The sequence below is a fragment of the Rosenbergiella sp. YN46 genome (assembly GCF_036620675.1).
Lineage (GTDB): Bacteria > Pseudomonadota > Gammaproteobacteria > Enterobacterales > Enterobacteriaceae > Jejubacter.
Window position 1 is genome coordinate 1 of the sequence record NZ_JAZHEE010000007.1, and the last position, 56,342, is coordinate 56,342.

A 56,342-nucleotide genomic window follows, 5' to 3' on the forward strand; every position below is an offset into this window, starting at 1 on the left:
GGGTTTCCACCGTACCGCGCCGGGTGGTGACCGTTTTCGCAATGCGCCTGCCCAGGGCGTCGTAGCGATAGCTGGCGCTGAATTTTCCTTCCGGGCCGGTGCCGCTGGCTGAAATCAGCCGGTTATCGGCATCGTAGCGATACTGCTGCTGATGCAGGCCGTGGCGGCGCTGAATCAGATTGCCGCGCGCGTCATAGCGGAAGAACAGATTTTGCCACTGGCCAAGTCGGTTATTAACTACCGGCTGCGGCGGCGTCATGGCGTCGCGCTCCAGCAGGTTATCGGCGTCGTCATAGCTAAATTTCAGCGCCGTCAGCCCCTGACGCGGCTCGTTATGTTTCAGCAGCCGCCCTTCGGCATCGTACCCGAAATGGAGTTCGCCGCGTAGCGTATCGCTGACGCTTGCCAGCTCGCCGCGCCCGCTGTAGCGGTACAGGCGTTCCAGCAGTTGCTGTTCCGGAAGCCTGACCTCGCCGGTTAGCTGACTACGCTGGCTTACCCTGCGCCCCAGCGCATCGTAGCCGCGGGTCAGCATACGGGCGCCCTGGCTGCGGCTCACTTCACGGTGCAGGCGGTCGCGGGTGAATTCACTGACCAGCCGCTGGCCGAATTTCACCGCGCTGACGTGGCCGGAGCCGTAGCGCAGCCAGCTTAGCTGCTGACCTTCCGGCAGGGTCAGGGCGCTGAGGTTGCCGAGCACGTCATAGTCGTAGTTCAACGCCCCGCCGGCGCCCCGCTCTTCACACAGATTGCCGGCCTGGTCGTAGCGCAGCGTGACGCTATCAAACTCAATGCCCAGCGCCGCGCCGGCGTCGGTGGGGCGGCACTCCACGCCGATCGGGCGACCGCGCAAATCGCGGGTATAGTGGAAGCCGGCATGATCGTGGGCGCGCCAGATAAGCTGGCCCGCGGCGTCGTGGCGATAGAGATGTACTTCGACCGGCTGTTCGCCGTCGGCATCCGGCTGGCCGCCATGGCGCACCATGCTGAGCCAGCCCGCTTCGTCGTAGCTGAACTGGCGCGACGTCTGGTCAGGGCGAATTTCACGCTGGGGCCGTCCCAGTGGATCGTACTCAAAGCGGTAGTCGGCGCCGTTGCCATTTTCCAGGCGAATCAGGTTGCCGCGCGGATCGTAATGCCAGCGGCGAGTGCGGTTCAGGCGATCGGTAATGCTGACCGGCTGCCCCAGCTGGTTCCAGCGCAGCCGCACTTCGCTCTCCAGCGCGTCACGCCAGCGTTCGATCTGGCCGCGGGCGTTCCAGCGCAGGGTTTCGCGGCTGCCGTCCGGCAGCTCAATAGCGACCAGTTGCCCGGCATCGTTCCATTCACGACGGGTGGTGTTGCCTTCGGCATCGGTAGAGGCCAGAAGCTGCCCAAAACGGTCATATTCGAAAGTGGTCCGGCTACCGGAACAGTCGGTGCGTTGGGTAATCAACCCCTGACGATTCCAGCGAAGCTGCACTTCACCACCGCGTGGATCGGTGATGCGCTCAGGCAGGCCGGTCTCATTATTCGGGTAGTGATAGCGGGTTACCGCGCCTGAGGCATCGGTTTCGCTGACCAGCCGCAGCTTTTCATCCCACTGCGCGCTTTCGATGGCGCCGTCCGGCCAGATAACCCGCACCGTCCGGTCGCTCTGGCGATGCCACTGATATGTGGTGGTACGCTCCAGTTCATCGGTTTCGCTGAGCATGCGACCGTAGTCGTCCCACTGGCTTTTACGCATCGCGCCGCCGGGCAGCAGTACCGCGTTCAGCTCCCCCTGCTCGTACAGCAGGTGAGTCTGGCGCCCGTCAAAATCGGTATAACAGGCGATATTATCGTCATCGTCCACCAGCCAGGCCGCGCGCGCGCCATCTTCACGCTCCACGCTGCGCACCCCGGTTTCAAAGTTGTAGCTAAAGTTCAGACGCTCGCCAGCGCTGTTGCTGTAGACCACCACCCGGGGCAGGTCATCGATCTCCTGCCACTGGTAGTCACTGCGCAGGCCGTTGGCGTCTTCGTGGCTGACCATCAGCCCGTCGGCCCAGCGAAAGCGCCGGCGCAGGCTACCGCCGCGGCCCGTTACCGTGATGAGTTGCCCTTCACCGTCATAATCATAGCCTGCCAGACAAATTTCATCGTCCAGCCAGGCCCCGGCCAGGCGGCCATCGCGATAGCGACAAATCACCCGCTGTCCGGCGCTGTCGGTCAGGGCATGGAGTCGCCCGTCGTCGCGCCATTCAAAATCGACTCGATTACCGCAGGGATCGGCGATATGGCTCAGCAGCGCACGTCCATCGGCCGGGAGCGCCGCATAGTGCCAGACTTCACCGCTGATGTCATATACTGACCAGTGGCCGTCCCGGTGGTGCTCCAGCCAGCGTTTTTCCGGCTGGCACCAGGTCCGGTACCCCTTTTCCAGCATCGGAAACGAAATATAATCGCCCTCTGGCGAACGCCAGACCAGCCCCTCTTCATGGCGTTCCAGCGACGTTTCCCAGAACAGGTTCCAGCCGCGGCCCAGTACGCTGTCGCCGGGGTTACCGCTGCGCCAGTAGCGCTGCCAGCGTACCGGCAGCGCGGAAGGCAGCACGAAATCGAGCTCATCGTCATCGCTCAGAAATTTTTGCCCGGCGATAATCTCGACCGGGCGCGCGACAATCCCCACCGCCGTAGCGCCAATCAGCAGCGAGTTGCCGCGACAGGCGATGCGCGACAGCTTGCCGATGCCGGGAATCTTCCGCATCAACTGCGCCAGTTTGCCGGCTTTGGTTACCCCACCGCCAAAACCGATCAGGCCAGAGAAAAACAGCGTCAAATCGGAGGCTTTATACAGCCAGTCCGGCACTTCTGAGGTTATCGGCAGCGTGGTGACCGCTTCTCCGCCGATAATCACATCCGCAGAGCCTTCCATCACCTGAGCGTCGCAGTTGGTTTTATCCCCTTTACGGGAAGCGGGCATATCGTTGATGGTCACCTTCGACGAGCCCTGAGCCATCTGCATGCCTGGGCCGTCCTCCTTACAGGCCACCTGACTGACGGTGGCGATAGCGGCGGGCCTGTCATTAATAAAGACATCGCGGGCGCCGGTGACCACGGGCCCTGCGGGGCTGAGACTATCCGCGCCGGCCTGAGCCAGGCCATCGCGGGCGGCTGTCGCCAGTTTGTCGGTCGCCCAACCGGTTGCTACGGCGGCCCCCACCAGCAACACGCCCACGCCAAGACATGAAGCGCCTATCCCGGCGACCAGCAGCGCCCCGGAAGCAATCGCGCCCGCCGCGGCGATCAAGCCGCCAACGATAGTGCCGCCAATCATACCGGCCAGGGCATGGGAGTGTCCGATTTGATCGCCGACGCGCGCCGCTTCAAACATTCAGGGGATCCTTACTTCTGTGGGTGAGAGTGGAAGCTGGCGAGCAACTCGCCAAAGGCTTTTTCATCCCGGGCGGTCAGCTCGGCATTTTTCGATGAGGTAAAGACCAGCACTTTGTCAGGCGCAGTCAGAAATACCGCCTGACGCTGCCAGATTCGCTCGGCGCCGCGCAGATAGCTGGCGTGCAGGCATTCGCCTTCCAGTGCTTCGCTGCCCAGCGTCGCCGGTTCGCGCGCCAGGGTTTTCCAGCCTTTCAGATGCGAGGTCATCAGCGCAAGCTGACGATCGATATAGGCGGCCAGGGTTTCGCCGGATTCCGGCGTATCGCGAGAAATATTGAAAGCGGCATCGCCCGCCGCCGACGGCGGAAAGATATTCACCGTGCGATCCTGATAGCCTTCAGGAAGCGCCACGCTCCCTTCGCTGAACAGGCAGCGTGCTGTTTCTGAAGTCATAAGGTATGGCTGTCCCTGTTGGTTATTAACAAGAGTATCAGATTGCCACAAATTATTAACATTTGCCACTGCGGGCTGGGGCGGGCGGGAAAAACGGAAGAGAAAAAACAAAGAATACGCCACGCGGCGAGCGCATGGATACGCCAGCGTCGCAAGTGTTCCAATGAGCCGGGAAGTAAGAATCGCCAGGACGCACAACCCCGTCGCCACGACCGGTGCTGGTACACCGGTACGTGACGCAGGAAAAAGGCCGCAAAGCGGCCTTTTTAGTCAGGACTGAGTTAGTCGTTTTTCGGCGTTGCGTTCTCGACGCGACTCTTAAGCTTCTGGCCGGGACGGAAGGTCACCACACGGCGCGCCGTAATGGGGATATCTTCGCCCGTTTTCGGGTTACGCCCGGGACGTTGGTTCTTGTCGCGCAAGTCAAAATTACCAAAGCCAGAGAGCTTCACCTGCTCACCATTCTCCAGTGCGCGACGGATCTCTTCGAAAAACAGCTCCACCAGCTCTTTGGCATCCCGCTTGCTAAGCCCAAGCTTATCAAACAGATACTCTGACATTTCAGCTTTTGTAAGCGCCATAGGTTCAATCCCTCAATGATGCCTGGAATCGCTCTTTTAATGCCGCTACGCATTTACCAACGGTCGCGGCAATCTCCTCTTCCTCGAGTGTACGGGTGGTATCCTGAAGGATCAGGCTAATGGCCAGGCTCTTATAACCTTCGGCTACGCCCTTACCGCGGTACACGTCAAATAAGTTTACGCCAACTACCTGATTTGCGCCAACTTTCTTACACTCATTGAGAACATCTGCTGCAGGAACGCGCTCAGACACCACAATTGCGATGTCGCGACGGTTCGCCGGGAAGCGCGAAACCTCCTGCGCCAGCGGTACGCGACGGTTCGCGACCCGCTCCTGAAGCAGCTCGAACACCAGCGTGCGGCCGTTCAGATCCAGCTTGCGCTCCAGCTCCGGATGGACAACACCAATGAAACCAATGCGTTCGCCCTTTAAATAAATGGCAGCACTTTGGCCAGGATGCAAGGCCGGATTGGCTTCTGCGCGGAATTCGATTTCGGACAATTCTCCGGTAAGTTCCAGAACCGACTCCAGATCGCCTTTTAAATCGTAGAAATCAACGCTGCCTTTTGCCAGATCCCAGTGCTCTTCATAGCGGTTACCGCAGATAACGCCAGCCAGCATAAGATCCTGACGAATGCCCAGGTCCGCCTGAGTATCAGGCACAAAGCGCAGGCCGCTTTCAAACAGACGCACCCGGCTCTGCTGACGGTTCTGGTTATATACCACCGCCCCCAGCAGCCCGGTCCACAGCGACAGACGCATTACCGACATTTCGCTGGAGATCGGGCTTGGCAGTACCAGCGCCTCTTCGCCAGGATGCAGTAGCTGCTGAATTTTCGGGTCAACGAAACTGTAGGTAATGACTTCCTGGTAGCCTTTATCCACCAGCATCCCTTTCATACGCTTCAGGGAAAGGTCGGTTTCGCGATGGTCGCCCATCACCAGCGAGGCACGCACCGGCAGGTCAGGAATGTTGTTGTAGCCGTAGATACGGGCCACCTCTTCCACCAGATCCTCTTCAATTTCCATATCGAAACGCCAGGAGGGCGCCACCGCATGCCATTCCCCCTCGCCTTCCGACACCTCACAGCCAAGACGTCGCAGGATGTCGCTAACCTGGGCATCCGGAATCGGGTGGCCGATCAGACGATCCAGCTTGCTGCGGCGCAGGCGGATAGTCGCCGGCTTCGGCAGATGTGCTTCGCTCGTCACATCGATAATCGGGCCCGCTTCGCCGCCGCAGATGTCAGTCAGCAGACGAGTGGCGCGCTCCATCGCCTTGTACTGCAACTGGTAATCCACGCCACGCTCATAGCGGTGCGAGGCATCGGTATGCAGGCCGTGACGGCGGGCGCGGCCGGTGATCGCCAGCGGATTGAAGAAGGCGCACTCCAGCAGCACGTTACGGGTTTCGCTATTCACGCCGGAATGTTCACCGCCGAAGATACCGCCCATAGCCAGCGCCTGCTGGTGGTCGGCGATAACCAGGGTATCGGCGTCGAGCCGGGCTTCGTTGCCGTCCAGCAGCGTCAGTTTCTCGCCCTCTTTCGCCATACGCACCACGATGCCGCCTTCGATCCTGTCTTTATCGAACGCGTGCATCGGCTGGCCCAGTTCGAGCAGCACATAGTTGGTGACATCGACGACTGCATCAATGGAACGAATGCCGCAGCGACGTAGCTTCTCTTTCATCCACATCGGGGTCGGCGCGCTCACGTCGATCCCCTTAACCACCCGGCCCAGATAACGTGGGCAGGCCTCGGCGGCGTCCACCTGAATCGGCAGAGTGTCCTCAATGGTGGCTGCGACGGGCGCGATTTCCGGCGCAACCAACGGCTGCTGGTTGAGCACCGCCACATCGCGCGCCACGCCGATAATCCCCAGGCAGTCAGCGCGATTCGGGGTTACGCTGATTTCGATAGTGGCATCGTTCAGCTTCAGATAGTCGCGAATATCGACGCCGATGGGAGCATCGGCCGGCAGTTCGATAATGCCGCTGTGATCGTCGGAAATGCCCAGCTCAGAGAAGGAGCAGAGCATCCCTTCAGAAGGTTCGCCGCGCAGTTTGGCCGCTTTGATTTTAAAGTTGCCCGGCAGCACCGCGCCAACGGTAGCCACCGCCACCTTCAGGCCTTTACGGCAGTTAGGAGCCCCGCAGACGATATCCAGCAGGCGATCGCCCCCGACGTTGACTTTCGTAACGCGCAGTTTGTCGGCGTTAGGATGCTGTGCGCATTCCATCACTTCCCCGACCACCACGCCGGTGAATTCGCCCGCCACCGGCTCTACGCCGTCGACTTCCAGACCAGCCATGGTGATCTGCTCGGCCAGTTGATCGCGGTCCAGGGCCGGGTTGACCCACTCGCGTAACCAGAGTTCACTGAATTTCATTAGCCAGTCCCGCCTTATTTAAACTGTTTGAGGAAACGTAAGTCATTTTCGAAGAAGGCGCGCAGATCGGTGACGCCGTAGCGCAGCATGGTCAGACGCTCCATTCCCATACCGAAGGCGAAGCCGGAATAGACTTCAGGATCGATACCCACGTTACGCAGTACGTTAGGATGCACCATGCCGCAGCCCAATACTTCCAGCCATTTGCCGTTTTTACCCATTACATCCACTTCTGCGGAAGGCTCGGTAAAGGGGAAGTAGGAAGGGCGGAAACGCACCTGCAGATCCTCTTCAAAGAAGTTGCGCAGGAAGTCGTGCAGCGTGCCCTTCAGGTTAGTGAAGTTGATGTCCTTATCGACGATAAGCCCTTCCATCTGATGGAACATCGGGGTGTGGGTCTGGTCGTAGTCGTTACGATAGACGCGGCCCGGCGCGATAATGCGGATCGGCGGCTGCTGTTGCTTCATGGTGCGGATCTGCACTCCAGAAGTCTGGGTACGCAGCAGACGGGTGGCGTCGAACCAGAAAGTATCATGGTCGGCGCGCGCCGGGTGGTGCCCCGGAATATTCAGGGCATCGAAGTTGTGGTAGTCATCTTCAATTTCCGGGCCGGTAGCCACGGTAAAGCCCAGCTCACCAAAAAAGTTTTCAATCCGGTCGATGGTGCGGGTCACCGGGTGCAGACCGCCGTTTTCAATGCGCCGCCCCGGCAGAGAGACATCAATAGTTTCCGCCGCCAGCCGGGCATTCAATACCGCGCGCTCGAGAGTCTCTTTACGAGCGTTCAGCGCCTGCTGCACCTGTTCTTTGGCCTGGTTAATCACCGCACCGGCGGCCGGGCGCTCAGCAGGCGGCAGGTCACGCAGGGTGGTCATCTGAAGGGTCAACTGCCCTTTCTTCCCCAGGTATTCAACGCGGACGTTATCTAACGCCGCGATGTCCTGGGCCTCGTTTATGGCCGCCTTCGCATTGGCAACCAGCTCTGCGAGATGTGACATGATCTTCCTCGTCATAATGGCGCGAACGCCTGAGTAGTGAATGTTGTCGCGCAAAACGCCAGGGGATAACAAAAAAGCCTCCTTGAAGGAGGCTTCTGGCGTCTGTTTTTCGTTTCTTTTCTACGCGGCAGGCCCCTTGATTATCAGGAGATAAAGCGAAAAAAGAAGCGAAAACCAGCGATGGACATGTTTTTTATACCCTTACGGTAAGAAAAATTTAGGAAAACCCGCCTATTGAAAATCTAAACGGGCCTGATGTCAACCGGTTAACCAGGAAATCACCTTCAGATAGCGCAATCCTCCGGACGCTTTTCCTAATTTAACACAAATCCCCTGACCGAGTTTACATGGCGTCACATGATGTTATTTTAGCCAGTTCCCATGATAACCATAAGGACAATTAACTTTAATGGCAGATGTTACCATTAACTTTGCCCCCTATGCGCAAAGAAGCGCTATCTCTTCGCATGCGATGAACGCTCAAAAAAAGATCGGTACTGCAACCGGGGCCAGCGGAACGGCCCGCAGCGTTGAGACTCAGGCAGGGATGATGTACCGGAATGAGCGCTACGTCGCCATACAACGTAAGCCTCTCTACCGCGCCCCCGTCCCTGCCACTCCAGACTCCGCAATAACGCCATTTTATTCACGCGGCCCGGGCGTGCCCCAAAGTCGCCCATATTCTGTCGCCACCGGGAACTTCCACTTATTATTGAGAGATTATTTTATGAAAAGACTATTTTCACTGCTGCCAGCCGCCATCCTGTTCAGTGCCCCGACAATAGCAAACGAATGTACAATGAATATACCGCAGGTCGATACCCAGAAATTAACCCATGCACCCGACGTCACCGCATTTACTTTGCGTAATGCCTCGGATGCGACCGTACTGATGAAGGATGGCAGGGTACTGTATATCCACTACAGCGGCTGCAGCAGCGCGGGAATGCAGGGTGTGCTATGGCTGCCTCGCTCACTCTGGGCAAAGCAACAGCTACCTGATTTTTCCGACAGTGACTTCTGGCGCCAGCAAGCGATCGCCATCGCGGATTACCTGTTTGATAATGACACCAATAAGCATTTTCGCCACCAGCTTGCCACCGCGGCCCATTATAAACAGGACAAAGAAAAGAGCGGCTTCAGCTTCGAGTTTACGCAGCAAGAATCCGAGAGTACCTTCGTCTCGGCACAGAAACTGCCTGCCGGGGTGATGATAAGCGTGGAGTATATATTCAGAGGCTAAGTCAGTATTATCGAATCGGGATCCCAATAATCGCTCAGTAAACCAGAATCACTGTTAAGAACCGCTGCTTCAATAATAATCACAGCACTTTCCTGGTGATATTCGATTAAATACTGGCTGATAAAGATGAAAGCCCATCCCGGAAGAATCTAAAATATGACGAACGAACAGGCATAGCATTAATCTCATTGGATTGATTGCTCACCTCCCAATACGCTATGCCTGTTCTTTATTTAATAGAAGATCTCAACAGGAGTACGGCTTTTTAAAATGCCATTACCCAGACAGAGGTTCACCCTGAACAAAGATATTACCTTGGTGTTCGGGTAGGCGTTGGCGTTGGTACAGGCGTTGGTGCAGGCGTTGGCTCAGGGGTTGACTGACAGCAGCAAACTTTAATGGTGACACACCCATCTGCGGTTTCGCTAATCGTGACACTGGCATTACGAGTCTGGATTGTTTTATTCATTTAAAAGTCCTTTTAAGGTTAATCACAATACCCATAATTATTATGTGATATAACCGTATGGCTTTCCCACAAAATATCACTTCCATCCTTCCGAAAAAATAAAAAACACTAACAGCAAGCTGATGCAATTTATATTTATAGCAAATATGAAATAGGAAAAAGTAGAAAATTATGCATTACAGGTTAATCGATATAAAAAAAGAACCCCATACAATAGTATGGGGTTCACGATGCTCAGAGAGGAGATTAACCGCCTCTCTGATTTAAACGCTGAAGTAAAATATTACGCCAGCGCTGCTTTCGCTTTTTCGACCAGAGCGGTGAAAGCCACTTTGTCGAATACGGCGATGTCAGCCAGGATCTTACGGTCGATCTCAACAGACGCCTTCTTCAGGCCGTTGATGAACTTGCTGTAAGACATACCGTTCTGACGGGCTGCAGCGTTGATACGTGCAATCCACAGCTGGCGGAACTGACGCTTACGCTGACGACGGTCGCGGTAAGCATACTGACCAGCCTTGATAACAGCCTGGAAGGCAACGCGATATACGCGAGAACGCGCACCGTAGTAGCCTTTAGCCTGCTTCAAGATTTTTTTATGACGTGCACGTGCAATCACACCACGTTTTACGCGAGCCATGTGCTCTCTCCTGTATCTATATTCTGTTTACCCTTCATCTTTCACATTCTCGCGCCCTGGCTGGCCATCCCGGTCACTTACTGCGGTAAGCTCAGGGATTGCTCAATTGCCGCCTGGCGACAATGCGAAATCTATTGGGTATGAAAAAAAGTTAAACGTTAACGGCTTATGCGTACGGCAGGCACGCGATTACCAGACCCAGATCGCCTTTGGAAACCATGGCTTTCGGGCGCAGGTGACGTTTACGCTTGGTCGCTTTTTTGGTCAGAATATGACGCAGGTTAGCGTGCTTGTGCTTAAAACCACCTTTACCGGTTTTTTTGAAGCGCTTAGCAGCACCGCGTACGGTTTTGATTTTTGGCATCTTTTTAACTTCCACTTCGCATTGTTAATAAACGAAATACAGGCGAACTAACCCTGCGAAACCCAAAGGTTTCACAGGATTAAATTACTTGAAGGCCCGTTATTTCTTCCGGGGGGCGAGCACCATGATCATCTGGCGGCCTTCGATCTTCGATGGGAAGGACTCAACGACTGCCAGTTCACTCAGATCTTCTTTCACGCGGTTAAGCACTTCAATACCGATCTGCTGGTGGGCCATCTCACGTCCGCGGAAGCGCAGAGTGATTTTGGCCTTATCGCCATCTTCGAGAAAGCGAGTCAGGCTGCGGAGTTTTACCTGATAATCGCCTTCATCAGTACCAGGGCGGAATTTGACTTCCTTCACCTGGATGACTTTCTGCTTTTTCTTCTGTTCTTTAGAAGACTTGCTCTTTTCATAGAGGAACTTGCCGTAGTCCATAATACGGCATACGGGCGGTTCGGCGTTAGGGCTGATCTCAACCAGATCTACCCCGGCTTCTTCAGCCTGTTCAAGAGCTTCTCTGAGGCTGACAATACCTATCTGCTCGCCTTCCAGACCTGTTAAGCGAACCTCTTGAGCGCGGATTTCGCCATTGATGCGATTCGGACGCGCGGTTTGAACTCGTTTTCCGCCTTTAATACCTTATTCCTCCAGTTGATGAAGACTGCGGCTGCGAATCTCTTGCTGCAGCTTTTCTATTACGTCGTTCACAATCAGGCTACCGAGGTCTTTACCCCGGCGGGTGCGTACCGCTACTTTGCCAGCCTCGACTTCTTTATCACCGCAGACCAGCATGTAAGGAACACGACGCAAAGTATGCTCGCGGATTTTAAAGCCTATCTTCTCGTTTCTCAAGTCCGCTTTTACACGGATGCCCGCATTCTGCAATTTACGGGTCAACTCATTCACATATTCGGACTGCGCATCGGTGATATTCATCACCACAACCTGCACCGGCGCCAGCCATGTCGGGAAGAAGCCCGCGAACTCTTCGGTCAGGATACCGATAAAGCGCTCCATAGAGCCCAGAATAGCGCGGTGAATCATCACCGGCACCTGACGCTCGTTGTTTTCGCCGATGTAAGAGGCGCTCAGGCGCGCCGGCAGCGAGAAGTCGAGCTGTACGGTACCACACTGCCAGGCGCGATCCAGACAGTCATAGAGCGTAAATTCGATCTTCGGCCCGTAAAAAGCGCCCTCGCCCGGCTGGTATTCGAACGGAATCTGGTTTTCTTCCAGCGCAACGGCCAGATCCGCTTCCGCGCGATCCCACATTTCGTCGGTGCCAATGCGCTTTTCCGGACGGGTGGAAAGTTTCACCACGATCTTTTCAAAGCCGAAGGTACTGTACATATCGTAGACCATACGAATGCAGCTGTTTACCTCATCGCGCACCTGATCTTCAGTACAGAAGATATGGGCGTCATCCTGAGTGAAGCCGCGCACGCGCATCAGGCCATGCAGCGCGCCTGAAGGCTCGTTGCGATGGCAACTGCCGAACTCCGCCATACGCAGCGGCAGATCGCGGTAGGACTTCAGGCCCTGGTTAAAGATCTGCACGTGCCCCGGGCAGTTCATTGGCTTGATGCAGTATTCACGGTTCTCGGACGACGTCGTGAACATCGCATCTTTATAGTTGTCCCAGTGACCGGTTTTTTCCCACAGGACGCGATCCATCATGAACGGACCTTTAACTTCCTGATACTGGTACTCTTTTAGTTTAGTGCGGACGAAGGTTTCCAGCTCACGAAAGATGGTCCAGCCATCGTTGTGCCAGAACACCATGCCCGGCGCTTCTTCCTGCATATGGTAGAGATCAAGCTGCTTGCCAATCTTACGATGGTCGCGTTTGGCGGCCTCTTCCAGACGCTGCAGGTAGGATTTCAGCTGCTTCTTGTCCGCCCATGCGGTACCGTAAATACGCTGCAGCATCTTATTATTGCTGTCGCCGCGCCAGTACGCTCCTGCGGTTTTCATCAGTTTAAAGTGATGGCAGAACCGCATATTGGGCACGTGAGGCCCACGGCACATATCGATGTATTCTTCATGATGATACAGACCGGGCTTATCATCACGGCTGATGTTTTCGTCAAGAATAGCGACCTTGTAGCTTTCACCGCGCTCAACAAAAGTACGGCGGGCTTCTTCCCAGCTCACCTTATTCTTAACGACATCGTAATTGGTCTCTGCCAGCTCGTGCATGCGCTTTTCGAGCTTATCGAGATCTTCCTGAGTCAGAGTGTGGTCAAGCTCCACATCGTAGTAAAAGCCGTTGTCGATCACCGGGCCGATAGCCATTTTGGTTTTGGGCCACAGTTGCTTGATGGCATGACCAAGCAGATGCGCGCAGGAGTGGCGGATAATCTCCAGCCCTTCTTCATCCTTCGCGGTAATGATCGCAAGCTTCGCGTCCTTCTCAATAGGATCGCAGGCATCCACCAGCTCGCCGTCTACACGGCCAGCAATACAGGCTTTCGCAAGTCCAGGTCCGATATCCTGCGCCACATCCATCACGCTGACCGCATGGTCATAAGAGCGCTGGCTACCATCAGGAAGAGTAATAACAGGCATTCATAAATCCTTATTTGCAGTGGTGAGCCACACGCAAGCTCACATACAAAGTTTACTGAAACGAAAAACGCCGCACACCCGTCTCGCCAACTATCGCGAGGACGGCCAGGCGGCCGAATTACCCACGTCTCCCGATACCCGGGCCGACGCGCTATTGATAGTAACACTTCTGGCTGCGGCTGTCGCGCCGGGTATCTAAAACTGGAATGAAAAACATCAGATAAATGAAGACGATGGGAATTTATTTTATATTATGGAATAAAAACCGGGCGTGGTTGGGGCCCGGTTTTATTTCTGGAAGGTAGTACGATTATTCATTCGCCGATACTGCAAAACTCGTGAATTAACGGTGACCATGATTATGACCAGTCGCCTGCGACCAGAGTATGGACATCGAATGCCTGATCCATTGTCTGTCCGGTAGATAACGCGCCGGGCATAATACTGGAGCCCGCTTCGACATCGCTTGCGCGCTGGGCGGTCAGGGTCTGGTCGGGTACTGGCTGTGCAGGTTGCGCGGCAAACGCCCCAAAGGAAAGCGCTGAAAGTACGATTGCCGTTGCGGTTGTCTTAATCATTTTCATATGCTTTTTCTCTTATTTTTTTGGTCTCGAACAAAATAACTGGCCTCACAAACAATAGTAGATCCAGATCACACTTTTGACCAGTCAAATTATTTGCTTATTGACATCAAATTTATTGATTTTGAAGTTTGTCAGGCAATTAAGGAGAAAGAATGGAGGCGAGATGAAAAGCGCAGCGGAATATAAATTCAGGGAGCCAGAAATCGCACATAAAATTAAAAATAGCAATTTTTGGAAAAACAGGCCGGGGTCGCCCGGCCCGGATTTACAGCTTATATCCCAACGAAACAGAAGTACGGGTATCGGTGTGTTCCGGCGCACTGGATGGCGGATTCGAGTTCCAGGTAACGTTATAGGCCACCTTCAGCCCGAAATGCTCATTGATCGCCACATTCAAAGCCGTCTCCGAGTTCACGGTGGTATCCTCGCTGCCCAGAACCGAAACGCCCTGGGTGAAGGTGGCGTTATCCGTCATCTTCCATGCCCAGGTTCCGGATGCATAGCCCAGCGGTTGAGTCTTATCGTCGCCGTCGGTGTACTCGTCATAGCGTACCCCTGGCCCCACTTCCAGACGCAGTTTATGCGTCGGCCCATTGAGCAACTGACGACCATAACCCGCTGCCAGAACGTCACGCTGACGGTAGCCGTTATAGCGGTCTGACAGCCAGCTGGCCTGGCCAAACAGATAATCATAAGAACTCAGATTATAACGGCTGCGTCCGCCCAGCGCGTACTTCTCGGACGAACGCTCATCGTTAGAGGAGGTATTGCTGGCGTCGCCCCATAGCGACCAGGCGGTATTTGTCTGGTACCAGGTCAGGGTCGAGTCGGCCGTCAGCGACGAGTTGCGGCTGTTCCCGGACTGCGCCAGGTAGCCGGCATTAACGTTACCTTCGAAAGGTTTTGTCGCACTGGCCGGATCGTCCATTACGGTAAATACTGAATCGTCCGCCATCGCGAGCGATGGAAGGATAAAGCCCCCGGTCAGCGTCAGCGCGACAGGAATGCGCGTTAATAAATTCATTATGCCAGATTATCCATACAACAAAGAAAAACAAAAATAGCGCGACTAAATACCTGGCGAATCATACTCCGAATTTATCCGAACAAAAGCCCGTTAAAGGTTACTAATTATAAAAAATGAGCGTCGACAGCGTAATAAATAGCCATTTAAATTATTAAATAAGAGGCATCTTAAATGCCATTTAAATTCAGATAGATAGCAAGCTATTAAAATTGAGCGTTAGCGCCAGGATTATCCCTGATTTTTACATAACAATACTTTTATCGCTGTTAATCTTTTAAGGTTAAACGGAATAAAAGGAGCCGCCATGATACCAATATATACGTTGACTTTAGCCCCCTCACTGGATAGCGCTACCCGTACGCCGCTTATCTATCCCGAAGGGAAGTTACGCTGCAGCGCGCCGGTTTTCGAACCGGGCGGCGGAGGCATTAACGTCGCCCGCGCCATCAGCCATCTGGGTGGCAGCGCCACGGCGATTTTTCCGGCCGGCGGCGCGACCGGAGAACACCTCACGGCCCTACTGCGCGACGAACAGGTCGCAGTCTGCCCGGTCGTGACGCAAGACTGGACTCGCCAGAATCTGCATGTCCAGGTGGAAAAAAGCCTTGAGCAGTATCGTTTCGTGATGCCCGGAGCCGCCCTGAATGACGATGAATTCGGGCTGCTTCGGGCAAAAGCGCTGGCAATTCCTGCTGGCGCACTGCTGGTGATTAGCGGCAGCCTGCCTCCGGGTGTAGCCGTCGATAAGCTGTGTGAACTGGTCGGCGCCGCGCAAAAAGCGGGGATCGGCTGCATCGTCGACAGTTCCGGCGAGGCGCTGAGCGCAACCCTGGCGCTGGGCGATATTGAATTAGTCAAACCTAACCAGAAAGAGCTGAGCGCGCTGGCAGGCCGGGAACTCACGCAGCCAGACGATGTTCGTAAGGCCGCCCGGGCTTTGGTTGATAGCGGCAGGGCTAAGCGGGTGGTGGTTTCTCTTGGCCCCCAGGGCGCGCTGGGCGTGGACGCCGATGGCGATATCCAGGTGGTTCCGCCGCCGCTTAAAAGCCAGAGCACCGTGGGCGCAGGCGACAGTATGGTCGGCGCCATGACCCTGAAGCAGGCCAAAGGCGCCTCGCTTGCAGATATGGTGCGTTACGGCGTCGCCGCTGGCAGCGCCGCCACGCTGAATCCCGGAACCCGGCTCTGCTCGGCCGAAAACACCCAAAAGATTTATCAGTACCTGAATCGCTGATCCTTTATTGCGTGGAACAGGGAGGTTCCCGATGAATCAGCTATGCTCAAAACACTTACACTCCTGAGAGGTGAACCATGAGCGGCGATATCAACCGCTATATTGTAACCATCAGACACCAGGTCAGCGGGCTGACGCCGGTTAATGAGCTGAATAACGAGATGGCCCGCGCCGGTTTTTCGATCACCATGACCGACAACGAAGGTAGAGTCCACGAAACCGGGCCTGGTAGCTGGGCCATCACTACACCGCTGTCGCGCGAAGAGGTGGCCGAACTGGCCCGCGGGCTGAGCAAGCTGGCGCTTGGCGAAGAGCCGGAAATCGATATGACCACCATGGAGGAGTGGCTACAGGCACGCAAACAATCCGAATAACGTAACGACAACTTCCGCCCGGGGTTGTGCAGCAGGTCTGGTTTTTTACCCCGGTATCAGCGCTAAGCTAATGATTGATCGGGAACATCAGGCAACGGGGGACCGTCTATGTGGCAAGCTATCAGCCGTTTATTGAACGAACAGTTTGGTGAGGGAGAGATAGAAGAGCGTACGGAACTTCCGGGTGGAGAAGTCCATTCCGCCTGGCGTATCCGTTTTGCGGGCCATGATATCTTCGTGAAAAGCGATCGGCGCGATATGCTGCCCTGCTTTACCGCTGAAGCCGATCAGCTGGCGCTGCTGGCCCGCAGCGCCACCGTCTCCGTACCCAACGTCCGTGGAGTGGCCTGCACCCGCGACTATAGCTTCCTGCTGCTGGATTATCTGACTCCGCGCCCGCTGGACGCCCACAACGCCTTCCTGCTGGGACAGCAGCTGGCCCGCCTGCACCAGTGGAGCGATCAACCTCAGTTTGGACTCGATTTCGATAATCATCTTTCCACCACCCAACAGCCAAATAAGTGGCAGCGACGCTGGGCTACCTTTTTTGCCGAACAGCGTATCGGTTGGCAGCTGGAACTGGCGGCGGAAAAAGGGCTGGAATTCGGCGATATCGATAAAATAGTCGAAGCGGTGCAGCGGCGGCTGGCCAGCCATCAACCCCAGCCCTCGTTACTGCATGGCGATCTGTGGTCAGGAAACTGCGCGCTGGGGCCGGACGGCCCCTTCCTGTTCGATCCCGCCTGCTACTGGGGCGACAGGGAGTGCGATCTGGCAATGCTGCCGCTACACAGCGAACAGCCGCCGCAAATCTACGATGGCTATCAGTCTGTCTCCCCCCTGCCTGTCGACTTCCCCGACCGTCAGCCGGTCTATCAGCTCTATACCCTGTTAAACCGGGCGAATCTGTTTGGCGGAAAGCACCTTACGGAAGCTCAGCGCACCCTGGAGCTGGTGCTGGCTGTCTGATAGCCCGTAACAAAAAACGCCGACGGGCGTTTTTTGTTGTACGGAACAGGGCTACAGAAAGCCGAGCAGTTTAAAGAAAAAATAGCCCAGAACAATTAACACTACCGGCAGGATATACAGCGGAAAGATTTGCAGAAAAATAGTGTGGCGCGGCACAACCACCCGGGCATCAAGCTGCGCGCGGGTCAGCCCCTCTTCCCCCTTCGCCTGCTCAAGAATCAACTGATCTTCCACCCCTTCGCGCAGAAAGCGCGCCTGACGCGCCATGCGTGCGCCGCTGGCCTGCAGCGCCATACCCACAAAAATCAGCGCATAGATGATCCAGAACCCCAGATTCATCTGCTGATGAAAGTCGGGCAGCGGTGAGTTATGCCAGAAAAAGTTCAGAAACGGCGTATTAAAGCGCACCATATCGATCATTACGTGCGCGAAATCCATCAGCACCGCATCAATACCCGGCCGCTTCTCGCTGTGCTCATACATAAACTTAAGCAGCGATATAATGGTGGACACCACCGCCGGAATAAAAATCACCCAACCGGCCACGCGTTTTAACAGCGCAATGCGTCCAGCTTGTTGATACGTCATCCTCTCCCCTTGTGCTTATGAGGCTATCCTGAATCATGATTCTAACCCGTCCGCCGATTTTTCGCCTGATTTTTGCCGACTGCGCGGGTAAATCACTGGTAAGCACCGCCGTTCCAGGCTATTGATATGCAGAACTTTCGTTATATTTGCCGTTAACAGGAGTGGTAACAATGCCGAATCAACGCCGGGTGCTCGCCGCGATTTTTGATATGGATGGATTGCTGATCGATTCTGAACCGCTATGGGATCGAGCCGAACTGGAGGTGATGGCCGGGTTAGGCGTTGATATTACAAGACGCGGCGAATTGCCGGATATACTGGGACTGCGTATCGATATGGTGGTGGATCTCTGGTATGCCCAGCAGCCCTGGCAAGGCATGTCCAAAGCGGACGCCACCGCCAGAATCATCGAACGGGCCATCATGCTGGTTGAAGAGGAGCGCCCCCTGCTACCCGGCGTGCGCGAAGCCATAGCGCAGTGTAAAGCAATGGGGCTAAAGGTGGGGTTAGCCTCGGCGTCGCCAATGCATATGCTGGAGCGGGTGTTAGCCCTGTTCGAGTTGCGCGATCAATTCGACGCCCTCGCCTCCGCCGAACATCTACCGTTCAGTAAACCCCATCCCCAGGTCTATCTGGATGCCGCCAGCAAACTTGAGGTGGCGCCGGTTCACTGCGTATCGCTGGAAGATTCGGTCAATGGCATGATCGCCTGCAAGGCGGCGCGTATGCGCTCCATTGTGGTGCCCGCGATTGAAAACCGCGGCGATCCGCGCTGGGCACTGGCTGATGTGAGGCTGGAATCGCTTGAAGCCTTGGCGCCCCATCATCTGCGTCCCTGACGCTCCGCCGGGCGAAAAAAAAGCCCGGCCACATAATTTTTGAAACATAATTTCAATTTATTTGTGATTTCCCTTGCGCATGCCTATTATTGATAGCATCAGAGAACTACCTAATCCATGCCAGACGGGAGCAATCTATGATTCTCGATGCATTTTCTCTTCACGGTAAAGTGGCGATCGTCACTGGCGGCGATACCGGGTTGGGCCAGGGAATGACCCTGGCGCTGGCGGAAGCTGGCTGCGACATCGTGGGCGTCAGCCGCAAAGATCCCATTGAAACGCGGGAGAAAGTGACCGCGCTTGGCCGTAGATTTAAGGCTATTCAGGCTGACCTTAGCGCCACCGATGCTATTGACGATATTGTCAGTCAAACCGTCGCAGAAATGGGGCATATCGATATTCTGGTCAATAACGCCGGCACTATTCGCCGCGCCGACTCGCTGGCGTTCAGCGAAAAGGACTGGGACGATGTGATTAACCTGAATCTGAAGTCGCTGTTTTTCCTCTCCCAGGCCGTGGCCCGTCAGTTTATTCGCCAGGGAAAAGGCGGCAAAATCATCAATATCGCTTCCATGCTGTCATATCAGGGCGGCATTCGGGTGCCCTCTTATACGGCATCGAAAAGCGGCGTGCTGGGACTGACCCGACTGCTGGCCAACGAATGGGCGCCTCATGGCATCAACGTTAACGGTATCGCACCGGGCTATATGGCCACCGATAATACCCGGGCGCTACGCGACGATGAAAACCGCAGCCAGGAGATCCTTGGGCGCATTCCGGCCGGGCGCTGGGGCACGCCGGAGGATCTGCGCGGCCCGGCGGTCTTCCTGGCCTCCTCCGCTTCCGACTATGTCAACGGCTTCACCCTGGCGGTTGACGGCGGCTGGCTGGCCCGTTAACGCTCTGATCGGCGGTGACGTTGTGATAAAGTGTTACAACGTCACCACTTCCTTCCACTGTATAAAAACCCTATACTGGATGCATTGACAGTTATCCCGGGTTTTATCATGACGGCGGAAGGCCACCTCCTCTTTTCCATCGCCAGTGCGGTATTCGCAAAAAATGTGGAACTGACGCCGGTTCTGGCCCAGGGCGACTGGTGGCATATCGTGCCTGCTGCGGTGCTGACCTGCCTGTTACCGGATATCGATCATCCCAAATCCTTTCTTGGCCAGCGCATTCCCTGGGTATCACGGCCGGTGGCCAGAGCCTTTGGCCACCGGGGATTCACCCACAGCCTGCTGGCGGTGTTCGCGGCACTGACTCTGTTTTACCTCAAGGTGCCAGAAAGCTGGGTAGTGCCTGCCGACGCCATTCAGGGCATGGTGCTGGGATATCTGAGTCATATTCTGGCCGATATGCTGACCCCGGCTGGCGTTCCGCTGCTCTGGCCCTGCCGCTGGCGATTTCGCTTGCCCATCGTCCGGCCGCAAAAAGGTAATCAGCTGGAACGGGCGCTGTGTATCCTGTTTTTCTGCTACGCACTATGGATGCCTCAGTCCGTTCCGGATAATGACGCAGTGCGCTGGTCATCCTGGTTTATCTCCAGCCTGCAAAACCGTTTCGACCACTTTATTAATCACCAGATAGGTCAATAATTACGCATATTATTCCATTCAGGAATAAGCCATTCCTTTTGGGTATAATCCCTCGTTTTTTAGTGCTGTTACACTTGTCGCCATACCTATAAGGCCGGGCAGTTATACGCAAAAAATTATTCAAGCTGCATCAAAGCGGCAACTGAACGAATCCCCGGGCGCATTGTAGTCCTGTGTGGCAGGGGTGAGTGACAAATCTCCGGAGCGGATTTGAACGTTGCCTGCAGCGGCCCCAAAAGGGGCAAGACCCAGGGATGGCGAGTATTGCAGCCAGCAAAGAGGCGGCTTGAAGTATGACGTGTATATACGGCCATCGACAAAATTCAGGAGTAAACGGGGATGAACTTTCCACTTATAGCGAACGTCGTGGTGTTCGTTATTCTGCTGCTGGCGCTGGCGCAAACTCGTCACCGTCAGTGGAGCCTGGCAAAAAAAGTGCTGGTCGGTCTGGTGCTGGGCGTGCTGTTTGGGCTGGGTCTGCACCTGGTCTATGGCGCCGATACCCCGGTCATGAAGGCGTCGATTGAGTGGTTTAACGTGGTCGGTAATGGCTATGTCAAACTGCTGCAGATGATCGTTATGCCGCTGGTCTTCGCCTGTATCCTCAGCGCGGTGGCCCGTCTGCATAATGCCTCATCGCTGGGCAAAATCAGCATGCTGACTATCGGCCTGCTGCTGCTGACTACATTAATCGCAGCCCTGGTCGGGGTGCTGGTCACTAATCTGTTTAATCTTAGCGCCGAAGGGCTGGTGCAAGGCAGTGCTGAAACCGCGCGTCTCAACGCTATCCAGACCAATTACGCTGGCAAAGTCTCTGACCTTTCAGTACCGGAACTGCTGCTGTCATTCATACCCAAAAATCCGTTCGCCGACATGACTGGCGCCAGCCCCACGTCGATCATCAGCGTGGTTATCTTCGCCGCCTTCCTGGGCGTGGCTGCGCTGAAGCTGCTGAAGGACGATGCCGCCAAAGGCGAGCGGGTATTGACCGCGATCGATACTCTGCAAAGCTGGATCATGAAGCTGGTGCGCCTTGTCATGCAGCTGACGCCTTACGGCGTACTGGCGCTGATGACCAAAGTTGTGGCGAGCTCTAACCTGCATGACATCGTGAAGCTGGGCAGCTTTGTGGTGGCCTCCTACCTGGGGCTGGCCATTATGTTTGTGGTACACGCTTTGCTGCTGTCGCTGGCGGGCGTCAGCCCCCTGCGCTTCTTCCGCAAAGTGTGGCCGGTACTGACCTTCGCCTTTACCAGCCGCTCCAGCGCCGCCAGCATCCCGCTGAGTGTTGAAGCGCAGACTCAGCGTCTGGGGATCCCGGAATCCATCGCCAGCTTCGCCGCCTCGTTTGGCGCAACTATTGGCCAGAACGGCTGTGCCGGTCTGTACCCGGCTATGCTGGCGGTGATGGTAGCGCCGACAGTGGGAATTAATCCGCTGGATCCGATGTGGATCGCCACTCTGGTGGGTATTGTCACCGTCAGTTCCGCTGGCGTGGCGGGCGTAGGCGGCGGCGCGACCTTCGCGGCGCTTATTGTGCTGCCGGCCATGGGGCTGCCGGTCACGCTGGTAGCGCTGCTGATCTCCGTAGAGCCGCTTATCGATATGGGCCGTACCGCGCTGAACGTCAACGGTTCCATGACCGCGGGCACCATTACCAGCCAGCTGCTGCGTCAGACCGATAAAGCGGTTCTTAACAGCGACGACGAAGCTGAACTGGCGCACCGTTAACCTCTCAAACTAAAAAAAGTCCGGCGTCTGAAAGGCGCCGGACTTTTTTATACCTCCTCCTGGCGCACCTGGTCGGCCCAGCGCTGCGCCGCCTGAGGCACATCAAACGCCGGGGAGCGTCGGAAAGCATTCCCCACCAGCACAAACGCCACATACTTCCCTCGCAGCGTCCAGACGTCCCGATACTCGTCAAGACGTCTGGCATGTTCCGGCGGTGCCGGTTCAAGCCTGGGAGTGTAGCTAATCACCGGACGATTCTGTTGACGAAGAGGTTTCATAAGCGCTGTTCAATTGATCCGTTACGAAAACTGGCAAGTCGTTATGATAGCGGATTTCCCGTAGCCGCGTCGCGCATCCCGTGCCGGCGGCGAGCCGCGCCCAACAGGCTGATTGCGGGCAAAAGTATCAGAGCGCCGGGAACGGCATGTTTCACCATAAAAAAATCTACGTATCGTGCGCGCCGCGGCAGGCCGCCATCATCACCATAGCGGCCTGACAGGAGCCGACAAAATCAAATAGCTACCAACGGGAAAATTTTTTGCGTAACAGCCCATTGCCTTTTGCATCCTGGCTGCGCACGCGGAAGGAATTTTTACCGGGATCGATACCAATTAAGTGTAACCTGTTTCATGATGGCGCCCTCTGAAAGAAAAACACCCTGTCAGCGTATGCCTCCAGGGTGGTGATGAGCGTCTTCTGAACCGCCGTTATCAGCGGCGGTTTTTGATCGTCTTCAGGGCCGGAATCAGAAGATTTTCTTCTGCGGCGCCTGCGGATCGGTATCGTATTCGGCGCAGGTCTGGTAGCCGGAATTAATTACGTGGCCGGTATCGTTCAGGGCCACAAAATAGGTTTCGATCTTATTACCGCGTTGACCCAGGATATAGGTCTGGCAGGTACCTTTCGCGTGAACCATAGAGACCTCCGAAGAAGGCTGGCCGGCAATCTGGCGAACCTGCTCACGGGTCATCCCCTTCTTCACGTCTTTAACCACCGGTTGGGTGAACTGATCGGCGGTACGGTCGTAGGCCGTACAGCCTGCCAGCATGGTTAAAACAGCTGCTGCGCCTAAAAATCCTGCTAATTTGCTCATTTTTCATCCTCTGTTTTTATCTCGGCGAGTCTAATAATCCTGGAATATAAAACAATTTTTTTCAAGTTGTTAACAGGCAGAACTCACTTTAAGAAAACTCCAAATAAAAATGCAACCCACTGATATGCCGAAAAACACGCCATTTACCCGGGCAGGCGCCCGCCCTCTCTTGTCGTTTGAGGCACAACGGGTTAGTTTAAAGCTGTTATCTATTTCCGTCCGCCGTCGCGGACGATTCATTTTTACGGAGGGGGAAATGGGCCTACAGCAAGAGATTATTGAGGCGCTTGGCGTGAAACCGGTAATAGACGCCGAACAGGAAATTCGCCGCAGCGTCGATTTTCTGAAGTCTTATCTGCAGCGCTATCCGTTTCTGAAAACTCTGGTTCTTGGCATTAGCGGCGGGCAGGATTCCACGCTGGCCGGCAAGCTATGCCAGACCGCCATCAGCGAACTGCGCGCCGAAACCGGCAATAACGAATATCAGTTTATCGCCGTGCGCCTGCCGTTCGGCACCCAGGCGGACGAGCAGGACTGCCAGGACGCCATCGCCTTTATTCAGCCGGATCGGGTACTGACGGTCAATATCAAGGCTGCGGTACTGGCCAGCGAGCAAACGCTGCGCGAGGCGGGGATCGAGCTGAGCGATTTCGTGCGCGGCAACGAAAAGGCCCGCGAGCGCATGAAGGCGCAATACAGCATTGCCGGGATGACACACGGCGTTGTGGTGGGCACCGACCACGCCGCAGAAGCGGTAACCGGGTTCTTCACCAAATACGGCGACGGCGGCACCGACATCAATCCGCTGTTCCGTCTCAACAAACGCCAGGGGAAGCTGCTGCTGAAAACCCTCGGCTGCCCGGAACATCTGTATCTGAAATCACCAACCGCGGATCTGGAAGACTCCCGTCCCGCACTGCCGGACGAAACCGCCCTGGGCGTGAGCTATGAGCAGATCGACGACTACCTGGAAGGTAAAATGGTCGCTCCAAAAGCCGCGCAGATTATCGAAAACTGGTATCAGAAAACCGAACACAAACGCCGCCCACCCATTACCGTCTTCGACGACTTCTGGCACCGTTAACCGTTAGCGCCCGTCGCACGCACGGGCGCGCATTTTCAGCGGCTTTTTCGAAATAGCGACAGGCGCCATGATGGCGAATTTCTGACAATGGACGTAATAACCCGGCGCGCCACCCTGATTGGGCTGCTCGCCATCCTGCTGTGGAGCACCTCGGTTGGATTGCTGCGCAGTATCAGCGAACACTTTGGCCCTGGCGGCGGCGCGGCGCTTATCTACACCCTGAGCGCCCTGCTGCTGTGCCTGACCCAGGGGTTGCCTCGCCCGGGCGCGTTACCGCGCCGCTACCTGTTCATTGGCGGGGGGCTGTTTATCTTCTATGAAATTGCTCTGGCGCTGGCGATCGGTCTGGCCCATACCCGAACCCAGGCGCTGGAGCTCGGGATGATTAACTATCTGTGGCCGGGGCTGACGGTCGCACTGGCGTTACTGCTCAACGGCCAGCGCGCCGCATGGTGGCTCTGGCCGGGATTGCTGCTGGCACTGACGGGCGTGGGACGGGTGATGAGCGGTGACGGCACCTGGTCGCTGGCGCAACTGTGCCATAACGTGCGGGATAATCCGCTGGCCTATGGACTGGCCTTTAGCGCCGCCGTCGTCTGGGCGCTGTACTGTAATCTTACTCGCCGCTGGGGCGGCGGCAAGAGCGGCGTTCCGCTATTTTTCTGCGCCACGGCGCTGCTGCTGTGGATCAAATATGGCCTGAGCGATGAAGCGCCACTCCGTTTTGCGCTCTCTCCGACGCTACAGCTGCTGTTCATGGGCGGCTCTACCGCGATAGCCTACGCATCATGGAACTACGGGATCCAGCGCGGCAATATGACGTTACTGGCCAGCGCGTCTTATTTTACGCCGGTGCTTTCCGCATTAATCGCCAGCCTGTGGCTGGGGCTGATGCCCGGCTGGCCCTTCTGGCAGGGGGTGATCATGGTAGTGGGCGGCTCACTGCTGTGCTGGCTGGCGACCCGTCGCTACGGATAATCAATAATAAAAAGCGCCCCCGCGTGTTAAACGCGGGGGCGCCATCATCCAACGTGGATTGTGATTATTCGGCAGACGCGGCCTTATTCATACGCTCCTGCTGCTTAATCAGGTGCTTTTCAAAATTAGCGTTGTACTGTTTTTTCTGTTCCGGAGTCAGCACATTATAAATTTTGTTCTGAGTTTCCATCATCGACAGCATACGCGCATGATTCTGTTTTTCCCCTTTTTCGATCAGCTGTTCAGCTTTTGCCCGATCAAAGGTATCACTGGCTACAAGGTTGTGCATAGCGCGACGCTCATCCAGGTTCGGGCGCGGCATTTTCTGGCGCTCGGCCTTCATAATATCGCGAACCTGCTGCTTCTGGGCATCGGTCAGGTTAAGGTCTTTAAACATCATCATATGATGCGGGCCGCGCGGACCATTATGATGATGCATTTTCACTGCGTCTTCCTTTGCCGGGGTCGTGGAAGTATCGGCCGCATGAGCCAGATTCGCCGCGCCCAGGGCCAGAGATGAGGCAACAACAATCGCAGTTAATTTACGCATAGTATCTTATCCTTATTCAGTTATTCGGCGACGGGACTCTGTCGCGTTGACGAAAATAAGTTTAGGGGTTTCACAGTCAAGTAAATCACTGGTGCCGTAAAGTAATGAAAGCGTCATTACGAAGTTTTCACCAATTATGAAGAAAATAAGGAGAAAGGGTGCTGGATGGTAACTAAAAATAAAAACAAGGAGAATCGCCAGAAATTATGGAGAGAGAGTAGCCGATTTATTTGGTGAAATAAACCCTGCATCAGGAACATTCTGAATATTTAATTATTCACGGCTAACTGAATACATTCCGGCCGCGCAGGCCGGAAATCTACACCATATCGATCAGCATCAGCCCGGCACGCAGGCCGGGGGCCACGCCGGGGTTGGGAAACAGCACGTATTCGGTAGGATGTTCAGCAAGATAACGACTCCCCGCCTCCTCCGCCAGCAAGTCTCCCGCATGAAAGGCAGTAAAATTAGGCGTCCGCTCCGCCATGTGCAGCACAAACGATTCGCTCCGCTTGGTTAACTGACGCACCACCCGGTAGCGCCGGGGCGGCTGGGATGGCATCACCGGCGCTTCCCCCCCAAGCAGCGCACGCAGGGCCAAATCTGCCCGGGAGAACTGCGTCAGATCGTTATCGCCGAAGGGGCGCGCCTTGCCCAGCTCCAGCGTGGCGCTCAGGGCGCCGCAGCAGGCGTGGCTGAAGTGGCTGAAGGTACCGCCCGGTGCCTGATGGAACACCAGTGCCTCCAGTCCCGCGCTCCCCAGCCAAGCCAGAAACCCTTCATCCCACGGCGTCGGACTGGCAGGCAGCACGGCAAAGCGCGGATGGCGCGATTCACGCAGCGCGGTATGCATGTCCAGATGCCAGCGCCGCGGCGCGCGGTAAAACGCCTTCAGCCGCTGTTCCAGCCGGCTGGCACGTGCCGTCTCCGCCCCTGGGGGAAAACGCTGCCAGCCCTGCGAAAACATCCGGTTCATATCGTGCTGCAGATAGCGCCGCCCGGCGCGTAGTGCGCCAGGATTGCCCAGAATCGCCATCAGGCGCCAGCGCAGCGGCAATGCGCCCGTCGCCAGCGCCTGAATGATACCGTCCAGCAGCTCCACCGGTGCGGTCTCATTACCGTGAATCGCCGCCGAGATAACCAGATCGCCCAACGGCTCAGCATGCGGCGTTACGCACAGGAGCCCCTCTTCCTGCCACTGCCATGAAAAGTGACTCAGCTCGCCGCAACGCGCATCCGGCACCCTGCCGCTCAGCGTCCGGGCCAGGAAATCCTTCATGCCGTTACCTCCCGCTGAAAATCGTATAGCGCGCCAAGGTTGAGAATACCGGTCAGCTCATCCAGAGCCGTGCGGCTCTCATCCAGCAGTTGTGGATCGCGTAAATCATCGACGATCAGCCGATCGCGATAATGACGCGCGATCCAGCCATCCAGGCGCCCGAACAGCGTATCGTTCATCCAGACCCCGGGATTCACCGCCGCCTGTTCCGCTCCGGTCAGTACCACACGCAGCCGCAAACAGGCCGGGCCGCCGCCGTTAGCCATACTTTCACGCAGATCAAAGACCCAGAGCCGGTTGATGGGGTTATCCGCCGCCAGCAGCTCATTCAGATAGTTCCAGACCCCGGCGTGACGCCTGGCCTCTTCCGGTAACACCAGGGTCATTGTGCCGTCTGGCATACTTAACAGCTGGCTGTTAAACAGATAGGTCTGCACCGCATCCGCCACCGTAACCCGGCTATCCGGTACCTCGATAAGCCGGAAGCCGGGCACCCGCTCGTTCAGCTCCTGCCACAGCGCCTGAGCGCCGACGAAGGCGCGTTCATGGCACAGCAGCAGTTGCTGATGACTGACGGCGATAACGTCGTTATGAAATACCCCACCGTCGATAACCTCGGGATTCTGACGCACAAAGCGCGCCTGATACGGCACCACCTGATTCAGGCGCGCCACCGCCTGACTGGCGGCCAGCGTCTGACGGGCGGGATAGCGCTTTGGCCCTTCCCCCGGTGCGCCGTCGTCGCGCCCCCAGACAAACAGCTGGATGCCCGGCTCACCGTGAGCCACGGCGAGTCGATTATGGTTGGCAGCCCCTTCATCGGCAAAAGCGGACGCCTGCGGCAGCGCGTCGTGAACCTCAAAATAGCGGGCGTCGCCAAAAATAGCGCGCAGCGCCCGCCCGGTAGCGGGCGCCTCTGCTGCGCGGTGCAATTTGCTGTTCAGATTTGCTACCGTAAAATGCACCCTTCCATCCAGGCTGTCCGCCGACGGCGACACCGTCGCGGCATTAGCGACCCACATCGCCGAGGCCGAACTGGCCGCTTCCAGCAGTCCCGGCGCCTGGCGCCACGCCTTATCCAGCACCGAGCTGTCGCTGCCGCTAAATCCCAGCCTGCGCAGCAACGCCACGCCCGGCCGCTCCTGAGGCGGAATAAGCCCCTGCAGAAAACCGGCGTCCGCCAGCGCTTTCATCTTCAGAAGCCCCTGGCGCGCCGCCAGGCGCGGATTGGCCACCCGGTGCCGGTGACGCATCGACGCCTCGTTGCCCAGCGACAGCCCGGCGTAATGGTGAGTTGGCCCCACCAGGCCATCGAAATTGGCTTCACGAGCGATCATTGCGACCTCCGGAAAAGTCCAGTCCCGGGCTGAGCTGCTGCGGTAACGTGCAGCACTCGCTTTCCAGGCTCGCCATCGGCCAGGCGCAGGCGTCTGCCATATACCAGGCGCCGGGGCGGTGATTGCCCGAAGCCCCCACACCGCCGAACGGCGCCGTGCTGGCGGCGCCGGTCAGGGGCCGGTTCCAGTTAACGATACCGGCCCGCGCTTCCAGCAGCAGGCGCTCAAACAGCGCCCGATCGGCTGAAATCAATCCGGCCGACAGCCCGTAACGGGTATCGTTCGCCAGAGCGATAGCCTCGTCAAAATCGCTATAGCGCCAGACGCCCAGCAGTGGCCCGAAGATCTCTTCGTCCGGCACCCCCGCGACGCCGGTCAGTTCCACCATTCCCGGCGAGATTAGCGAACTGCGTTCGTCCAGTAAGGCGGGGGTCAGCAGAGGCTGACCTCCCCGCACCAGGTGCTGATGCCAGGCATCCATAACGCGCTGCGCCGCGGCCCGGCTAATCACGCCGCCCATAAAGGGCTGGGGATCGGCATTCCAGGCCGCCGGGCGCAGTCTCCCGGCTACGGTAATCAGCCGCGCCAGAAAGCTATCTCCCACTGCGCCGCGCTTAACCAGCAGGCGCCGCGCGCAGGTGCAACGCTGCCCGGCGCTGATAAAAGCCGACTGAATGGCCAGATACACCGCGCCATCGATATCGTCGGGCTCGTCGACAATCAACGGATTATTTCCGCCCATCTCCAGCGCCAGAATTTTTTCCGGCTGACCCGCGAGCTGGCGATGTAACCGATAGCCGGTGGCGGCGCTGCCGGTAAACAGCAGACCATCAATGCCTGCGCTGCCCGCCAGCGTCTGACCGGTTTCCAGCCCGCCCTGAACCAGGTTCAACACCCCGGGCGGCAGCCCGGCCTGCTGCCAGAGCTTTACCATTGCTGCACCGCTGCCCGGCGTCAGTTCGCTGGGCTTAAATACCACGGTATTGCCCGCCAGCAGCGCGGGAACAATCTGACCATTCGGCAAATGGCAGGGAAAGTTATAGGGGCCGAACACCGCCAGCACACCGTGTGGCCGATGGCGCAGACTGGCTACCGCGTCATCCCCCAGCGGCGTGCGCTGTTCGCCGCTGCGGGCATGCCAGGCTTTTAGCGAAATGGCAATTTTATTAACCGCAGCCGTCACTTCGGTGAGCGCCTCCCAGCGCGGTTTTCCCGTCTCTTCGCCGATGGTGGCGGCCAGCGCTTCGCGCTGTTGCTCCAGCAGCGCGGCAAAGCGTTCCAGGATGGCGAAGCGCGCCGGAAGCGTTTGGCGGGCCCAGTCGGGAAACGCGGCCCGCGCGGCTTTGCAGGCGGTGTCTACCTCCTGCGGGCTGGCGCTGTTTCCCTGCCATAGCCGCTCGCCCGTCACCGGGTTCATTTTATGAAACGGCGCGCCACTGCCTGGCTGCCAGTGACCGTTAATCCAGTGTGTCATCCGCGTTTCTCCTGAGGAATAAGGCGAACCAGGCGTACCCGGTCGCCGCTGGTGCATTTCAGCGCGTCGGCCGTTGCGCCGTCCAGTACGATGCGCGACGCCCGGGGACTGGCAGCCACCAGCAGGGCGCGAAACTGTTGATAGTTTTCATTGGCGACCAGACAAAGCGGCAGAGAATCCCGGGAGGGCTGACCGATGGCGACCTCCACCATGCGGCTGTCGCGAATGGCCCTCACCTGCTCCAGGTCACACTCCAGCGTCGGCCCACCGTCGAAGATATCGATGTACTGACGATAGCGGAATCCTTCCGCTTCCAGCACCGCCCTGGCCGGCGCCGTCTGGGGATGCACCTCGCCAATCACCGCCCGGGCCTCGGCAGACAGAAAATCGGTATAAACCGGGTGCTTCGGCATCAGTTCGGCGATAAACCTCTTCTGACCGGTTCCACACAGATAATCAGCCGTTGTGAAATCCATATCGAAAAAGCGGCTGCCAAGGCTGTCCCAGAATGGCGATTGCCCCCGTTCGCTGCTGACGCCGCGCATTTCCGCCACCAGTTTGCTGCTGAAATGCTCCGGAAACGCGGCCATAAACAGAAAACGGCATTTAGAGAGCAGATATCCGTTGCCGGAACGTCGCCAGCCCGGATCGAGAAACAGCGAACAGAGCTCGCTGCTGCCGGTATGATCGTTACTGAGAAACAGGGTCGGCAGCGCCTTATAGACGTTAAGCTCTTTCGACGCGTGCACCAGGGTGCCCACCCGGTAGTTGTACCAGGGCTCGGTCAGGCCCACGGCGACTTCGATGCCGCAGATCCCCACCGGTTTGCCACTCTCCTGTTCTTCCAGGATAAAAACATAACCCTGCTCCCCGCGCGGTAGTTCGCCGCGCCAGGTTTTTAGCGAGCGCTCGATGCGCGCCGCCAGGGTGCCTTCATGGGCGGGAAGCGATGTCAGGCCGCTACCGGCCCCCCCCAGCATCGTCATCAATCCGCCAAGATCGGCATGAGCAACGGGACGAATCACTATCACAGGCGCTCCTCCCTAATCGCGGCGCGGCAGGCCTGTTCAAAGCGCTCCAGCCCTTCGTCGATATCCTGTTCGTCGATAATCAGCGATGGGGCGAAACGCAGTACATCCGGCCCCGCCACCAGCATCATCAGCCCCTGTGCGGCGGCGGCCCGCACAATCGTCTTTGCCTGGCCGGCGTATTCTGGCCGCAGTTCGCAGCCGATCAATAACCCCAGGCCACGAATATCCCGAAACAGCGCCAGCCGGGCGTTGATGGCCTGTAACCGGGTGATAAAGTGCTGATGGCGCTGGCGCACGCCGTCCAGCAGCGCGGGGGTATTCACCAGCTCCAGCACCCGCCCGCCGATAGCGCCCGCCAGCGGATTGCCTCCCCAGGTGGTACCATGGTCGCCCACCCTCAGCGTGCGCCCGATAGCATCGGTGGTCAGCATGGCGCCTATCGGAAAACCGCCACCTAACGCCTTGGCGCTGGTGAGTACATCCGGCGTCACGTCATAGTGCATATAGGCATACAGCGAACCGGTGCGTCCTACGCCGGTCTGAACCTCATCGAAGATCAGCAGCGCGCCGTGTCGATCGCAAAGCTCGCGCAGTCCCGCCAGGAATTCGCGCCGCGCCGGAATAACGCCCCCCTCGCCCTGCACCGGCTCCACAATCACCGCGCAGGTTCGGTCATCGATAAGCTTCGCCGCCGCGTCCAGATCGTTATAGGGCGCGTGGTGGATATCCGGCGGCAGCGGCGCGAAGTCGCGGGAGTAGGCAGGCTGACCGCCGACCGAGACGGTAAATAGCGTGCGCCCGTGAAAGGCGTGGTCGAAGGCGACAATAGCGCTTTTTTCCGGCCCGCCGCGCTCGTGCCCATATTTACGCGCCAGCTTCAGCGCCGCCTCGTTGGCTTCAGCCCCGGAATTACAAAAGAAGACCCGTTCAGCAAAAGTGGCGTCGATCAACTGCTTCGCCAGACGCAGGATCGGTTCGTTAGTGTAACCGTTACCGGTGTGCCACAGTTTAGCGGCCTGCTGTTCCAGCGCCTGACGCAGCGCCGGGTGCGCGTGTCCCAGGGCGTTAACGGCAATACCGCCGGCGAAGTCGATATACTCTTTCCCTTCCTTGTCCCATAGTCGCGAACCAAAGCCGCGGTCTGGAATAAACGGGGCCGGCGCGTAAAGGGGAACCATCCAGGCGTCAAAGTCTTCGCGGGTAACGGACTGTGTCATAGTGGCCTCGTAACGTATTGGTTGGAATATTGTTAATAAAAAGTATCAATCCACCTTCTGACTGTAGATTGCAGACTTTATGCCAGCCAGCCGCCAAAATGCATAAACCGGGACAGACAACGTAATATCAATAAGTTACAAGCCGCAAATATTCACTTATAGTGCATAAAAAGTGAATAAACAGAAATAAACTCATTGCAGCAGAACGATAAACAGATAATTTATGCAACCGCAGAAGATCATTTTGGTTATGCGATCCGGCTCCAAATTTCACAAAGGGTTATGCGCCATAAGGCAGCATCCTGCACCAGATTAAGGCGCCAATTGCAGCAAACGGTCGCGTCATCTTTTCGGGAGGGGAATCCGGTAGCGATTTCTGCTAACATCCCTGCCACATTCACCTGACTGCGGCAGCGATTTATGAAATTTGTCTCTTTTAATATCAACGGACTGCGCGCCCGCCCCCACCAGCTGGCGGCGATTGTCGAACAGCATCAACCGGACGTTATCGGTCTGCAGGAAACTAAAGTGCACGACGATATGTTCCCCCTGGAAGAGGTGGCGAAGCTCGGGTACAACGTGTTTTACCACGGCCAGAAGGGCCATTACGGTGTTGCGCTACTGACCAAAGCCTCGCCGCTGGCGGTACGCCGCGGTTTTCCGGATGACGGGGAAGAGGCCCAGCGCCGTATTATTATGGCGGACATCCCCTCACCGCTCGGCACGCTAACGGTAATCAACGGTTATTTTCCCCAGGGCGAAAGCCGCGACCACCCGCTGAAATTCCCGGCTAAACAGAAGTTCTACCAGGATCTGCAGAATTATCTGGAAGGTGAGCTCAGTAACCAGAATCCGGTGCTGATTATGGGCGATATGAATATCAGCGCCACGGATCTCGATATCGGCATCGGCGAAGAGAACCGCAAACGCTGGCTGCGTACCGGTAAATGCTCCTTCCTGCCGGAAGAGCGCGAATGGATGGATAGACTGCTGGGCTGGGGACTGGTGGATACCTGGCGCGCCGCCCATCCGGATACCCGGGATCGGTTCTCGTGGTTCGACTATCGCTCTAAAGGATTTGATGATAACCGCGGGCTGCGTATCGATCTGCTGCTGGCGACCTCGCCGCTGGCCGAACGCTGCACAGAGAGCGGCATCGATTATGAGATTCGCGCCATGGAGAAACCCTCCGACCATGCGCCAGTCTGGGTGAAATTCGATCTGTAATTCGATGAATACCCTGGATGTGGTGGCAGCCATTATTCACCGCCGCGGCGAGATTCTGCTGGCGCAGCGTCCACCGGGCGGCGATCAGCCGGGGCTGTGGGAGTTTCCCGGCGGCAAGGTGGAGCCGGGCGAAAGCCAGCCTCAGGCGCTGGCGCGTGAACTGTGGGAAGAGCTGGGGATCCGGGCGACGGTTGGCGATTATATCGCCAGCCAGCGTCAGCAGGTGGCTGGCCGTACCATCCACCTGCACGCCTGGACGGTGCCGGACTACCAGGGTGAAATCCAGCTTCTGAGCCACAGCGCCCTGATCTGGTGTCGTCCGCAGACCGCCAGGGATTATCCCCTTGCACCGGCGGATATTCCGCTGCTGGCGGCCTTTATGGCTTCACCCGCCGCCACACCAGCGGATTAGTGCCAACCGTTCCCTGCTCACGCTGACACTGGAGCAGTATCCCTTCACTTTTAATTACCGCCCCTTCGCTGTAGCTGCGATCCTCAAACAGGCAGCAGCGGTTACAGTTCGCAGCCCTATCCCGGGTGCGCTCCAGGCTTTGCGCGGGAATTTTCACTTCCACGTCAGGGGCAGGACGAGCGCTGGCGGGCAGCGCTGTGCCAAACGCCAGTAGCGCAAATAACAGCCGTTTTTTCATACCTCTGTAACTCCTTTTCGATCATCTTATGGCGACTATTCTGGCCGCAGACATTGACAGCGGCAAGCGCTGTCTTTTTCTGCTTGCCGTCAGGCCCCTGGACAGTGATATAGTCAAAAAATAACCATAATTTCGCCTGCGGGCTTTTTCTTTTTTCTGATGACAGGAGTCACCCTATGAGTACCATTCCTTCCCTGGAGACCTTTCTCACCTGCGTACTGCAACGCGATCCCCATCAGCCAGAATTCGCCCAGGCGGTGCGGGAAGTTTTCACCACCCTGTGGCCCTTTCTGCAACAAAATCCCGACTACTTCGATAGCGCCCTACTGGAGAGGCTGGTCGAACCGGAACGCGTGATTCAGTTCCGGGTCGCCTGGACCGACGACCAGGGTCAGGTGCAGGTCAATCGCGCATGGCGGGTACAGTTTAACTCGGCTATCGGCCCCTATAAGGGCGGCATGCGCTTCCACCCTTCGGTCAATCTGTCGATCCTGAAGTTCCTGGGCTTCGAACAGACCTTTAAAAATGCCCTGACCACCCTGCCGATGGGCGGCGGTAAGGGCGGCAGCGATTTCGATCCCAAAGGCAAGAGCGACGGAGAGATCATGCGTTTCTGTCAGGCGCTGATGAGTGAACTGTGGCGTCACCTGGGGCCGGATACCGACGTTCCTGCCGGCGATATCGGCGTCGGTGCTCGCGAAGTAGGTTATATGGCCGGAATGATGCGCAAACTGAGCAATGCCAGCGGCTGCGTGTTTACCGGCAAGGGATTAAGCTTCGGCGGCAGTCTGATTCGCCCCGAAGCCACCGGCTACGGCCTTATCTACTTTACCGACGCCATGCTCAGGCAGCACGGTCTGGGGCTGGAAGGCATGCGGGTCGCGGTTTCCGGTGCCGGCAACGTAGCGCAGTACGCCATTGAAAAAGCGCTGGAGTATGGTGCCCGGGTGATCACCGCTTCGGATTCCCGCGGCACGGTGGTGGATGAAGCCGGTTTTACGCCAGAAAAGCTGGCGCGGCTAAAAGCCATTAAGGCCAGCCATGATGGTCGGCTGGAAGATTACGCCCGGGAGTTCTCGCTAACCTGGCTGGAAGGCGCCACGCCGTGGCGGGTGCCGGTCGATATCGCCCTGCCGTGCGCCACCCAGAACGAACTGGATGTCGATGACGCCAGGCGCCTTATCGCCAGCGGCGTTCGGGCGGTAGTGGAAGGCGCCAATATGCCGACTACCCTGGCGGCCACCGCGCTGTTCCAGCAGGCTGGCGTACTGTTTGCACCAGGCAAAGCGGCCAACGCCGGCGGGGTAGCGACATCCGGACTGGAAATGGCTCAGAACGCCGCACGCCTGAGCTGGAGCAGCGACGAAGTCGATGGAAGGCTGCACGCCATTATGGAAAAAATCCACGCCGACTGCGTCACCTGGGGAAGCGACGGCGCCGCACAGCTGGACTACGTGCGCGCCGCCAATATCGCAGGCTTTGTGAAAGTGGCCGATGCCATGCGCCATCAGGGCGTGATATGAATTAAACGCCGGGCGCGGCCTCTTCGCCGCTGCGACTCCCCCGGCGTCTGCCTTTCGCCGCGCCGCCTTTACGGGTAGCGCGTTTTTCCGTCTGTGGCTGGGGCGCTACCAGGCCGCGAAACTGGCGCACCGGCGTATTACGCGCCAGACCTATCAACTCATGCAGGGTATCCACCAGCGGATGCATAAAATCCTGATAGCGGCACTGCTTTTCGCTGATGCGCGTCAGTACCGATTCCCAGTGGGCGGTCATATCCGGGCGTCCGGCGATCTCCGGCAGCGAGTGGATAAGTGCCCTTCCCGCGTCCGACGAGTGGATATAGCGCCCCTTCTTGACCAGAAAACCGCGCCGGAACAGCAGCTCGATAATCCCCGCCCGGGTCGCCTCGGTACCCAGTCCATCCGTGGCGCGCAGGATCTTTTTTAAATCCTTATCCTGCACGAAACGCGCAATACCGGTCATGGCCGACAGCAACGTAGCGTCGGTAAAGTGCCGCGGCGGCTGGGTCTGGCGCTCGACCACCTCGCCCTTTTCGCACAATAGCTCGTCGCCCTTAGCCACCACCGGCAAAGGCGTACCGTCGTTATCTTCATCACGCTCTTTTGCCCCCAGCAGGGTACGCCAGCCGGCCTCCGCCAGAAAACGCGCCTTCGCCACAAAGCGGCCGCCCGCGATATCGAGATCGATAACGCACTTGCGAAATACCGCATCCGGGCAGAACTGCATCAGATACTGACGGGCGATAAGCTCATAAATACGCCCCTCATTTTCCGTCAGCTTCACGGCGCTGCCGCGGGCGGTCGGGATGATGGCATGGTGGGCATCCACCTTTTTATCGTCCCAGCAGCGGTTGCGCAGTTCGGGATCCACCACCGGTTGCGGCAGCAGACCCGGCGCGTGAACGCCGATAGCGTTCAGCACCGAATGGCGCCCGGCGTAGTGCTCTTCCGGCAGATAACGGCAGTCAGAGCGGGGATAAGTAATCAGCTTGTGGGTTTCATACAGTTTCTGACAGGTATCCAGCACCGTCTGGGCGCTGAGCCCGAAGCGCTTTGCGGCTTCAATCTGCAGACTGGATAGCGAAAACGGCAGCGGCGCCGTTTCCGATTCGCGCTTATCGTTATAGGCCGTTACCGTGGCGGGCTGACCGGTGATACGTGTAACGACGTGCTCCGCCAGCCCGCGGTGCAGCAACCGTCCCTCTTCATCCTGATAAGGCTCGCAGGAGTCGCTGGGCTGCCATATCGCAACAAAGCGCTCATCCTTTGGAGTAACGATATGGGCGCGCACCTCGAAGAAATCGCGCGGCACGAAGTTTTCGATCTCTTCATCGCGGCGCACTACCAGCCCCAGCACCGGCGTCTGCACTCGTCCGACCGACAGCACCCCCTGATAGCCGGCATTACGCCCCAGCAGGGTCCAGGCCCGGGTCATATTGATGCCATACAGCCAGTCGGCGCGGGCACGTGCCAGCGCCGAAACGCACAGCGGCACAAATTCGCTATTGGCGCGTAGTTTTGAAATGGCGCGCTCCACCGCCTGCGGGTTGAGATCGTTAATCAGACAGCGCTGAACCTGACGCCGCTTTTCCGGCGTCAGCTCAAGATAGTCGAGCACCTCGTCAACCAGCAGCTGTCCTTCGCGATCCGGGTCCCCGGCGTGCACTACTTCACTGGCCTGATCCAGCAGCTTACGGATGACGTTAAGCTGTTTGGCGACCGATGGCCGCGGCTGCAGCCGCCACTTTTCCGGGACTATAGGCAAGTCGGCCAGATTCCAGCGCGCGTAGCGGCCATCATAGACGTCCGGCTGCGCCTGCTCCAGCAGGTGGCCCACGCACCAGGTCACCACCTGGCCGTTGCCGCATTCAATATAGCCATCGCCGCGACGATGAGGTTTAGGGAGCACATCGGCAATGGCTCTCCCAAGACTCGGCTTTTCCGCGATAAACAGCCGCATGGAATCAGCGCACCTCGATCATCGGGCGTCCGCCCCGGGCCTCGCGCAGCTCGCCGATAGCCGTTAATTCCAGCCCCAGCTGAAGCGCCTGTTCCAGCACCTGCGCTTCAGCTTCCGGTGCCACCGCCAGCAGCAGGCCACCGGAAGTCTGGGGATCGCACAGCAGGCAGCGCCAGGCCTCGGGCATCTCGCCCATCAGGTGACCGTAGCTGGCGAAGTTACGCTCGGTGCCGCCAGGCACGCAGCCCTGATCGATATAGGCCTCGACGCCGGGAAGTTTCGGCACCCGATCAAACCAGACTTCAGCCTGAACGCCGGCGCCCTGACACATTTCGCTCAGATGACCCAGAAGGCCAAAGCCGGTGACGTCGGTCATCGCCATCACGCCGTCCAGCTTCGCCAGCTGCGCGCCGGGTTTGTTCATCCGGCACATCACTTCGGTCGCCAGACCTTTATGTTCCGGCAGCAGGCACGATTTTTTCTCGGCCGTGGTCAGTACGCCAATGCCCAGCGGCTTGGTGAGATAAAGCCTGCATCCCGCCCGGGCGGTGCTGTTTTTCTTAATCTGTTCGGTAGGCACCACGCCGGTGACCGCCAGACCGAAAATGGGCTCAGGCGCATCGATGGAATGGCCGCCCGCCAGGGCGATCTCCGCCTGACGGCAGGCTTCACGCCCCCCTTCGGTCACCTGACGGGCGATTTCCGGGGCCAGCTTATCCAGCGGCCAGCCCAGAATGGCAATCGCCATGATAGGCTTGCCGCCCATCGCATATATATCGCTGATGGCGTTAGTGGCGGCAATGCGGCCGAAGTCGAAAGGATCGTCGACGATCGGCATAAAAAAGTCGGTGGTGCTAATGATGCTGGTGCCATTGCCCAGATCGTAAACGGCCGCATCATCACGGGTCTCATTGCCCACCAGCAGGTTCGGATCGATGAACTTCGCCTGTTCGCTGTGCAGAATGGTTTCCAGCACCTTCGGGGAAATTTTGCAGCCGCAACCGGCTCCGTGGCTATATTGCGTCAAACGAATGGCTTGCTCACTCATGGACCTCTCCTGTCATTGGCTATGGCCCATATGGTAGCGCCAGAATGCGGGAGTGGTAAGAGTGGCCATCCGAATTGCGCTGCTTTTGCTCATAATCCAGACAGCCAGGAGGAAGTTTCAGAATCGTTGCACGAACGGTGTGATATCCGGCACGCTAATCGAGGTCGCCGCTTTGAGCTGTGGCGTACCCAGATAGAGGAAGCCCACAATTTTATCCTGCTCGCGGCAGTGAAAAGCGGCCCGTACTGCTGCATCTTCGGTCCAGGGGCCGCTACGCCAGATACCGTTAAAGCCCTGAGCCTGGGCCGCCATCTGCATTGCCATCACCGCACAGCCCGCGGAACAGAGCTGTTCCCAGTGCGGCACCTTTGGATGATCTTCGCAGTGGGCCACTACGGTGATAATCAGCGGCGCGCGAAACGGCGAGGTACGCGACTTTTCGATCCCCTTTTCATCCAGGCCTTTGGCTTTCGCTGCCTCTTCCAGCAGCAGGCTGAAGCGCGCGCGCCCTTCCCCTTCGATCAGGAAAAAGCGCCAGGGTTGCAGACCGCCGTGATCCGGCGCCCGCATACCGGCCAGCAGAATATTTTGTAACGCTTCGCCTTGCGGCGCCGGCTCCGCAAGGCGGGAAGCGCTGCGGCGGTTAATTAACAGTTCTAATGCATCCATTTTTAACTCCAGTAACGATGCTTTCCCATGAAATTAACACAGCAAGGTAGATTGTTACAGCACAGCGCCGATTCCTGCTGACAATCCGCCTGCGTATATTTAGGATAAACAATATACTGGCTGCCACGGGATCGCTGGCAGTGATATCTATCTGGTTATGGAGAATACATGCGCACCCTTTGGCGAATCTTTGCTGGCTTTTTTAAATGGAGCTGGCGCCTGCTGAATTTCATCAGGGAACTGGTACTTAACCTGTTCTTTATCTTCCTGGTTCTGGTTGGCGTCGGCGTCTGGATGCAGTTCAGTAGCCTGACGTCCGATACCAGCCGACCCACCGAGCGCGGCGCGCTGTTGCTGGATATTACCGGCGTCGTGGTCGATAAACCCTCGGTCAGCAATAAGCTGGGAATACTGGGCCGCCAGCTGTTCGGCGCCAGCTCCGACCGGCTTCAGGAAAACTCGCTGTTCGATATTGTCGATGCCATTCGTCAGGCGAAGGACGACGCGAATATTACCGGCATCGTGCTCGATCTGAAAAACTTTGCCGGCGCCGATCAGCCTTCGATGCGCTACATCGGTAAGGCGCTGCAGGAGTTTCGCGCCAGCGGCAAACCGGTTTACGCCCGGGGAGCGAACTACAGCCAGGGGCAGTACCTGCTGGCAAGCTTCGCCAATAAGATCTGGCTCTCTCCGCAGGGCGAGGTGGATCTGCACGGTTTTGCCACTAACGGCATGTACTATAAGTCACTGCTGGAAAAGCTGAAGGTCAACACCCACGTATTCCGGGTGGGCACCTACAAGTCCGCCGTAGAGCCATTTATCCGCGATGATATGTCCGATGCCGCCCGTGAGGCGGACAGCCGCTGGATTGGCGAACTCTGGAGCAACTACCTTGACACCATCGCCGCTAACCGTAAGGTTCCGGCTGAACAAATCTTCCCCGGCGCCCAGGGGCTGCTGAGCAAGCTGACCGAGCTGAAAGGCGATACCGCGCAGTACGCTCTGAAGAACAAGCTGGTGGATGAGCTGGCCACTTCCGACGTGGTCGACCAGGCACTGGGCAAGCAGTTCGGCTGGGACGACAAGCAGAAAACCTATAAGGCCACCAGTCTCTATGATTACAGCGTCAAGCCCGCTGCGCAGAAAGGCGGCGCTATTGCGGTAATTCTGGCGAGCGGTGCGATCATAGACGGCGAAGACTCCGCCAGTAATATGGGCGGCGACACCACGGCGGCGCACATTCGCGAAGCCCGGCTCGATCCCAACGTCAAAGCCATCGTACTGCGGGTTAACAGCCCCGGAGGCAGCGTCAGCGCCTCTGAAGTGATTCGCGAAGAGCTGGCCGCGGCGAAGGCGCAGGGCAAACCGATTGTGGTTTCTATGGGCGGTATGGCGGCTTCCGGCGGTTACTGGATCTCGACCCCGGCGAACTATATCGTGGCATCCCCCACCACCCTGACCGGCTCTATCGGCATCTTCGGGGTTATCACGACCCTTGAAGAGAGTCTGAAGAGCGTGGGCGTCAATACTGACGGAGTCGCCACCTCGCCGCTGGCGGACGTATCGACCACCAAAGCGCTGCCTCCGGAAGTTCAGCAGATGATGCAGTTGAGCATCGAAAACGGTTATCAGCGCTTTATTAACCTGGTGGCGAAATCGCGCAACAAGACGCCGGAGCAGATCGACCAGATTGCCCAGGGTCACGTCTGGACAGGCCAGGACGCCAGACAGAATGGCCTGGTGGATAGCCTGGGCGACTTTGATGACGCCGTTAACAAGGCGGCGGAGCTGGCGAAACTGAAACAGTGGCACCTGAAGTTCCAGCTGGACGATCCGGGTCTGTTCGATCAGTTGCTGAGCCAAATGGGCGCCTCAGTGCAGGCTTCGCTGCCCAAAGCGCTGCTGGCGTACCTGCCGGCACCGCTGGCGCAGGCCACCAGCGAGCTGAAAGCCCAGGGCGACAAATGGCAGGCGCTGAACGATCCCCAAAATCGCTATGCATTGTGCCTGACCTGTGGTGATGTGAAGTAGCTTTCCCCTATAGCCCAGCGCCTGCCGGGCTATGATTGCGGCTAAAGAGGGAAAAACGTGGTTTTTCCCTCTTTGGGTAAGTCGCCGAAAATCAATAAATTGATTTTCCTTGTTTATTTTAAGAGGAATTTGGGCCGGAGGTATCCGGCCCTGAGTTCATCATTTGCCCCAGCCCGGCGCCTGCCGGGCTGTTTTTTTCCCGGAACCCTGGCTATATTGCGGCTGTTTATTTCAGCCCAGAGTCCTCTGATGCCAAAGAAATCGATTTACGTCGCTTATACCGGCGGAACCATTGGGATGCAGCGCTCCGAACAGGGGTACATTCCGGTATCCGGCCATCTGCAGCGCCAGCTCGCACTGATGCCGGAGTTTCACCGCCCGGAAATGCCGGACTTTACTATCCACGAATATCAGCCGCTGATGGACTCATCGGATATGACGCCGGAAGACTGGCAGCATATCGCCGATGACATTAAAGCCCACTACCACGACTATGATGGCTTTGTGATCCTGCACGGCACCGATACCATGGCCTTTACCGCTTCAGCGCTCTCTTTCATGCTGGAAAATCTGGGCAAGCCGGTAATTGTGACAGGGTCACAAATCCCACTGGCGGAATTACGTTCAGACGGACAGACCAATCTTCTGAACGCGCTGTATGTGGCGGCCAACTACCCGGTTAACGAGGTCACGCTGTTTTTTAATAACCGCCTGTATCGCGGCAACCGTACCACCAAGGCTCATGCCGATGGCTTCGATGCCTTTGCTTCGCCTAACCTGGCGCCGCTGCTTGAAGCCGGGATCCATATCCGGCGCCTGAATACGCCGGCGGCTCCCACTGGCCACGGCGAACTACTCGTGCACACCATTACGCCGCAGCCTATTGGGGTGGTGACCATCTATCCGGGTATTTCGGCCGATGTGGTGGGCAACTTCCTGCGCCAGCCGGTACGGGCGCTGATCCTGCGCTCCTACGGCGTCGGCAACGCGCCTCAGCACGCCGATTTTCTGGGTGAGCTACGGGCGGCCAGCGAACGCGGCATCGTGGTGGTGAATCTAACCCAGTGCATGTCGGGGCGCGTCAATATGGGCGGCTATGCCACCGGTAACGCCCTGGCCCATGCCGGCGTGGTCGGCGGCGCCGATATGACGGTAGAAGCGACCCTGACCAAACTGCACTGGCTGTTAAGCCAGGGGCTGGAGGCTCCCGCTATTCGAGCGGCGATGGCGCAAAACCTGCGCGGTGAACTGACCCCGGAAACCGAAGGAGCAACGCCATGACCCGTAGCGCCCTGTTACTGATCGACCTGCAGAATGATTTTTGCACCGGCGGCGCCCTGGCGGTGCCGGATGGCGATAGCGTCATCGCCGTCGCCAACCGACTCATCGATGCCTGTCAGGCCCGGGGGATCGCCGTACTGGCCAGCCAGGACTGGCACCCGGCGAATCACGGCAGCTTCGCCAGCCAGCAGGGAGAAGCGCCTTACACTCAGGGTGAACTGGCGGGTCTGCCCCAGACCTGGTGGCCGGATCACTGCGTGCAGAACAGTCCGGGCGCGGCGCTGCATCCGGAGCTCCACCAGCAGGCTATCGATGCGCTGTTTTATAAGGGCGAGGATCCGCAGGTGGACAGCTACAGCGCCTTCTTCGACAACGGACAGCGTCATCAGACGGCGCTGGACGGCTGGCTACGCCACCATGAAGTGAGCGGGCTTATCGTGATGGGACTGGCGACCGACTACTGCGTCAAATTTACGGTGATGGATGCCCTGAGGCTCGGCTACCAGGTAACGCTTATCACCGATGGCTGCCGCGGGGTGAATATTTCACCCCAGGACAGTGAACAGGCGCTGGCGGAAATGGCGGCGGCAGGCGCGATACTGCGCACCGAAATTGAAGCGTTTCAGCTATAGACATACCGGCCCGGTTTTTCCCGGGCCAGTAATTACTCTCGTTCCGGTTTCAGGGTAACGAACGGCGCCGGTTCGATACCGAACTCCTGCTTCAGTTGCTGTTTGCTCTTCATCACGATCTGACCATCGGTGCCCAGCGTCATATGCTCAGGCTGATGATTATTACGCGACTGCCACAACAGAACCAGCTGCAGGGTGTTCTCTTTCTGCTCCGGCGTCAGCGCCACGCCATCCGGCCATTTACCCAGCTCGACGGCGGTGGCAAGACGCTGGTAAACCTCAGGCGTCATCGCCGCCAGGATCTGATCCATCTCCATACTCATAGTTCATACTCTCCCGGGAAGGTAGCTGAATCGTTTTTTCAGCCCTTGATTCGTTCGCTGCCGCTGCCGTCGTTGAAGCTCAGGGAAGCGGAGTTCACGCAGTAGCGCTCGCCGGTGGGCTGCGGGCCGTCCGGAAAAACGTGGCCCAGATGGGCGTCGCAGTTTCCGCAGCGAATCTCAATACGTTCCATGCCGTGAGAAGAATCCTTCAGATAGCGGATAGCGCTTTCGCTGACCGGCTCATAAAAACTGGGCCAGCCGCAGCCGGAATCGTACTTAGTGATGGAGTTAAACAGCGGCGCATCGCACACCAGACAGTGGTAGATACCGTCATGCTTGTTATGTAGCAAACGCCCGCTAAACGGCGGCTCAGTGCCCTGCTGCTGCGTCACGTAGTACTGCATTTCATTCAGGGATTGCTTCAGTTCTTCGGTCGATTTTGAGTTAGCCATATACAGCGCTCTCTGTATGCATATCAGGGGTCTTCGATTTCGATTCTAACAAAACATTAACAGCGTGGGTGCCGGTTTTGTTCTAAACTCAGCCCATAATAGCGAATGCGCCATCATTTGTGATCTTATTCACACTTTCTTATCCAGGGCGCTTTAAAATCTGCCGCATCGCCCTCATATGGGTGGCAGCAGAATGGAATTGTGGAGGCGAATCTCCCCTCCGTCGGTTTGATTTGTCGCAATGATTGACACGATTCCGCTTGACGCTGCGTAAGGTTTTTGTAATTTTACAACCAACCTTTTATTCACTAACAAATAGCTGGTGGAATATATGACTATCAAAGTAGGTATCAACGGTTTTGGCCGCATTGGCCGCATTGTTTTCCGTGCCGCTCAGGAACGTTCTGACATCGAGATCGTCGCTATCAACGATCTGCTGGACGCGGATTACATGGCTTACATGCTGAAGTACGACTCCACTCACGGCCGTTTCAACGGTACCGTAGAAGTGAAAGACGGCCATCTGGTTGTTAACGGTAAAACCATCCGTGTTACCGCTGAAAGAGATCCGGCTAACCTGAAGTGGAACGAAGTTGGCGTTGAAGTGGTTGCTGAAGCGACCGGCCTGTTCCTGACCGATGAAACCGCACGTAAGCACATCACCGCTGGCGCGAAAAAAGTGGTTATGACTGGCCCGTCCAAAGACAACACGCCGATGTTCGTTCGCGGCGCCAACTTTGAAACCTACGCAGGCCAGGACATCGTTTCCAACGCTTCCTGCACCACCAACTGCCTGGCGCCGCTGGCTAAAGTCATCAACGACAACTTCGGCATCATCGAAGGTCTGATGACCACCGTTCACGCGACCACCGCCACTCAGAAAACCGTTGACGGCCCGTCTCACAAAGACTGGCGCGGCGGCCGAGGTGCTGCTCAGAACATCATCCCGTCTTCCACCGGCGCAGCTAAAGCGGTAGGTAAAGTCCTGCCGGAACTGAACGGCAAACTGACCGGTATGGCGTTCCGCGTTCCGACTCCGAACGTCTCCGTTGTTGACCTGACCGTTCGCCTGGAAAAATCCGCTTCTTACGAAGACATCAAGAAGGCTATCAAAGCCGCTTCTGAAGGTCCGATGAAAGGCGTTCTGGGCTACACCGAAGATGACGTGGTTTCCACCGACTTCAACGGCGAAGTTTGCACGTCCGTATTCGATGCCAAAGCCGGTATCGCACTGAACGACAACTTCGTGAAACTGGTTTCCTGGTACGACAACGAAACTGGCTACTCCAACAAGGTACTGGACCTGATCGCCCACATCTCCAAATAAGGTGTGTTGAAATCAGCGTTCGGCAAAAGGCCCCTCTGTGGGGCCTTTTTTATTGCATCCGACAAGGAGATACCCATGAGTACCGATATTTATGCGCTGTCCGTCGTCGATCAGCTAAGCGATACCGTCTCCCGCCGCAAACTGGACGAACTGGACCTGATTGTGGTGGAGCATCCCGCCGTGCGCGCCGCCTTTGCGCTGCAGGGCGCCCACCTGCTCTCCTGGCAGCCCGCCGGAGAACAAGAAGTTATCTGGCTGAGCAGCAATACCCCGTTTACCGCCGGTAGCGCGCTGCGCGGCGGCGTGCCTGTCTGCTGGCCCTGGTTTGGCCCGTCAACGCAGCAGGGCTTTCCCTCCCACGGTTTTGCCCGCAACCTGCCGTGGCAACTGAAAGAACATAAGCAGGACACCGACGGCGTCAGCCTGACTTTCGAACTGCTGAGCGGCGAAGAAACCCGCCGTTTCTGGCCTCATGACTTCCAGTTGCTGGCGCACTTCCGGCTCGGTGCCGAATGTGAAATGGCGCTGGAAGCCCACGGTGACTTCGAAACCACCGCGGCGCTGCACAGCTACTTCCTGGTGGGTGATATCGCCCGGGTACGCGTCGCCGGGCTGGGCGAACGCTATATCGATAAGGTAAACAACGGCGAAGAAGGCCGCCTTGCCGACGGCGTACAGACCTTCCCGGATCGTACCGATCGCGTCTACCTGACGCCGGATAACGTTAGCCGGATTGAAGATGGCAAACTGGGCCGTACCATCGAAATAACGCACCATTTCAACAGTAACGTTGTCGGCTGGAACCCGGGCCCCGCCCTTTCCGCCAGCATGGCCGATATGCCGGACGACGGCTACCGAACCATGGTCTGCGTCGAGACCGCGTCAGTAACCGTACCTCAGCGCGCCCGCCCCGGCCAGCCTTCGCGTCTGGCCTGCACTGTCAAAGTGCTGAAAGATTAAAGCTCCTGACCGGATGCTGCCAGGCGGCGGCGTCCGGTATCGTCATCAGACAATATCCAGCGGCCCTTTATGCGTCGGAGCCGGAAAAGCCTCGTCCAGACGGCTAAGCAGCGCGTCGCTCAGGGAAATCTCAAGCGCGGCGGCGTTATCTCGCACGTGCGCCAGTGAGGCGCTTTTGGGGATAGCAATGACTCCCGGACGTCGAATCACCCACGCCAGCAGCAGTTGCGCCACGCTTATTCCCAGCATCTGAGCCTGTTCCACCAGCAGCGGATGCTGCATCAGTCCCTGGCGCTGCCTTCCGGCCTGGGCCAGCGGACAATAGGCCATCACCGGCATCTCCTGTTCCCGACACCAGGGCAGCAGATCGGTTTCGATACCGCGCGAGGCCAGGTGATACAACACCTGATCGGTAGCGCAGGCTTCGCCACCCGCCAGCGCCCACAGCGTGCGCATTTCATCGATATCCAGGTTAGAGACGCCCCAGCGGCCGATCTTGCCCTGGCGCTGCAGCTCGCTCATCAGCGTCAGCGTCTCTTCCAGTGGAATATCCCCACTCCAGTGCAGCAGATAGAGATCGATATGGTCGGTGCCTAACCGCTTCAGGCTGGCTTCACAGGCCGCCACGCCGCGCGTGCCTGCGGCGTTCCACGGATATACCTTCGATACGATAAACGCCTGGTCGCGACGCCCGCGAATGGCTTCCCCCACCACTCGCTCCGCGCCACCTTCGGCGTACATCTCTGCGGTATCGATAAGCCGCAGGCCAAGATCGATGCCCGCCTGAAGCGCCGCAACCTCCTGATGACGCTTCGCGGGATCCTCCCCCATATACCAGGTTCCCTGCCCCAGAGCCGGTAGCCTTTGTCCAGCCAGACTGATGCTTTTCCCCATGTTATGCCCCCCTATCGCAGATAAGCAAACGGGGTGCCTGAGCACCCCGTGAGACCGATGATAAACCAGGGCCGAAGCTGTTCGGCCCTGAATCACCAGAAAAATAAACAAGGAAAATCAATCCATTGATTTTCGGCTGATAACCGCAAAGAGGGAAAAACCACGTTTTTTCCTCTTTTTCATCAACCTGACGGGGTGCCTGAGCACCCCGCTATTTTACTCTGCTACCGCTTCGGTTAACCTCAGAAACGATAGTTCACGCCGGTGAGCAACATCCCCATCCAGCTGCGATCCACCATTGGACTGTCTTTCACCTCATCGCCCAGGCGAATATAGCGGCCCATGCCATAGATGCTCCAGTGATCGGTCAGGTTATAGTTGACCGATAGTTCCACATAAGGGTTCCAGTCGCTGTCCGCATTATAGTGACGAATACCGCTGTGCGACGATTCACTGCGTCGTACCCCATAATAGTACTGGTTCTGGTTTTCACTGTTCCAGGTAGCGCCGATCCCCGGCGTGACGGTCAGACGACCATTGGTATAGCGATACAGCCACGCCAGATCCCAGGTTACGCCATTGCTTTCACCCAGAACGTCGCCCCCAAGCCAGGTACGCAGGTAGCCGTACTGGGTATAGTGCGCGTAATTCAGCCCGGCCATCATGGTGGACTTACGGTAATCCAGGTGACGCATTTGATGGTTGCCGCTATCCTTGGGGCGAAAACGCAGCGGCGAATACCATGCGGCGATCGACAGCTTATCGGTCTTGTCGTTCCACAGGTAGTAGCCGGCGTTAAAGCCGCGCAGATAGAAGTTCTTCCCTTCATACCCCACCATCGGCGCAGGCCGGGTTTTGGTATTGGTGCCTTTATAGGGGCTGTTCTGAATATAAGCCGCCGCCCCCAGCGACCAGATCCCCTCGTCGGCAAACGCGGTGTTAGCGGTAGCCGCAACCAGCGCCGCCACGGCAAGAAGTTTGAATTTGGTCACAGTATTTTAATCCTTTCATCTTGTGTTCCCGTCGGGAAGTGTACCCGTACCCGGGGCCGAACTAAAACATTTTCCCAACCCCCTGCGCACAATAAGAAAACATCACAGCATCACCGCGTTAGATGACATAGCGCTGACGGTGGGATGACGACCGGGTGAATATCGCGCCGGACTTTTAAACGGAAATCAGGCTATATCAGATGAGTTATTGATATGTCGTTGAAATTTACTCAACCGCCAATGCAAGTTTCCCAAATGCATCTACGCTTAAATTTTAGAAGGTGGATAACCCTGAAGCGCAGTAGCACAGTCGCCGCGCTGATGAAATCGGCCGGTATCGGGGTTGCATTATCAGATTACGTCTTCCGGAGCCTCCATTATTCATACGAACGGCTCTTATCACCTGTGCTAAAAAACGAAAGGACGGCATGCCATGAATATATTCGATCACTATCGCCAGCGCTACGAAGCTGCCAAGGACGAAGAGTTCACACTGCAGGAGTTTCTTACCATTTGCCGGCAAGATCGCAGTGCCTATGCCAATGCGGCGGAGCGGCTATTGATGGCCATCGGTGAGCCTGAAATGGTTGATACCGCCCAGGATCCACGGCTGTCCCGTCTCTTTTCGAATCGGGTGGTGGCACGCTACCCGGCTTTTGAAGAGTTCTACGGCATGGAGGAGGCTATCGAGCAGATTGTCTCTTATCTGAAGCACGCCGCCCAGGGGCTGGAGGAGAAAAAGCAGATCCTCTATCTGCTGGGGCCGGTCGGCGGCGGTAAATCCTCCCTTGCCGAACGCCTGAAAGCATTAATGCAGAAGGTGCCTATCTATGTACTAAGCGCCAATGGCGAACGCAGCCCGGTGAACGATCACCCGCTGTGCCTGTTTAATCCCCAGGAAGATGCCCAGATTCTGGAGAAAGAGTACGGCATTCCTGAGCGTTATCTCGGCACCATTATGTCGCCCTGGGCCGCCAAGCGGCTGCGCGAATTCGGCGGCGATATCACTAAGTTCCGGGTGGTGAAAGTCTGGCCTTCGATACTGGAGCAGTTGGCTATCGCCAAAACTGAGCCAGGCGACGAAAACAACCAGGATATTTCCGCGCTGGTGGGTAAGGTGGATATCCGCAAGCTGGAAGATCACGCTCAGAACGATCCGGACGCCTACGGCTACTCCGGCGCCCTGTGCCGCGCCAACCAGGGGATTATGGAATTCGTGGAGATGTTTAAAGCGCCGATTAAGGTGCTGCATCCGCTGCTGACTGCCACCCAGGAAGGGAATTATAACGGCACCGAAGGCATTTCCGCCCTGCCCTTTAGCGGCATTATTCTGGCCCACTCCAACGAATCGGAATGGGTGCAGTTTCGCAATAACAAAAACAATGAGGCCTTCCTTGACCGCGTTTACATCGTGAAGGTGCCTTATTGCCTGAGGATCTCCGAAGAGATCCGCATCTACGAGAAACTGCTGAATCACAGCGAGTTGTCTCACGCCCCCTGCGCCCCCGGAACCCTGGAGACGCTGTCGCGCTTTTCGGTGCTGTCGCGCCTTAAGGAGCCGGAAAACTCCAGTATTTACTCGAAGATGCGGGTCTATGACGGCGAAAGCCTGAAAGATACCGATCCGAAAGCGAAGTCCTATCAGGAGTACCGCGACTATGCCGGAGTCGATGAGGGGATGAACGGCCTGTCCACCCGCTTCGCCTTTAAGATCCTCTCCCGGGTCTTCAACTTCGACCACGCCGAAGTAGCCGCCAACCCGGTACATCTGTTCTTCGTACTGGAACAGCAGATCGAGCGCGAACAGTTCCCACAGGAGCAGGCTGAGCGTTATCTGGAATATCTGAAGGGCTATCTGATTCCCAAATACGCCGAGTTTATCGGCAAAGAGATTCAGACCGCCTACCTGGAATCCTATTCAGAATACGGTCAGAACATCTTTGACCGTTACGTAACCTACGCCGACTTCTGGATTCAGGATCAGGAGTATCGCGATCCGGATACCGGCCAGCTGTTTGACCGCGAAGCGCTGAACGCCGAGCTGGAGAAAATTGAAAAACCCGCGGGAATCAGCAATCCCAAAGATTTCCGTAACGAGATAGTCAACTTCGTACTGCGCGCCAGAGCCAATAACAATGGCCGCAACCCGAACTGGACCAGCTATGAAAAGCTGCGCACGGTTATTGAGAAGAAGATGTTCTCTAATACCGAAGAGTTGTTACCGGTCATTTCTTTTAACGCCAAAACCTCGACCGACGAACAAAAGAAACACGATGACTTTGTCGATCGTATGATGGAAAAGGGCTACACCCGCAAACAGGTGCGTTTGCTGTGCGAATGGTATCTGCGAGTACGTAAGTCCTCTTAACGCCAGGCGGCCGCGGTGATGCGCCGCGGCCTTTACCTGTTTTATGACAGTCGAAGTCAGGGGGGCCTATGACCTGGTTTATTGATCGACGCCTGAACGGCAAGAACAAGAGCATGGTGAACCGCCAGCGCTTCCTGCGTCGCTATAAGTCGCAAATCAAACAGTCGATCTCCGGGGCCATCAACAAACGTTCGGTCACGGATGTGGAAAGCGGTGAGTCGGTATCCATTCCAACGGACGATATCAACGAGCCAATGTTTCATCAGGGGCGCGGCGGCCAGCGCCAGCGCGTCCATCCCGGTAACGATCACTTTATTCAGAATGACCGCATCGAGCGGCCCCAGGGGGGCGGCGAAGGTTCCGGAAGCGGCCAGGGGCAGGCCAGCCCCGAAGGCGAAGGTCAGGACGAATTTGTGTTTCAGATCTCCAAAGACGAGTACCTGGATCTGCTGTTCGAGGATCTGGCCCTGCCCAATCTGAAGAAGAATCAGCAACGCCAGTTGACTGAGTTTAAGACCCACCGCGCCGGGTATACCGCCAATGGTGTCCCGGCGAATATCAGCGTGGTGCGTTCACTCCAGAACTCACTGGCGCGCCGTACCGCCATGAATGCCGGTAAGCGCCGCCAGCTTCGGGAACTGGAAGCCAGCCTGGAGCAGGTGCAGCGTAGCGAACCGGCCATGCTGCTGGAAGAAGAGCGCCTGAAACACGAAATAGAAGCGTTGCGCGAACGTATCGCCAGAGTACCGTTCATCGATACTTTCGATCTGCGCTACCGTAACTACGAGAAGCGTCCCGAACCTTCCAGCCAGGCAGTGATGTTCTGCCTGATGGATGTCTCTGGTTCGATGGATCAGGCCACTAAAGATATGGCCAAACGTTTTTACATCCTGCTCTACCTGTTTCTGAGCCGGACCTATAAAAACGTGGAGGTGGTTTATATAAGACACCATACCCAGGCCAAAGAGGTGGACGAGCACGAATTCTTCTATTCGCAGGAGACCGGCGGCACCATCGTTTCCAGCGCCCTGAAGCTGATGGATGAAGTGGTGAAGGCGCGCTATGACCCGGCTCAGTGGAATATCTACGCCGCCCAGGCATCGGATGGCGATAACTGGGCCGATGACTCGCCGCTGTGTCACGAACTGCTGGCCAAAAAGATTCTGCCGGTAGTGCGTTACTACAGCTACATCGAAATCACCCGGCGCGCCCATCAAACCCTGTGGCGTGAATATGAGCACCTGCAGACAATGTTTGATAACTTTGCCATGCAGCACATCCGCGACCAGGAGGATATCTACCCGGTATTCCGCGAACTGTTCCATAAACAAAACAGCGAAAGCCACAGCTGATCCCCTAAAACAGCCAGCACAGCGTCTCCTGCTGGCTGTTTTAATCTGCCTGATTCCCTTTTCTATATTCCTCGCCTGCCAATACAGCTATGACGTCACGGATATTACCGAATACCCCTTCCTGTCTGATTTTTGCCGCTTGACGCCGTGAGTCGCGAAAGGCACTCTCTTTTCCCAACCCCCTTTCCCTCAACAAGCCCGGAGGCCGCCACAATGCGCAAAACCACCCTTATACTGATCCTCATCGCTATCGTGGTCTGGGTGGGGAGCTATCTGGGCTGGTGGTGACCGTCATTTTAAGGAGAACATCATGACCGTAATCCCCCCGCTTAACGATATTCATCAGCGCCTGGTGGCGTTGCTCACCGCAGAGGCGGCAGACTTTCGGGTGATGTCTCACGAAGCAGTCGGCAAATGCGAAGCGGTCTCTGAACTGCGCGGCACCGCGCTGGGTCAGGGCGCCAAGGCGCTGGTCTGCAAGGTAAAAGGCAACGGACTGAATCAACATGTGCTGGCAGTGCTGGCCGCGGACCAGCAGGCGGATCTCGCCGCCCTGGCGCAGGGCATCGGCGGTCTGCGAGCCTCACTGGCAAGCCCCGCGGAAGTCGATCAATTAACCGGCTGCGTGTTTGGCGCTATCCCGCCCTTCAGTTTTCACCCGGCCCTGAAGCTGGTAGCCGACCCGCTGCTGTTTGAGCGCTTTGACGAAATCGCCTTTAACGCCGGGCGGCTCGATCGTTCCATGCTCCTCAATAGCGCGGACTATCTGCGTATTGCCCGGCCCGAACTGGTCGAGTTTCGTCGTATTGCGTCGTGATTCGGGCAGGTGCCCAAAGTAAAATCCTCCCCTGACGGCCGCGAGCCATGTAGAGTAATGGTTTTGTGACTTTGACTCTGGCAGGGGAAGGATCATCCCGATGTTTGATAGCACGCTTCTTATCCTGGTGGCGCTGGCCGCACTGGGCCTGGTAAGCCACAACACCACCGTCACCATCTCCATTCTGGTGCTGATTGTGATTAAAATCACCCCTCTTAACCACTACTTTCCCTGGATAGAAAAACAGGGACTCACGGTCGGGATCATTATCCTGACTATCGGCGTAATGGCCCCCATTGCCAGCGGCTCACTCCCGTCGTCTACCCTGCTCCATGCCTTTATGAGCTGGAAGTCGCTGCTGGCGGTGGCGGTTGGCGTTTTTGTCTCCTGGCTGGGCGGGCGCGGCGTCAGCCTGATGAGCAGCCAGCCAACGCTGGTAGGCGGCCTGCTGGTAGGCACCGTCCTCGGTGTGGCGCTATTTCGCGGCGTGCCGGTCGGCCCACTGATCGCCGCCGGGCTGATTTCTCTGGTGGTGGGTAAGCAATAGGGGCTGCATAAATCACATCCTTCACTGGGCCGTCAAGCCGCTGCTACCGAACAAACGTTAAAAGGCGCAGAAATTCGCTTCTACCATATGGCGCATTGTAGATGGAAATATTCAGTACACCGACGCCTGAAATGAAAGAGCGACGGCATAAGAAAAAACGGCCTGCCGCCCTATTCAGGAGACATCGACGCCAGATAACGGCCTGGCGTCTGCCCCAGCCCCTTTTTAAACATGGTGATAAAAGCAGTCGTGGAGTCGTAACCCAGCGCGCCCGCCACCTGCTGTACCGTCTGGCCGCCAATCAACAGGCGTAATGCCTGGATCAGTTGCAACTGCTGGCGCCAGCGCCGGAAACTGAGCCCGGTTTCCCGCAGCACCAGGCGCGCCAGACTGCGTTCGCTCATGGCAAGCTCCGTCGCCCATTCCGCCAGCGTGCGACGCAAACCCGGCTCCTGCACCATAGACGCCACCATAGCCCGAATTCTGGGATTCCCGGAAACTGGCAAGCAGAACTGCTGTTCCGGCTGCCCCGGTAGTTCATCGAACAGCACCTGAATCAGGCGCCGGGTGGCCTCCTGTTCCAGTTGTTCCATCGGGCGGCGAGCCAGAGCCAGGATCAGTTCCCGCACCAGCGGCGAAATACGCAGCGTACAGCAGCGATCCGGCATGGCTACCGCGTCGGGTTCGATAAACAAAAAACAGAGTCGGGCACTGGCAGTGGCCCGGTTGCTGTGGGGCATTCCCCCAGGGATCCACACCGCGGTTGTCGGCGGCACCATCCACATCGCCTGCGCTACTTCGCAGGTAATGCCGCCATGCAGCGCCAGAATCAGCTGGCCCTTGCGGTGATGATGAAACGGGATCTCGCGATCGCTCTCCTGCACCCGAATATGAAACGCCACGGCGGGATCGTGGTGGCTGTCCGGATTATACCCCTCCAGGCCCAGGTCTCTTTCCATTATTTTGTCCGAATTTAGCGATAATCTGTCATTTTAATCTGTTTCATCATATCAGGGGACGGCGTACCCTGTGCAACCGGTAAATTATGTGAGATGAGAATAATGACATCCCCCCGTACTTCTGGCGGCTGGCCGTTGCTGCTGGCCATTCTGGTGACCGCGATGACGCTGCGCGTTAGCTTCACCGCTGTTGCCCCGCTGCTGGGGCCCATCGGCGACAGCTTCCAGCTTTCCGCCACCGCCGGTGGGTTGCTGACCACCCTGCCGCTACTGGCTTTCGCCGCGATTTCGCCTCTGGCTGCCAGCCTGGCGCGTCGCCTGGGCATGGAGCGTAGCCTGGGGCTGGCGATGCTGATTATCACCCTGGGCATTGCGCTGCGTTCCAGCGGCGCTGCAAGCATGCTGTGGCTGGGCACCCTGATTATCGGCAGCGGTATCGCGCTGGGCAATGTGCTGCTGCCGGGGCTTATCAAGCGCGACTTTCCGGATAAGGTCGCCAAACTGACCGGCGCCTATTCGCTGACCATGGGCGTCGCGGCCGCCTGCGGTTCGGCGCTGGTGGTTCCCGCCGCACTCATGGGCTGGGGCTGGCAGGGCGCGCTGCTGGCGCTGACGCTATTCCCGATACTGGCAATGTTACTGTGGCTGCCGCATCTGCGTCAGCGCCAGAGCGCAAACGTCAGCAGCGGCCCGGGAACTATGGTGCGAAGCCTGTGGCGCTCGCCGCTTGCCTGGCAGGTCACGCTATTTCTGGGGTTGAATTCATTGATCTACTACGTGGTGGTGGGCTGGCTGCCGGCAATTCTGGTGAGTCACGGTTTCAGTCCGCGCGAGGCAGGCACCCTGCACGGCCTGATGCAGTTGGCCACCGCGGCACCCGGGCTGTTTATCGGTCTGGTGCTGGCACGGATGAACGATCAGCGCGTTATCGCTCTGCTGGTGGCGCTACTGTGCGCCCTTAGCGCCCTCGGACTGTGGCTGGCGCCGGCTCTGGCGTCGCTGTGGGTGGTGCTGTTCGGCTTCGGTTCCGGCGCCACCATGATTCTCGGCCTGAGCTTTATCGGCCTGCGCGCCAGCTCCGCCCATCAGGCCGCCGCCCTGTCGGGTATGGCTCAAAGCGTCGGTTACCTTCTGGCAGCCTGCGGGCCGCCGCTGATGGGGAAACTGCACGATGTTTCCAGCAGTTGGACACTGCCGCTACTGGTCTGTACCCTTCTGGCCAGCGCCATGGCGATATTCGGCTTATGCGCCGGGCGCGATCGCGAAATCGACGAACCGCCTCAACGCGCGGCTGCCCGCAGCAGCTCATGAACCAGCGGCACCGGACGCCCCGATAACGCCGCCCGTTCCGGCTGGAACAGCGTGGCGACGAAGAAGGGGTGTTCGGGAATCTCCACAATTCTCGGTTCCCCTTCTTCATCCCAGCCGCTGACCTTCAGCGGTTGATCTGCAAGCTCCGCGATAAATGTGGGGGCTACCTGATAGCTGCAGTTATAGAGCGCGACAATTTCTGTTTTTCCCCAGGCTCTGGCCGCAATGGTGTGGGGACGCAATTCCACCACCTGCTCAACGTTGTTTAACGGACAGACCGCAGGCTCGATCACCTGCCTCCCCTGGTCGGAAATTTCCGCATGGGCCGCATCCGCCCATTCCAGAACGTGGCGGGCATACTCCAGCACCGCATACTGGAAGCCAGCGCAGGTTCCCAGAAACGGCAACGCATTCTCCCGGGCGTAACGAATCGCCATTAGCGCCCCCTGCGGGTTATGATACGGGCTGTGCGGCACCGCCCAGACGGCATCGAACGGCTCCAGGCTTTCCCCTTCGGCGATCGCCGTGGTCGCCAGCCAACGATATTCCAGGGTCAGATCCAGTACCGCCGCCGCATCATCCAGCGCCAGTGGAATAGCCTGATGAGCGGGAACATCCGGGTTGCGGTCGCCAACCAGTGCGATATGTAAAACGCCTTGTGACATAGAGCCTCCTGTATGCAAAGCGCCATAGCATGGACTGCCGGTAAGCTAAGATCAACTCAGCCGCCGTATCGGCTTTGCCAGACTACCGGCGCGGGTGTAGGGTAAATATCGGCAGTCATAACAGGAGAGAGTATGATTCAGTGCAAGCGGGTCTATGAGGATGTCAGTAAGAGTGATGGCTATCGGGTGCTGGTGGACAGGCTCTGGCCGCGGGGCGTGAAAAAAAGCGAGCTACAATATGACGAATGGTGTAAAGCTGTTACGCCCTCGCCAGAGCTGCGTAAGGAGCTGCATAGTGA

The 56,342-nt window shown here is 57.4% G+C and carries 54 protein-coding genes and 1 other annotated feature (1 of these 55 running past the window's edge); of the genes, 24 read left to right on the forward strand and 30 right to left on the reverse strand.

Annotation, left to right across the window (positions count from 1 at the left end):
- The 5 genes from V3W49_RS07870 to pheS all read right to left on the reverse strand — a co-directional run.
- Nucleotides 1-3,355 (reverse strand): DUF6531 domain-containing protein (locus V3W49_RS07870; protein WP_500144777.1); only part of this gene is annotated, 3,355 nt, incomplete at its 3' end.
- An 11-nt stretch (nucleotides 3,356-3,366) separates the two neighbouring features.
- Nucleotides 3,367-3,810 (reverse strand): DcrB-related protein, encoded by a 444-nt coding sequence (locus V3W49_RS07875; RefSeq protein ID WP_500144778.1) that lies wholly within the window; start codon nucleotides 3,808-3,810, stop codon nucleotides 3,367-3,369.
- A 281-nt stretch (nucleotides 3,811-4,091) separates the two neighbouring features.
- Nucleotides 4,092-4,391 carry an integration host factor subunit alpha gene (gene ihfA, locus V3W49_RS07880; protein WP_138097221.1) on the reverse strand — a complete coding sequence of 100 codons (300 nt, stop codon included), beginning with the start codon at nucleotides 4,389-4,391 and terminating at the stop codon, nucleotides 4,092-4,094.
- A gap of 4 nt (nucleotides 4,392-4,395) precedes the next feature.
- The gene (pheT, locus tag V3W49_RS07885; RefSeq protein ID WP_500144779.1) at nucleotides 4,396-6,783 is read right to left on the reverse strand and encodes a phenylalanine--tRNA ligase subunit beta; all 2,388 of its coding nucleotides are present in this window, start codon (nucleotides 6,781-6,783) and stop codon (nucleotides 4,396-4,398) included.
- Between the two features lie 14 nt (nucleotides 6,784-6,797).
- On the reverse strand, nucleotides 6,798-7,781 hold the full coding sequence (gene pheS, locus V3W49_RS07890; protein ID WP_500144780.1) for a phenylalanine--tRNA ligase subunit alpha: 984 nt from the start codon (nucleotides 7,779-7,781) through the stop codon (nucleotides 6,798-6,800).
- Nucleotides 7,782-7,848: 67 nt separating this feature from the next.
- Nucleotides 7,849-7,975 (reverse strand) — a sequence feature (Phe leader region).
- 215 nt (nucleotides 7,976-8,190) lie between these two features.
- On the opposite strand from pheS, the gene V3W49_RS07895 reads away from it, so the two are divergent.
- Nucleotides 8,191-9,024: a hypothetical protein gene (locus tag V3W49_RS07895; RefSeq protein ID WP_500144781.1), complete on the forward strand. Its 834-nt coding sequence runs from the start codon at nucleotides 8,191-8,193 to the stop codon at nucleotides 9,022-9,024.
- Between the two features lie 752 nt (nucleotides 9,025-9,776).
- On the opposite strand, the gene rplT is transcribed toward V3W49_RS07895, so the two are convergent.
- From rplT to V3W49_RS07925, 6 genes are all read right to left on the reverse strand, one after another.
- Entirely contained in the window at nucleotides 9,777-10,133 is a 357-nt protein-coding gene (rplT, locus tag V3W49_RS07900; protein WP_154776469.1) for a 50S ribosomal protein L20, read from the reverse strand.
- Nucleotides 10,134-10,299: 166 nt separating this feature from the next.
- Entirely contained in the window at nucleotides 10,300-10,497 is a 198-nt protein-coding gene (rpmI, locus tag V3W49_RS07905; protein ID WP_001124225.1) for a 50S ribosomal protein L35, read from the reverse strand.
- A 99-nt stretch (nucleotides 10,498-10,596) separates the two neighbouring features.
- Nucleotides 10,597-11,136, reverse strand: coding sequence for a translation initiation factor IF-3 (gene infC, locus V3W49_RS07910; protein WP_138097218.1), 540 nt, complete (start codon nucleotides 11,134-11,136; stop codon nucleotides 10,597-10,599).
- A gap of 3 nt (nucleotides 11,137-11,139) precedes the next feature.
- Nucleotides 11,140-13,068 (reverse strand): threonine--tRNA ligase, encoded by a 1,929-nt coding sequence (gene thrS / locus V3W49_RS07915; protein ID WP_500144785.1) that lies wholly within the window; start codon nucleotides 13,066-13,068, stop codon nucleotides 11,140-11,142.
- A gap of 359 nt (nucleotides 13,069-13,427) precedes the next feature.
- Nucleotides 13,428-13,652, reverse strand: a complete 225-nt coding sequence (locus V3W49_RS07920; protein WP_500144786.1) for a YdgH/BhsA/McbA family protein — start codon at nucleotides 13,650-13,652, stop codon at nucleotides 13,428-13,430.
- A 265-nt stretch (nucleotides 13,653-13,917) separates the two neighbouring features.
- Nucleotides 13,918-14,676 carry a DUF481 domain-containing protein gene (locus tag V3W49_RS07925; protein WP_500144787.1) on the reverse strand — a complete coding sequence of 253 codons (759 nt, stop codon included), beginning with the start codon at nucleotides 14,674-14,676 and terminating at the stop codon, nucleotides 13,918-13,920.
- A gap of 307 nt (nucleotides 14,677-14,983) precedes the next feature.
- On the opposite strand from V3W49_RS07925, the gene pfkB reads away from it, so the two are divergent.
- From pfkB to V3W49_RS07940, 3 genes are all read left to right on the forward strand, one after another.
- Nucleotides 14,984-15,913: a 6-phosphofructokinase II gene (gene pfkB / locus V3W49_RS07930; RefSeq protein ID WP_500144788.1), complete on the forward strand. Its 930-nt coding sequence runs from the start codon at nucleotides 14,984-14,986 to the stop codon at nucleotides 15,911-15,913.
- A 77-nt stretch (nucleotides 15,914-15,990) separates the two neighbouring features.
- A complete protein-coding gene (gene ghoS / locus V3W49_RS07935; RefSeq protein ID WP_500144789.1) occupies nucleotides 15,991-16,287 on the forward strand; it encodes a type V toxin-antitoxin system endoribonuclease antitoxin GhoS in 297 nt (98 codons plus the stop codon).
- Between the two features lie 108 nt (nucleotides 16,288-16,395).
- Entirely contained in the window at nucleotides 16,396-17,256 is an 861-nt protein-coding gene (locus V3W49_RS07940) for a fructosamine kinase family protein (RefSeq protein ID WP_500144790.1), read from the forward strand.
- A gap of 51 nt (nucleotides 17,257-17,307) precedes the next feature.
- Here V3W49_RS07940 and V3W49_RS07945 read toward each other — a convergent pair whose 3' ends face one another.
- A complete protein-coding gene (locus V3W49_RS07945) occupies nucleotides 17,308-17,844 on the reverse strand; it encodes a YniB family protein (protein WP_500144792.1) in 537 nt (178 codons plus the stop codon).
- A gap of 170 nt (nucleotides 17,845-18,014) precedes the next feature.
- On the opposite strand from V3W49_RS07945, the gene hxpB reads away from it, so the two are divergent.
- The 4 genes from hxpB (at nucleotide 18,015) to V3W49_RS07965 (ending at nucleotide 22,012) form a co-directional block, all read left to right on the forward strand.
- The gene (gene hxpB / locus V3W49_RS07950; RefSeq protein WP_500144793.1) at nucleotides 18,015-18,683 is read left to right on the forward strand and encodes a hexitol phosphatase HxpB; all 669 of its coding nucleotides are present in this window, start codon (nucleotides 18,015-18,017) and stop codon (nucleotides 18,681-18,683) included.
- Nucleotides 18,684-18,820: 137 nt separating this feature from the next.
- Nucleotides 18,821-19,582: a 2-dehydro-3-deoxy-D-gluconate 5-dehydrogenase KduD gene (kduD, locus tag V3W49_RS07955; RefSeq protein WP_500144795.1), complete on the forward strand. Its 762-nt coding sequence runs from the start codon at nucleotides 18,821-18,823 to the stop codon at nucleotides 19,580-19,582.
- Between the two features lie 108 nt (nucleotides 19,583-19,690).
- Nucleotides 19,691-20,281 carry a metal-dependent hydrolase gene (locus tag V3W49_RS07960; RefSeq protein ID WP_500144796.1) on the forward strand — a complete coding sequence of 197 codons (591 nt, stop codon included), beginning with the start codon at nucleotides 19,691-19,693 and terminating at the stop codon, nucleotides 20,279-20,281.
- 339 nt (nucleotides 20,282-20,620) lie between these two features.
- Complete coding sequence (locus tag V3W49_RS07965) at nucleotides 20,621-22,012, forward strand: L-cystine transporter (RefSeq protein WP_500144797.1); 1,392 nt, start codon at nucleotides 20,621-20,623, stop codon at nucleotides 22,010-22,012.
- A gap of 47 nt (nucleotides 22,013-22,059) precedes the next feature.
- On the opposite strand, the gene cedA is transcribed toward V3W49_RS07965, so the two are convergent.
- Together cedA and osmE are read right to left on the reverse strand one after the other, a co-directional pair.
- Nucleotides 22,060-22,290: a cell division activator CedA gene (gene cedA / locus V3W49_RS07970; protein WP_500144798.1), complete on the reverse strand. Its 231-nt coding sequence runs from the start codon at nucleotides 22,288-22,290 to the stop codon at nucleotides 22,060-22,062.
- 467 nt (nucleotides 22,291-22,757) lie between these two features.
- Nucleotides 22,758-23,105 (reverse strand): osmotically-inducible lipoprotein OsmE, encoded by a 348-nt coding sequence (osmE, locus tag V3W49_RS07975; RefSeq protein ID WP_500144800.1) that lies wholly within the window; start codon nucleotides 23,103-23,105, stop codon nucleotides 22,758-22,760.
- A gap of 256 nt (nucleotides 23,106-23,361) precedes the next feature.
- Between osmE and nadE the strand changes: the two genes are divergently transcribed.
- On the forward strand, nucleotides 23,362-24,189 hold the full coding sequence (nadE, locus tag V3W49_RS07980; RefSeq protein WP_500144801.1) for an NAD(+) synthase: 828 nt from the start codon (nucleotides 23,362-23,364) through the stop codon (nucleotides 24,187-24,189).
- 87 nt (nucleotides 24,190-24,276) lie between these two features.
- Nucleotides 24,277-25,167 carry an aromatic amino acid DMT transporter YddG gene (gene yddG, locus V3W49_RS07985; protein WP_500144803.1) on the forward strand — a complete coding sequence of 297 codons (891 nt, stop codon included), beginning with the start codon at nucleotides 24,277-24,279 and terminating at the stop codon, nucleotides 25,165-25,167.
- A gap of 64 nt (nucleotides 25,168-25,231) precedes the next feature.
- On the opposite strand, the gene spy is transcribed toward yddG, so the two are convergent.
- The 6 genes from spy to V3W49_RS08015 form a co-directional block, all read right to left on the reverse strand.
- A complete protein-coding gene (gene spy, locus V3W49_RS07990) occupies nucleotides 25,232-25,717 on the reverse strand; it encodes an ATP-independent periplasmic protein-refolding chaperone Spy (RefSeq protein WP_500144804.1) in 486 nt (161 codons plus the stop codon).
- Between the two features lie 319 nt (nucleotides 25,718-26,036).
- Nucleotides 26,037-26,996, reverse strand: coding sequence for a succinylglutamate desuccinylase (gene astE / locus V3W49_RS07995; protein ID WP_500144806.1), 960 nt, complete (start codon nucleotides 26,994-26,996; stop codon nucleotides 26,037-26,039).
- Nucleotides 26,993-28,333 carry an N-succinylarginine dihydrolase gene (gene astB / locus V3W49_RS08000; RefSeq protein ID WP_500144807.1) on the reverse strand — a complete coding sequence of 447 codons (1,341 nt, stop codon included), beginning with the start codon at nucleotides 28,331-28,333 and terminating at the stop codon, nucleotides 26,993-26,995. The genes astE and astB overlap by 4 nt, the downstream gene beginning before the upstream one ends.
- The gene (gene astD / locus V3W49_RS08005; RefSeq protein ID WP_500144808.1) at nucleotides 28,320-29,807 is read right to left on the reverse strand and encodes a succinylglutamate-semialdehyde dehydrogenase; all 1,488 of its coding nucleotides are present in this window, start codon (nucleotides 29,805-29,807) and stop codon (nucleotides 28,320-28,322) included. The genes astB and astD overlap by 14 nt, the downstream gene beginning before the upstream one ends.
- Nucleotides 29,804-30,838 (reverse strand): arginine N-succinyltransferase, encoded by a 1,035-nt coding sequence (gene astA, locus V3W49_RS08010; protein WP_500144810.1) that lies wholly within the window; start codon nucleotides 30,836-30,838, stop codon nucleotides 29,804-29,806. The genes astD and astA overlap by 4 nt, the downstream gene beginning before the upstream one ends.
- Complete coding sequence (locus V3W49_RS08015) at nucleotides 30,835-32,055, reverse strand: aspartate aminotransferase family protein (protein ID WP_500144811.1); 1,221 nt, start codon at nucleotides 32,053-32,055, stop codon at nucleotides 30,835-30,837. The genes astA and V3W49_RS08015 overlap by 4 nt, the downstream gene beginning before the upstream one ends.
- Before the next feature lie 420 nt (nucleotides 32,056-32,475).
- On the opposite strand from V3W49_RS08015, the gene xthA reads away from it, so the two are divergent.
- Nucleotides 32,476-33,282 (forward strand): exodeoxyribonuclease III, encoded by an 807-nt coding sequence (gene xthA / locus V3W49_RS08020; protein ID WP_500144812.1) that lies wholly within the window; start codon nucleotides 32,476-32,478, stop codon nucleotides 33,280-33,282.
- Between the two features lie 4 nt (nucleotides 33,283-33,286).
- Nucleotides 33,287-33,694 carry a pyrimidine (deoxy)nucleoside triphosphate diphosphatase gene (locus tag V3W49_RS08025; RefSeq protein WP_500144814.1) on the forward strand — a complete coding sequence of 136 codons (408 nt, stop codon included), beginning with the start codon at nucleotides 33,287-33,289 and terminating at the stop codon, nucleotides 33,692-33,694.
- On the opposite strand, the gene V3W49_RS08030 is transcribed toward V3W49_RS08025, so the two are convergent.
- Entirely contained in the window at nucleotides 33,660-33,932 is a 273-nt protein-coding gene (locus tag V3W49_RS08030; protein WP_500144816.1) for a YnjH family protein, read from the reverse strand. The genes V3W49_RS08025 and V3W49_RS08030 overlap by 35 nt on opposite strands.
- A 176-nt stretch (nucleotides 33,933-34,108) precedes the next feature.
- Between V3W49_RS08030 and gdhA the strand changes: the two genes are divergently transcribed.
- Nucleotides 34,109-35,455 (forward strand): NADP-specific glutamate dehydrogenase, encoded by a 1,347-nt coding sequence (gene gdhA, locus V3W49_RS08035; RefSeq protein ID WP_500144817.1) that lies wholly within the window; start codon nucleotides 34,109-34,111, stop codon nucleotides 35,453-35,455.
- Between the two features lies 1 nt (nucleotide 35,456).
- Here the strand turns inward: gdhA and V3W49_RS08040 are convergent, their stop codons facing one another.
- The 3 genes from V3W49_RS08040 to V3W49_RS08050 all read right to left on the reverse strand — a co-directional run bounded on the left by V3W49_RS08040 (nucleotide 35,457) and on the right by V3W49_RS08050 (nucleotide 39,132).
- A complete protein-coding gene (locus tag V3W49_RS08040) occupies nucleotides 35,457-37,415 on the reverse strand; it encodes a DNA topoisomerase III (RefSeq protein ID WP_500144819.1) in 1,959 nt (652 codons plus the stop codon).
- A gap of 4 nt (nucleotides 37,416-37,419) precedes the next feature.
- Nucleotides 37,420-38,463 carry a selenide, water dikinase SelD gene (selD, locus tag V3W49_RS08045; RefSeq protein WP_500144820.1) on the reverse strand — a complete coding sequence of 348 codons (1,044 nt, stop codon included), beginning with the start codon at nucleotides 38,461-38,463 and terminating at the stop codon, nucleotides 37,420-37,422.
- Nucleotides 38,464-38,580: 117 nt separating this feature from the next.
- Nucleotides 38,581-39,132, reverse strand: coding sequence for an NAD(P)H nitroreductase (locus V3W49_RS08050; RefSeq protein WP_500144821.1), 552 nt, complete (start codon nucleotides 39,130-39,132; stop codon nucleotides 38,581-38,583).
- A gap of 168 nt (nucleotides 39,133-39,300) precedes the next feature.
- Here V3W49_RS08050 and sppA point away from each other — a divergent pair, with 168 nt between their 5' ends.
- From sppA to pncA, 3 genes are all read left to right on the forward strand, one after another.
- A complete protein-coding gene (gene sppA / locus V3W49_RS08055) occupies nucleotides 39,301-41,163 on the forward strand; it encodes a signal peptide peptidase SppA (RefSeq protein ID WP_500144822.1) in 1,863 nt (620 codons plus the stop codon).
- A 249-nt stretch (nucleotides 41,164-41,412) separates the two neighbouring features.
- A complete protein-coding gene (gene ansA / locus V3W49_RS08060) occupies nucleotides 41,413-42,444 on the forward strand; it encodes an asparaginase (protein WP_500144823.1) in 1,032 nt (343 codons plus the stop codon).
- Complete coding sequence (gene pncA / locus V3W49_RS08065; RefSeq protein WP_500144824.1) at nucleotides 42,441-43,076, forward strand: bifunctional nicotinamidase/pyrazinamidase; 636 nt, start codon at nucleotides 42,441-42,443, stop codon at nucleotides 43,074-43,076. The genes ansA and pncA overlap by 4 nt, the downstream gene beginning before the upstream one ends.
- 32 nt (nucleotides 43,077-43,108) lie before the next feature.
- Here the strand turns inward: pncA and V3W49_RS08070 are convergent, their stop codons facing one another.
- Nucleotides 43,109-43,393: a YeaC family protein gene (locus tag V3W49_RS08070; protein WP_500144941.1), complete on the reverse strand. Its 285-nt coding sequence runs from the start codon at nucleotides 43,391-43,393 to the stop codon at nucleotides 43,109-43,111.
- A 44-nt stretch (nucleotides 43,394-43,437) separates the two neighbouring features.
- Complete coding sequence (msrB, locus tag V3W49_RS08075; RefSeq protein WP_500144825.1) at nucleotides 43,438-43,851, reverse strand: peptide-methionine (R)-S-oxide reductase MsrB; 414 nt, start codon at nucleotides 43,849-43,851, stop codon at nucleotides 43,438-43,440.
- A 331-nt stretch (nucleotides 43,852-44,182) separates the two neighbouring features.
- Here msrB and gapA point away from each other — a divergent pair, with 331 nt between their 5' ends.
- On the forward strand, nucleotides 44,183-45,178 hold the full coding sequence (gene gapA, locus V3W49_RS08080) for a glyceraldehyde-3-phosphate dehydrogenase (RefSeq protein ID WP_500144827.1): 996 nt from the start codon (nucleotides 44,183-44,185) through the stop codon (nucleotides 45,176-45,178).
- Nucleotides 45,179-45,253: 75 nt separating this feature from the next.
- Nucleotides 45,254-46,138 carry a D-hexose-6-phosphate mutarotase gene (locus V3W49_RS08085; protein ID WP_500144828.1) on the forward strand — a complete coding sequence of 295 codons (885 nt, stop codon included), beginning with the start codon at nucleotides 45,254-45,256 and terminating at the stop codon, nucleotides 46,136-46,138.
- 45 nt (nucleotides 46,139-46,183) lie between these two features.
- Here V3W49_RS08085 and V3W49_RS08090 read toward each other — a convergent pair whose 3' ends face one another.
- Entirely contained in the window at nucleotides 46,184-47,032 is an 849-nt protein-coding gene (locus V3W49_RS08090; RefSeq protein WP_500144829.1) for an aldo/keto reductase, read from the reverse strand.
- Nucleotides 47,033-47,274: 242 nt separating this feature from the next.
- Nucleotides 47,275-48,024: a MipA/OmpV family protein gene (locus tag V3W49_RS08095; protein WP_500144831.1), complete on the reverse strand. Its 750-nt coding sequence runs from the start codon at nucleotides 48,022-48,024 to the stop codon at nucleotides 47,275-47,277.
- A 433-nt stretch (nucleotides 48,025-48,457) separates the two neighbouring features.
- On the opposite strand from V3W49_RS08095, the gene yeaG reads away from it, so the two are divergent.
- From yeaG to V3W49_RS08115, 4 genes are all read left to right on the forward strand, one after another.
- A complete protein-coding gene (yeaG, locus tag V3W49_RS08100; RefSeq protein ID WP_500144832.1) occupies nucleotides 48,458-50,392 on the forward strand; it encodes a protein kinase YeaG in 1,935 nt (644 codons plus the stop codon).
- Nucleotides 50,393-50,460: 68 nt separating this feature from the next.
- The gene (locus V3W49_RS08105; protein WP_500144834.1) at nucleotides 50,461-51,744 is read left to right on the forward strand and encodes a YeaH/YhbH family protein; all 1,284 of its coding nucleotides are present in this window, start codon (nucleotides 50,461-50,463) and stop codon (nucleotides 51,742-51,744) included.
- A 310-nt stretch (nucleotides 51,745-52,054) separates the two neighbouring features.
- A complete protein-coding gene (locus tag V3W49_RS08110) occupies nucleotides 52,055-52,561 on the forward strand; it encodes a YbaK/prolyl-tRNA synthetase associated domain-containing protein (protein ID WP_500144836.1) in 507 nt (168 codons plus the stop codon).
- A gap of 100 nt (nucleotides 52,562-52,661) precedes the next feature.
- Nucleotides 52,662-53,108 (forward strand): DUF441 domain-containing protein, encoded by a 447-nt coding sequence (locus tag V3W49_RS08115; RefSeq protein ID WP_500144838.1) that lies wholly within the window; start codon nucleotides 52,662-52,664, stop codon nucleotides 53,106-53,108.
- Between the two features lie 170 nt (nucleotides 53,109-53,278).
- On the opposite strand, the gene V3W49_RS08120 is transcribed toward V3W49_RS08115, so the two are convergent.
- Complete coding sequence (locus V3W49_RS08120; RefSeq protein WP_500144839.1) at nucleotides 53,279-54,067, reverse strand: AraC family transcriptional regulator; 789 nt, start codon at nucleotides 54,065-54,067, stop codon at nucleotides 53,279-53,281.
- Between the two features lie 93 nt (nucleotides 54,068-54,160).
- Between V3W49_RS08120 and V3W49_RS08125 the strand changes: the two genes are divergently transcribed.
- Nucleotides 54,161-55,378, forward strand: coding sequence for an MFS transporter (locus V3W49_RS08125; RefSeq protein ID WP_500144840.1), 1,218 nt, complete (start codon nucleotides 54,161-54,163; stop codon nucleotides 55,376-55,378).
- Here the strand turns inward: V3W49_RS08125 and V3W49_RS08130 are convergent.
- Nucleotides 55,348-56,043 carry a CTP synthase C-terminal region-related (seleno)protein gene (locus V3W49_RS08130; RefSeq protein ID WP_500144841.1) on the reverse strand — a complete coding sequence of 232 codons (696 nt, stop codon included), beginning with the start codon at nucleotides 56,041-56,043 and terminating at the stop codon, nucleotides 55,348-55,350. The genes V3W49_RS08125 and V3W49_RS08130 overlap by 31 nt on opposite strands.
- 132 nt (nucleotides 56,044-56,175) lie before the next feature.
- Between V3W49_RS08130 and V3W49_RS08135 the strand changes: the two genes are divergently transcribed.
- Nucleotides 56,176-56,342, forward strand: the beginning of a protein-coding gene (locus V3W49_RS08135; RefSeq protein WP_500144843.1) for a DUF488 domain-containing protein. It continues 184 nt past the right edge of the window; 167 of the gene's 351 nt are visible here — the first part of the coding sequence; its start codon is at nucleotides 56,176-56,178; its stop codon lies beyond the right edge, outside the window.

Coding starts and splice junctions, on each gene's coding strand:
- V3W49_RS08120 (WP_500144839.1), bottom strand. CDS start 54,067: ATGGAAAGAGACCTGGGCCTGGAGGGGTATAATCCGGACAGCCACCAC.
- gdhA (WP_500144817.1), top strand. CDS start 34,109: ATGAGTACCATTCCTTCCCTGGAGACCTTTCTCACCTGCGTACTGCAA.
- thrS (WP_500144785.1), bottom strand. CDS start 13,068: ATGCCTGTTATTACTCTTCCTGATGGTAGCCAGCGCTCTTATGACCAT.
- V3W49_RS08015 (WP_500144811.1), bottom strand. CDS start 32,055: ATGACACAGTCCGTTACCCGCGAAGACTTTGACGCCTGGATGGTTCCC.
- V3W49_RS07965 (WP_500144797.1), top strand. CDS start 20,621: ATGAACTTTCCACTTATAGCGAACGTCGTGGTGTTCGTTATTCTGCTG.
- gapA (WP_500144827.1), top strand. CDS start 44,183: ATGACTATCAAAGTAGGTATCAACGGTTTTGGCCGCATTGGCCGCATT.
- V3W49_RS08090 (WP_500144829.1), bottom strand. CDS start 47,032: ATGGGGAAAAGCATCAGTCTGGCTGGACAAAGGCTACCGGCTCTGGGG.
- V3W49_RS08105 (WP_500144834.1), top strand. CDS start 50,461: ATGACCTGGTTTATTGATCGACGCCTGAACGGCAAGAACAAGAGCATG.
- selD (WP_500144820.1), bottom strand. CDS start 38,463: ATGAGTGAGCAAGCCATTCGTTTGACGCAATATAGCCACGGAGCCGGT.
- pfkB (WP_500144788.1), top strand. CDS start 14,984: ATGATACCAATATATACGTTGACTTTAGCCCCCTCACTGGATAGCGCT.
- V3W49_RS08115 (WP_500144838.1), top strand. CDS start 52,662: ATGTTTGATAGCACGCTTCTTATCCTGGTGGCGCTGGCCGCACTGGGC.
- spy (WP_500144804.1), bottom strand. CDS start 25,717: ATGCGTAAATTAACTGCGATTGTTGTTGCCTCATCTCTGGCCCTGGGC.
- rpmI (WP_001124225.1), bottom strand. CDS start 10,497: ATGCCAAAAATCAAAACCGTACGCGGTGCTGCTAAGCGCTTCAAAAAA.
- V3W49_RS08085 (WP_500144828.1), top strand. CDS start 45,254: ATGAGTACCGATATTTATGCGCTGTCCGTCGTCGATCAGCTAAGCGAT.
- astB (WP_500144807.1), bottom strand. CDS start 28,333: ATGATCGCTCGTGAAGCCAATTTCGATGGCCTGGTGGGGCCAACTCAC.
- V3W49_RS08025 (WP_500144814.1), top strand. CDS start 33,287: ATGAATACCCTGGATGTGGTGGCAGCCATTATTCACCGCCGCGGCGAG.
- V3W49_RS08070 (WP_500144941.1), bottom strand. CDS start 43,393: ATGGAGATGGATCAGATCCTGGCGGCGATGACGCCTGAGGTTTACCAG.
- ihfA (WP_138097221.1), bottom strand. CDS start 4,391: ATGGCGCTTACAAAAGCTGAAATGTCAGAGTATCTGTTTGATAAGCTT.
- yddG (WP_500144803.1), top strand. CDS start 24,277: ATGGACGTAATAACCCGGCGCGCCACCCTGATTGGGCTGCTCGCCATC.
- V3W49_RS07945 (WP_500144792.1), bottom strand. CDS start 17,844: ATGACGTATCAACAAGCTGGACGCATTGCGCTGTTAAAACGCGTGGCC.
- V3W49_RS08050 (WP_500144821.1), bottom strand. CDS start 39,132: ATGGATGCATTAGAACTGTTAATTAACCGCCGCAGCGCTTCCCGCCTT.
- V3W49_RS08125 (WP_500144840.1), top strand. CDS start 54,161: ATGAGAATAATGACATCCCCCCGTACTTCTGGCGGCTGGCCGTTGCTG.
- V3W49_RS08110 (WP_500144836.1), top strand. CDS start 52,055: ATGACCGTAATCCCCCCGCTTAACGATATTCATCAGCGCCTGGTGGCG.
- kduD (WP_500144795.1), top strand. CDS start 18,821: ATGATTCTCGATGCATTTTCTCTTCACGGTAAAGTGGCGATCGTCACT.
- ghoS (WP_500144789.1), top strand. CDS start 15,991: ATGAGCGGCGATATCAACCGCTATATTGTAACCATCAGACACCAGGTC.
- V3W49_RS08030 (WP_500144816.1), bottom strand. CDS start 33,932: ATGAAAAAACGGCTGTTATTTGCGCTACTGGCGTTTGGCACAGCGCTG.
- V3W49_RS08130 (WP_500144841.1), bottom strand. CDS start 56,043: ATGTCACAAGGCGTTTTACATATCGCACTGGTTGGCGACCGCAACCCG.
- V3W49_RS07920 (WP_500144786.1), bottom strand. CDS start 13,652: ATGAAAATGATTAAGACAACCGCAACGGCAATCGTACTTTCAGCGCTT.
- cedA (WP_500144798.1), bottom strand. CDS start 22,290: ATGAAACCTCTTCGTCAACAGAATCGTCCGGTGATTAGCTACACTCCC.
- rplT (WP_154776469.1), bottom strand. CDS start 10,133: ATGGCTCGCGTAAAACGTGGTGTGATTGCACGTGCACGTCATAAAAAA.
- ansA (WP_500144823.1), top strand. CDS start 41,413: ATGCCAAAGAAATCGATTTACGTCGCTTATACCGGCGGAACCATTGGG.
- xthA (WP_500144812.1), top strand. CDS start 32,476: ATGAAATTTGTCTCTTTTAATATCAACGGACTGCGCGCCCGCCCCCAC.
- pheS (WP_500144780.1), bottom strand. CDS start 7,781: ATGTCACATCTCGCAGAGCTGGTTGCCAATGCGAAGGCGGCCATAAAC.
- V3W49_RS08040 (WP_500144819.1), bottom strand. CDS start 37,415: ATGCGGCTGTTTATCGCGGAAAAGCCGAGTCTTGGGAGAGCCATTGCC.
- sppA (WP_500144822.1), top strand. CDS start 39,301: ATGCGCACCCTTTGGCGAATCTTTGCTGGCTTTTTTAAATGGAGCTGG.
- yeaG (WP_500144832.1), top strand. CDS start 48,458: ATGAATATATTCGATCACTATCGCCAGCGCTACGAAGCTGCCAAGGAC.
- pheT (WP_500144779.1), bottom strand. CDS start 6,783: ATGAAATTCAGTGAACTCTGGTTACGCGAGTGGGTCAACCCGGCCCTG.
- hxpB (WP_500144793.1), top strand. CDS start 18,015: ATGCCGAATCAACGCCGGGTGCTCGCCGCGATTTTTGATATGGATGGA.
- pncA (WP_500144824.1), top strand. CDS start 42,441: ATGACCCGTAGCGCCCTGTTACTGATCGACCTGCAGAATGATTTTTGC.
- V3W49_RS07925 (WP_500144787.1), bottom strand. CDS start 14,676: ATGAATTTATTAACGCGCATTCCTGTCGCGCTGACGCTGACCGGGGGC.
- V3W49_RS07940 (WP_500144790.1), top strand. CDS start 16,396: ATGTGGCAAGCTATCAGCCGTTTATTGAACGAACAGTTTGGTGAGGGA.
- V3W49_RS07895 (WP_500144781.1), top strand. CDS start 8,191: ATGGCAGATGTTACCATTAACTTTGCCCCCTATGCGCAAAGAAGCGCT.
- osmE (WP_500144800.1), bottom strand. CDS start 23,105: ATGAGCAAATTAGCAGGATTTTTAGGCGCAGCAGCTGTTTTAACCATG.
- V3W49_RS07875 (WP_500144778.1), bottom strand. CDS start 3,810: ATGACTTCAGAAACAGCACGCTGCCTGTTCAGCGAAGGGAGCGTGGCG.
- astE (WP_500144806.1), bottom strand. CDS start 26,996: ATGAAGGATTTCCTGGCCCGGACGCTGAGCGGCAGGGTGCCGGATGCG.
- msrB (WP_500144825.1), bottom strand. CDS start 43,851: ATGGCTAACTCAAAATCGACCGAAGAACTGAAGCAATCCCTGAATGAA.
- V3W49_RS07960 (WP_500144796.1), top strand. CDS start 19,691: ATGACGGCGGAAGGCCACCTCCTCTTTTCCATCGCCAGTGCGGTATTC.
- nadE (WP_500144801.1), top strand. CDS start 23,362: ATGGGCCTACAGCAAGAGATTATTGAGGCGCTTGGCGTGAAACCGGTA.
- astD (WP_500144808.1), bottom strand. CDS start 29,807: ATGACACACTGGATTAACGGTCACTGGCAGCCAGGCAGTGGCGCGCCG.